The following is a 57,149-nucleotide window of genomic DNA, read 5'->3' as shown; positions in this document are numbered from 1 at the left end:
TCCGGGGGTGCACCGAGACGCGGGCCGCGCACGCCGCGCGAGGGTAATTGGTCGGGACCGGGCCGGGCACGGCAGGCCCAGCCGCAGACCGGCGGCGAGACCGATCGGAGGGCCGACCGCGCCGACAACGCCGACCGGGGGCCGGCGATCCCTCCCGGCGTGGACGCCAAGCAGCTTTCACCCGAGATCCGCGCCGAATTGAGCACGTTGGACCGCGCGACCGCGGACGCGGTGGCGCGCCATCTGGTCGCCGCGGGCGAGTTGATGGACGAGGATCCCGAGGCCGCGCTGAACCACGCGCGCGCTGCCCGGGCACGCTCCAGCCGGATCGCCGCGATCCGCGAAGCGGTCGGGATCGCCGCCTACCGCTATGGCGATTGGGCGCAGGCGCTCTCGGAGCTGCGCGCCGCGCGCCGGATGGGCAGCAAGTCGTCGTTGCTCGCGCTGATCGCGGATTGCGAACGCGGCCTTGGCCGTCCGGAACGGGCGATCGAACTGGCCCGCGGCGACGAGGCGGCACAGCTGAGCGGTGACGACGCCGACGAGCTGCGCATCGTGGTCGCGGGGGCGCGTTCGGATCTGGGACAGCTCGAGGCGGCGCTGACCGTTTTGTCCACGCCGCAATTGGACCCGAGCCGCAGCGGCGCGACGGCCGCGCGCCTGTTCTACGCCTACGCCGACACGCTGCTGGCGCTCGGTCGCCCCGAGGAAGCGTTGCAATGGTTTCTGCGTTCGGCGGCCGCCGACGTCGACGGCAGCACCGACGCCGAGGACCGGGTGGCCGAGCTGGGAACGAGCGAAGATCAATGAAAAGCCTTGCGCAGGAACATGATTGCCTGCTGATCGATTTGGACGGGACAGTGTTTCGCGGCCACCGTCCCACCGACGGCGCGGTGCAGACGCTGGACGAGCTGCGCGTGCGCAAACTGTTCGTTACCAACAATGCCTCCCGCAGCGCCGACGAAGTGGCGGCGCATCTGCGTGACCTCGGCTTCACCGCCGCCGCAGATGACGTCGTCACCAGCGCCCAGAGCGCCGCGCGCCTGCTTTCGGTTGAACTGCCAACAAATTCGCGGGTGCTGATCGTGGGCACCGACTCACTGGCCAATGAGGTCGCCGCGGTCGGGCTGCGCCCGGTGCGACGGTTCGAGGACGACCCCGTCGCCGTCGTCCAAGGGCTGTCGATGACGATCGGCTGGGCCGAGGTTGCCGAGGCCGCGCTGGCCATCCGCGCGGGCGCGTTGTGGGTGGCCGCCAACGTCGATCCCACGCTGCCCACCGAACGCGGCCTGCTGCCCGGTAACGGATCGCTGGTCGCCGCGCTGCGGGCGGCGACCGGGGCCGAACCCCGGGTCGCCGGGAAACCCGCCCCGACGCTGCTCACCGATGCGGTCGGACGTGGTGACTACCGCGCGCCGTTGGTGATCGGCGACCGGTTGGATACCGACATCGAGGGCGCCAACGCCGCCCGGCTGCCCAGCCTGATGGTGCTGACCGGGGTGAACAGCGCGCGCGACGCGGTGTACGCCGTACCCGAGCAGCGCCCCACCTACATCGGCCACGACCTGCGGTCGTTGCACCAGCACCGGGACGTGCTGGCGGTCGGGCCGCAGCCCGGTTGGACGGTCGAGGTCGGCGACGGCGCCGTCACCGTGCGCAGCGGCGCTCAGGTGGACGGCGACGATCTGTCGATCGTGCGCGCGGTCGCCGGCGCGGTATGGGGTGCCCCGGGGCGCCCGGCCCGCATCCGGGCCGGCGACGACCGGGCCCGCGACGCGCTCGGGCGCTGGTCTCTCGTGCAAGAGGGCTGACCGGTGACTAGCGTAGAACCGCAATGAATATCGATCCTGATCAGATTCGCGCCGACATCGACAACCTGCTGGCGCAGTTGCCCGATTTGACCGATCCGCAGAACCGCGAGAACGGGCCGACCCTCGCGGAGCTCGAAGACATCGCGCGGCGCCTTTCGGAGGCGCATGACGTGCTGTTGCAGGCGCTCGAGTCGGCGGAGAAGGGCTGAGTGCAGGCATGGCACGGCGCGCCCGTGTTGACGCCGAGCTGGTCCGACGCGGTCTGGCGCGATCCCGTCAGCAGGCGGCCGAGTTGATCGGCGCCGGGAAGGTCAGCATCGACGGCTTGCCGGCGGTCAAGCCCGCCACCGCCGTAGCGCTCAGCGCCACCCTGACCGTGACCGACGAGGGTGAGCGCCGCTGGGTGTCGCGCGGCGCCCACAAACTCCTCGGTGCCCTGGACGTTTTCGACATCCCGGTCGCCGGCCGGCGTTGCCTGGACGCCGGCGCGTCGACCGGCGGCTTCACCGAGGTCCTGCTGGATCGCGGCGCCGCCGAGGTGGTGGCCGCCGACGTGGGATACGGCCAGCTGGCCTGGTCGCTGCGCTCGGATCCGCGGGTGCTGGTCATCGAGCGGACCAACGTTCGCGATCTGTCCCCGGAGGCGATCGGCGGGCGTGTCGATCTGATCGTCGCGGACCTGTCGTTTATCTCCTTGTCGACCGTGTTGCCCGCGCTGGCTGGTTGCGCGTGGCCGGGCGCGGATATCGTTCCCATGGTGAAGCCGCAGTTTGAAGTCGGAAAGGGCCAGGTCGGCGCCGGCGGGGTGGTGCACGATCCCGCGTTGCGGGCCGACGCGGTGCTCGCTGTCGCCCGGCGGGTGGGCGAGCTGGGGTGGCACACCGTCGACGTGACGGCCAGCCCGCTGCCGGGCCCGTCGGGCAACGTCGAATACTTTCTGTGGCTGCGCGCCGAAACCGATCGGGCGTTGTCCGCCGACGGGTTGGTTGACGCGGTGCAGCGCGCCGTGAGCGAGGGCCCGCAATGACCTCCGAGCGCAGCATCCTGCTCGTCGTGCACACCGGACGCGACGAAGCCACCGAGACCGCACGCCGTGTACAGAAGGTTTTGAGCGACAACGCTATTGGTCTGCGGGTGCTGTCCGCCGAGGCCGTCAATCGGGGACCGCTGAAATTTGTGCCCGAAGATATGCGGGCGATGGGCGTCGACATCGAGGTCGTCGACGCCGAGCCGGACGCCGCCGAGGGGTGCGAGCTGGTCCTGGTCCTCGGCGGGGACGGCACCTTCCTGCGCGCGGCCGAACTTGCCCGTAACGCCGACATTCCGGTGCTGGGCGTGAACCTGGGCCGCATCGGTTTCCTCGCCGAGGCCGAGGCGGAGGCCATCGATAGCGTGCTCGAACACGTGGTCGCGCGGGACTACCGGGTCGAGGAGCGACTCACCCTGGACGTCGCGGTGCGCCACCGCGGGCGCATCATCGACCACGGCTGGGCGCTCAACGAGGCCAGCCTGGAGAAGGGTCCGCGGCTGGGCGTGCTGGGCGTGGTCGTCGAGATCGAAGGACGACCGGTGTCGACGTTCGGGTGCGACGGGATCCTGGTGTCGACGCCGACCGGATCTACCGCGTACGCGTTCTCCGCCGGTGGCCCGGTGCTGTGGCCGGACCTGGAGGCAATCCTGGTGGTGCCCAACAACGCTCACGCCCTGTTCGGCCGGCCTATGGTGACCAGCCCGGACGCCACCATCGCCATCGAGATCGAGGCGCACGGCAACGACGCGCTGGTGTTCTGCGACGGCCGCCGCGAAATGCTGCTGCCCGCCGGCGGTCGGCTCGAGGTGAAACGTTGTGACACGGCGGTGAAATGGGCACGGCTGGACAGTGCACCGTTCACCGACCGCTTGGTGCGCAAGTTCCGGTTGCCCGTAACCGGTTGGCGCGGAAAGTAACGGCCCTGCAGCGGTGCTGACGCGATGCTGACCGAGATCCGAATCGAGTCGCTGGGGGCGATCGACGCCGCGGTCGGGGAGTTCGACCGCGGCCTGACCGTGCTGACCGGCGAGACCGGCACCGGCAAGACGATGGTGGTGACCGGGTTGCATCTGCTCGGCGGCGCCCGCGCCGATCCGAACCGGGTGCGTTCCGGTGCCGACCGCGCGGTCGTCGAAGGTCGGTTCACCACAACAGATCTCGACGATGCGGCGGTCGCGCAGCTGGACGAACTATTGGAAACCTCGGGCGGGGAGCGCGACGAGGACGGCAGCGTCATCGCGTTGCGCTCGGTCAGCCGGGACGGCCCGTCGCGGGCTTACCTCGGCGGGCGCAGTGTGCCGGCGAAATCGTTGGGCGACTTCACGGCCGAACTGCTCACCCTGCACGGGCAGAACGACCAGCTGCGGCTGATGCGTCCCGAGGAGCAGCGCGGCGCGCTGGACCGCTTCGCGCAGGCCGGCCCGGCGCTGGAGCGGTACCGCAAACTGCGCGACGCGTGGTTGTCGGCGCGGCGCGACCTGCTGGACCGGCGCGGCCGGATGCGCGAACTGGCGCTCGAAGCCGACCGGATTGCCTTCGCGCTCAACGAGATTGACGCGGTGGATCCGCAGCCCGGCGAAGACGAGATCCTGGTGGCCGATATCGTGCGGCTCTCCGAGCTGGACACCCTGCGCGAGGCCGCGGCGACCGCGCGGGCGGGACTGTCCAACGACGACGTCTCGGGCAGTACCGCCGCTGACAGTCTCGGACGGGCAAGGGCCGCACTGGAATCCACCGACGACGCCACGCTGCAGGCGCTGGCCGAACAGATCGGCCAGGCGTTGACCATCGTCGTCGACGCCGCGCAGGAACTGGGCGCTTATTTGGACGAGTTGCCCGTCGACGCCAGCGCGTTGGAGTCCAAGCTGGCGCGGCAGGCCGAGCTGCGCACGCTGACCCGCAAGTACGCCGCGGATATCGACGGTGTGTTGCGCTGGGCGGCCGAATCGCGCGAGCGGCTGGCGCAGCTGGACGTGTCGGAGGAAGGTTTGGCCGCGCTGGAGCGCCGGGTCGGCGAACTCGCCAGTGAATTAGCCGACGCCGCACTCGATCTCAGCAAATGCCGGCGCAAGGCCGCCAAGCGGCTGGCGAAGGAGGTGACCGCGGAGCTGGCCGGGTTGGCGATGGTTGACGCGGAGTTCACCATCGAGGTGCGCCCCGATACCGCCTCGGACCCGGATGCGCAGCACGACGCGGCCGCCCTCAGCGTTACCTGGGGTCAAGCGGGGTCGACGCTGGTCCGGGCCGGCGCCGATGGCGTCGACGAGATCGAGTTCGGCTTCGCCGCCCACCGCGGCATGACCGTGCTGCCGCTGGCGAAAAGCGCCTCCGGTGGCGAGCTGTCGCGGGTGATGCTGGCGCTGGAGGTGGCGTTGGCCTCGTCGCGCAAGATTCCACACGGCACCACCATGGTGTTCGACGAGGTCGACGCCGGCGTCGGGGGCCGGGCCGCGGTGCAGATCGGCCGGCGGTTGGCGCGGCTGGCACGCACCCATCAGGTCATCGTGGTCACCCACTTGCCTCAGGTCGCCGCGTACGCCGATGTGCATCTGGTGGTGCATGCCGCCGGACCGCGCGGGACCAGCGTGGTACGCCGGGTCAAGGACGACGAGCGGGTCGCCGAGCTGGCCCGGATGCTGGCCGGCCTCGGCGAATCCGACAGCGGTCGCGCGCACGCGCGGGAGCTGCTCGACGCGGCCCAGAAAGACGAGATTTAAGCGGCCGACCATCGTCGAGCGTGGGCGCTGAGTACCGAAATCGGCTGTTTTTTCTCCGCACGCCCGCCGCACGGCGACACAACGTAAACCGGATCCGGACCCGGCTGTTACTCATGTGACTCTAGATAACTTATGGGGCGCATGTTACGGCGCGCCTCCCCGCCTCGGCCTGGCATCGCGGCCAGAATCGCCCCCATGAAGATGTCAGGGCTGCTTACTCGGAACGCTTCCCGGCCGGGCCTCACCGGCACCGCGCGGGTAGACCGGAACATCGACCGCTTGCTGCGGCGGGTCTGCCCCGGTGACATCGTGGTGCTCGACGTCCTGGACCTGGATCGCATCACGGCGGAGGCGCTGGTGGAAGCCGACATCGCCGCCGTCGTCAACGCGTCGCCGTCGGTGTCGGGTCGCTATCCCAACATGGGGCCGGAGGTGTTGGTCAACAACGGCGTGGTGCTGATCGACGAGACCGGGCCGGACATCTTCAAAAAGGTCAAGGACGGCTCCAAGATTCGCCTCTATGAGGGCGGGATCTACGCCGGTGACCGACGGCTGAGCCGCGGCACCGAGCGCACCGATCACGACATCGCGGATTTGATGCGCGAGGCCAAGAGCGGCCTGGCCGCACACCTGGAGGCGTTCGCGGGCAACACCATCGAGTTCATCAAGAGCGAGAGCCCGCTGTTGATCGACGGCATCGGGATCCCGGACATCGATCTCGACCTGCGCCGCCGGCACGTGGTGATCGTCGCCGACGAGGACAGCGCCGCCGACGATTTGCGCTCGCTCAAGCCGTTCATCAAGGAGTACCAGCCGGTGCTCATCGGGGTGGGCAGCGGCGCGGACGTGCTGCGCAAGGCGGGCTACCGTCCGCAGCTCATCGTCGGCGACCCCGAACAGATCAGCACCGAGGCCCTCAAATGCGGTGCCCACGTGGTGTTGCCGGCCGACGCCGACGGCCACGCCCCCGGCCTGGAACGCATCCAGGACCTCGGGGTCGGGGCGATGACGTTCCCGGCGGCCGGATCGGCGGTCGATCTGGCCCTGCTGCTGGCCGACCACCACGGCGCGGCTCTGCTGGTGACGGCCGGTCACACCGCCAATATCGAAACGTTCTTCGACCGGACCCGCACCCAGAGCAATCCCTCGACCTTTTTGACCCGGCTGCGGGTCGGGGAGAAAGTGGTCGACGCCAAGGCCGTCGCGACCCTGTACCGCAACCACATCTCGGGCGGCGCCATCGCGCTGCTGGCCCTGACCATGCTCATCGCGGTCATCGTCGCGCTGTGGGTGTCGCGCACCGACGGTGTGGTCCTGCATTTGATCACCGACTACTGGAACCACTTCTCGCTTTGGATCCAGCACCTGGTCACCTAGTCATCGCGGGGAGATGCGCTCATGATCTCGTTACGTCAACACGCCTTCTCGCTGGCCGCGGTCTTCCTCGCGCTGGCCATCGGCGTGGTGCTGGGGTCCGGTTTCCTGTCCGACACCCTGCTGTCCAGCCTGCGCGCCGAAAAGCGGGACCTCTATTCGCAGATCAACGGGCTCAACGACCAGAAGAACGTGTTGAACGAAAAGCTCAGCGCGGCAAACAATTTCGACAACCAGATGGTTGGGCGGATCGTGCACGACGCGCTGGCCGGCAAATCGGTCGTCGTCTTCCGCACCCCGGACGCCAAGGACGACGACGTGGCGGCGGTGTCGAAGATGATCGGCCAGGCCGGCGGCACCGTGACGGGCACGGTGTCGTTGACGCAGGAATTCGTCGACGCCAACTCCGCGGAGAAGCTGCGCACCGTGGTGAACTCGTCGGTGCTCCCGGCGGGCCAGCAGCTGAGCACCAAGCTCGTCGACCAAGGGTCGCAGGCCGGTGACCTGTTGGGCATCTCGCTGCTGATCAACGCCAACCCCGCGGTTCCCCCGGTCGACGACGTGCAGCGCGACACCGTGCTGGCCGCGTTGCGCGACACCGGGTTCGTCACCTATCAGCCCAGCGATCACATGGCAGCGGCGAACGCCGCGTTGATCGTCACCGGTGGCTCGCTGCCGCAGGACGCCGGCAACCAGGGCGCCAGCGTGGCCCGCTTCTCGGCGGCGCTGGCCCCGCACGGCTCGGGGACGCTGCTGGCCGGGCGCGACGGATCGGCGACCGGTGGGGCGGCCGTCGCGGTCGCCCGCGCCGACGCCGGGATGAATTCCGCGATCAGCACCGTCGACGACGTCGATGTCGCGCCCGGCCGCATCACTGCCGTGCTCGGCCTGCATGACCTGCTCAATGGCGGGCATGTCGGGCAGTACGGCACCGGGCATGGCGCCACCTCGCTCACCGTGGCGCAGTAGGCGTTCGCGGTAACCGTCGAGTAACCGCTGCGGCCACCGGGCGTGTTCACCGCGGCGCGGTGTCGTGGGTGTTAGGGTGGGTTTCCGTGGGTCGGCAGGCCCAATTCGTTAATAGCAACACAACTCGACGCCCTGCCCGTCTTCACGGAGGCCGCCTGTGCGCAAGCACCCGCAAACCGCCACCAAGCACCTCTTCGTCAGCGGTGGGGTAGCTTCCTCCCTCGGCAAGGGACTGACCGCCAGTAGCCTCGGTCAGCTGTTGACCGCCCGCGGGTTGCACGTGACGATGCAAAAGCTCGACCCGTATCTGAATGTGGATCCGGGCACCATGAATCCGTTCCAGCACGGCGAGGTCTTCGTCACCGAGGACGGCGCCGAGACCGACCTCGACGTCGGCCACTACGAGCGATTCCTGGACCGCGACTTGTCGGGTTCGGCGAATGTCACTACCGGCCAAGTGTATTCGACCGTCATCGCCAAGGAGCGGCGCGGCGAATACCTCGGTGACACCGTTCAGGTGATCCCGCACATCACCGACGAGATCAAGAGCCGGATCCTGGCGATGGCGCAGCCCGACCCGGACGGGCACCGCCCGGACGTCGTCATCACCGAGATCGGCGGGACGGTAGGCGACATCGAGTCGCAGCCCTTTTTGGAGGCGGCCCGCCAGGTGCGTCACGATCTGGGCCGGGAGAACGTCTTCTTCCTGCACGTGTCGCTGGTGCCGTACCTGGCCCCGTCCGGCGAACTCAAGACCAAGCCCACCCAGCACTCCGTGGCCGCGCTGCGCAGCATCGGTATCACGCCCGACGCGCTGATCCTGCGCTGTGACCGCGACGTCCCCGAAGCGCTGAAAAACAAGATCGCGCTGATGTGTGACGTCGACATCGACGGCGTCATCTCCACTCCGGATGCGAAGTCTATCTATGACATCCCCAAGGTCCTGCACCGCGAGGAACTCGACGCATACGTGGTGCGCCGGCTCAACCTGCCGTTCCGCGACGTCGACTGGACCGAATGGGACGACCTGCTGCGCCGCGTGCACGAGCCGCATGAAACCGTGCGAATCGCGTTGGTGGGCAAATACGTTGACCTGTCCGACGCCTACCTTTCGGTGACCGAGGCGTTGCGCGCCGGCGGGTTCAAGCACCACGCCCGGGTCGAGATGGTGTGGGTGCCTTCCGACGACTGCGAAAGCGCTGCCGGGGCGGCCTCGGCGCTGGGCGACGTGCACGGGGTGCTGATCCCCGGCGGGTTCGGCATCCGCGGCATCGAGGGCAAGATCGGCGCCATCCGGCACGCCCGGGCGCGCGGGCTGCCCGTGCTCGGGTTGTGTCTGGGGCTGCAGTGCATCGTGATCGAAGCAGCCCGCTCGGTCGGTATCACCGAGGCCAATTCCGCGGAGTTCGAACCCGGCACACCGGATCCGGTGATCTCCACGATGGCCGATCAGGAACAGATCGTGGCCGGCCAGGCCGACCTGGGCGGAACCATGCGGCTGGGGGCCTACCCCGCGGTGCTCGAGGCGGATTCGATTGTGGCGCAAGCCTATGGGACCACCCAGGTGTCCGAGCGGCATCGGCATCGCTACGAGGTGAACAACGCCTACCGCGACCGGATCGCGGCGAGCGGCCTGCGGTTTTCCGGGACCTCGCCCGACGGTCACCTGGTTGAGTTCGTCGAATACCCGTCGGACGTCCACCCGTTCGTCGTCGGTACCCAGGCGCACCCCGAACTGAAGAGCCGGCCCACCCGGCCGCACCCGCTGTTCGTCGCGTTCGTCGGCGCGGCCATCGACTACAAGAAGGGCGAGCTGCTTCCGGTGGAAATCCCGGAGCGCTCGTCCAACGGCAACCAGCATCGAGACAGTGCCGAGCGGTCGATACCCGAACCCGCCACCCGTGGCTGACCACCTTTTCGAGACGGAATCATCCGAAACGCTCTACACCGGAGCAATTTTCGCGCTGCGCCGTGATCAGGTGCGGATGCCCGGCGGTAATGTCGCCGCACGCGAAGTGGTCGAGCACTACGGTGCGGTGGCCGTCGTGGCGATGAACGACGATCAGCAGATCGCACTGGTCTACCAGTACCGGCACACATTCGGGCGGCGCCTGTGGGAGCTGCCCGCGGGTCTGCTGGACGTCGCGGGCGAGGCGCCACACCTCTCGGCGGGGCGCGAACTCGAGGAGGAGGTCGGCCTACGGGCCGACACCTGGCACGTGCTCGTCGACCTCAGCACCGCGCCCGGCTACAGCGACGAATCGGTACGGGTCTATCTGGCCACCGGGCTCACCGAGGTCGGCCGGCCGGAGGCGCACGACGAGGAAGCCGACATGACGATGCGCTGGGTGCCCCTGGACGAGGCGGCCCGCTCGGTGTTGCGCGGCGAGATCGTGAATTCCATTGCCGCGGCAGGTATTCTCGCCGCTCACGCCGTCGCGACGGGCCTGGCCCCGGCGCGCCCGGTGCACGATCCGTGGCCGGACAAGCCGGTAGCATTCGCCGCGCGTAAGGCCGCGCAATGACCACCGCGCTGACCCTCGAGACCCAATTGCAGGGTTACCTCGACCACCTGACGATCGAGCGGGGGGTGGCGGCCAACACGCTCAGCTCCTACCGACGCGACCTGCGCCGCTACTCAAAACACTTGTCCGACCGAGGGATTCACGATCTGGCCAAGGTCGGCGAAGACGACGTCAGCGAGTTCCTGGTGGCGTTGCGCCGCGGCGACCCGGAATCGGGTACCGCGGGCCTGTCGGCGGTCTCGGCGGCGCGGGCGCTGATCGCGGTGCGCGGCCTGCATCGGTTCGCCGCGGCGGAGGGTTTAGCCGAGCTGGACGTGGCGCGGGCCGTGCGGCCACCCACGCCGGGGCGGCGGCTGCCCAAGAGCCTGAGCATCGACCAGGTGCTGGCGTTGTTGGAGGGTGCCGGCGGGGACAGCCCGTCGGATGGTCCGCTGACGCTGCGCAACCGGGCGTTGCTGGAGTTGCTGTACTCCACCGGGGCGCGAATCTCCGAGGCCGTCGGGCTCGACGTCGACGACGTCGACACGCAGGCCAGATCGGTGTTGTTGCGCGGCAAGGGCGGTAAACAGCGGCTGGTCCCGATCGGGCGTCCGGCGGTCCAAGCGCTGGAGAGCTACCTGGTACGCGGGCGCCCGGACCTGGTCCGCCGCGGCCGCGGCACGGCGGCCATCTTCCTCAACGCCCGGGGTGGCCGGCTGTCGCGGCAGAGCGCCTGGCAGGTGTTGCAGGACGCGGCCGAACGGGCCGGGATCACCTCCGGGGTGTCGCCGCACATGCTGCGGCACTCCTTTGCCACCCACCTGCTGGAGGGCGGCGCCGACGTGCGCGTCGTGCAGGAGTTGCTCGGGCATGCCTCGGTGACGACCACGCAGATCTACACCCTGGTCACCGTGCACGCGCTGCGCGAGGTGTGGGCCGGCGCGCATCCGCGCGCCCGGTAGCCCGTGGCGGCCGCCACTAGCCCAGGTAGTCGGAATTCGAGCACCAGATCCGATACCAGGGACTGGTATTCCAAATGGGCCTTGTGTTCGACGGTGTTCCAGTGCGTGCCCTGCTCGCGGCGCATGTACTCGCGGTACTTCGGGGCACCGGGCACCCGGACGTTGTCGGCGACCACGATCGAGCCCGGGTGCAGCCAGCCTCGGTCCATGATGCTTTTCAGGTCGGTCAGGTAGGCATCCTTGTCGTGATCCAGGAAGACGAAATCCAGCACGTCGTCGACATCACCCGCGCGCGCGTTGGCAAGCACGTAGTCGACGGCCGCGGCTTCGCGCCCGTCGCCGATCTGGCCCGTCGTGGTGATGTTGCGGTTGCCGACGGCCATCCGCCAAACCGACCAGCGCAGCAGGGGCAGGCGTCGTTTGAGGTCCATAGCGACCCACGATAGACCCGCTAAACCAACGCCGAATGTTGCTGATGTGACTGAAGTTAACTATGAACGCTGTCGTGGGCGGTAGCAGCCACTTTTGCCCATATTCCCTGGTTATATCGTCTGCGGGTCGCCCGGTTTAGGAGCGCGGAGCCGTTAGACTTTCGGCGATGTTCACCTCCGCCACACCCCGGGCATGACCGACCAGCCTGACGGCAGCGTCGAGATCGGCCTCACTGGGCGCCCATCCCGGGCGATCCCGGAGCCCCAGCCGCGCACGGCGCACGGCCCGGCGAAAGTGGTGGCGATGTGCAACCAGAAGGGCGGCGTCGGCAAAACCACCTCGACGATCAATCTCGGGGCCGCGCTCGCGGAGTACGGCCGACGGGTGCTGCTGGTGGACATGGACCCGCAGGGCGCGCTGTCCGCGGGCCTCGGTGTGCCGCACTACGACCTGGAGAAGACCATTCACAACGTGCTGGTCGAGCCCCGGGTGTCGATTGACGACGTGTTGCTGTCCACCCGCGTCAAGTACCTCGACCTGGTACCCAGCAACATCGACCTGTCGGCCGCCGAGATTCAGCTGGTCAACGAGGTCGGCCGGGAGCAAACCCTGGGCCGGGCGCTGCATCCGGTGCTGGACCGCTACGACTACGTGCTGATCGACTGCCAGCCGTCGCTGGGACTGCTCACCGTCAACGGGCTGGCCTGCGCGGACGGTGTCGTCATCCCGACCGAGTGTGAGTTCTTCTCGCTGCGCGGCCTGGCGCTGCTGACCGACACCGTCGACAAGGTGCGCGACCGGCTCAACCCGAAGCTGGAGATCAGCGGGATTCTGCTGACCCGCTACGACCCGCGCACCGTGAACGCCCGCGAGGTGATGAGCCGGGTGGTGGAGCGGTTCGGTGACCTGGTGTTCGACACCGTGATCACCCGGACGGTCCGTTTCCCGGAGACCAGCGTGGCTGGTGAGCCGATCACCACCTGGGCGCCCAAGTCGACGGGCGCCATGGCCTACCGCGCCCTGGCCCGCGAGTTCATCGACCGATTCGGCGCGTGACCGACACGGCCAATGGTGAGGCGCCACAGCAGAACGGCTTTCAAGTCCGCCTGACCAACTTCGAGGGGCCGTTCGATCTGCTGCTGCAGCTGATCTTCGCGCATCGGCTCGACGTGACCGAGGTGGCGCTGCATCAGGTCACCGACGACTTCATCGCCTACACCCGTGAGATCGGCGCCCAGCTGGACCTGGAGGAGACCACCGCGTTTTTGGTGGTGGCCGCGACCCTGCTGGACCTCAAGGCGGCGCGGTTGCTGCCGGCCGGACAGGTCGACGACGAAGAGGACCTGGCCCTGCTCGAGGTGCGTGATCTGTTGTTCGCCCGGCTGCTGCAATACCGCGCGTTCAAGCACGTCGCGGAGATGTTCGCCGAGCTGGAGGCCGCCGCGCTGCGTAGTTATCCGCGGGCGGTGTCGCTGGAGGAGCGGTTCACCCAATTGCTGCCGGAGGTGATGCTCGGGGTTGACGCCGAGCGGTTCGCCCAGATCGCCGCGGTCGCGTTCACGCCGCGGCCGGTGCCGACCGTGTCCACCGGTCACCTGCACGAATTGCAGGTTTCGGTGCCCGAGCAGGCCCGGCAATTGTTGTCGCTGCTCGAGGCGCGGGGCCGCGGCCAATGGGCAACGTTTTCGGAGTTGGTGGCCGACTGTGCGAAGCCGATGGAGGTGGTGGGGCGCTTCCTGGCGCTGCTCGAGCTGTATCGATCGCGGGCGGTAGCATTCGACCAATCGGAGCCGCTTGGTGTGCTCCAAATTTCGTGGACCGGGGAGCGTCCGACCACCGAGGCCCTGGCGGAGGTGCGGGACGAATGAATATGCCCGACGACGACGATGCAGAGCGCAGCGATGAGGAGGAGCGGCGCTTGACGCCACACGAAGCTGACTTCGATCCCGATGTCGGGATCCCGGACATCGCCGAAGCGGCGCCGATGGATCCCCAGGAACTCGAGTCGGTGTTGGAAGCGCTGCTGCTGGTGGTCGACACGCCGGTCAGCGACGAGGCCCTGGCCGCGGCCACCCAGCAACCCGTCTATCGGATCGCCGCCAAGTTGCAGGCGATGTCCGAGCAGCTGACCGAACGCGACAGCGGCATCGACCTGCGCAAGACCGGCGAGGGCTGGCGGATGTACACCCGCGCCCGGTTCGCGCCGTATGTCGAGAAGCTGTTGTTGGACGGCGCGCGGTCCAAGCTGACCAGGGCCGCACTGGAAACGTTGGCCGTGGTGGCCTACCGCCAGCCGGTGACCCGGGCGCGGGTGAGCGCGGTACGCGGCGTCAACGTGGATGCCGTCATGCGCACGCTGCTGGCGCGAGGCCTGATCACCGAGGCCGGCGTCGACGAGGACAGCGGCGCCGCCACCTTTGCCACCACCGAAATGTTCTTGGAGCGCTTGGGATTGACGTCGCTGGGGGAGCTGCCCGACATCGCGCCGCTGCTGCCCGATGTCGACACGATCGAGGACCTGAGCGAATCGCTGGACAGCGAACCACGTTTCATGAAATTGTCCGGCCGTTCGGCGTCCGAACAGTCGCTGACCTTCGACGTGGACCAGGATTGATGGTCGAAGATCAGGGCGTCCGGCTGCAAAAAGTGTTGTCCCAGGCGGGAATCGCGTCGCGCCGCGCCGCCGAGAAGCTGATTCTCGACGGCCGCGTCGAGGTGGACGGGCAGGTCGTGACCGAGCTGGGTACCCGGGTCGACCCCGACGCGTCGGTGATTCGCGTCGACGGCGCCCGCATCGTCGTCGACGATGCGCAGGTGTATCTGGCGCTGAATAAGCCGCGCGGCATGCATTCCACGATGTCCGACGATCGTGGCCGGCCGTGCATCGGTGATCTGATCGAGCGCAAGGTGCGGGGCAACAAGAAGCTGTTCCACGTGGGCCGGCTGGACGCGGACACCGAGGGGCTGATCCTGCTGACCAACGACGGTGAGCTGGCGCACCGGCTGATGCACCCGTCGCATCAAGTGCCCAAGACCTATCTGGCCACCGTCACCGGGACGGTGCCCCGCGGGGTGGGCAAGAAGCTGCGGGCCGGCATCGAGCTGGAGGACGGCCCGGCCCGCGTCGACGAGTTCGCGGTGGTGGACGCGATACCAGGAAAGACGTTGGTGCGCTTGACGTTACACGAGGGTCGCAATCGCATTGTGCGCCGCATGCTGGCGGCGGTCGGTTTCCCGGTGGAGGCGCTGGTTCGTACCGACATCGGCTCGGTGTCGCTGGGCAAGCAGCGCCCGGGCAGCATTCGGGCCTTGCGGCAGGACGAAGTGGGCCAACTATACAAAGCGGTGGGACTGTGAGCAGCGGCGTCGCGGTGGCAATCGACGGCCCCGCGGGCACCGGAAAATCCTCGGTGTCAAAGGGTTTGGCGCAGGCGCTGCGCGCCCGATACCTGGACACCGGTGGTATGTACCGGATGGTGACGCTGGCGGTTCTGCGCGCCGGTGTCGACCCCGCCGACGCCCAAGCCGTCGCCCGGATCGCCGAGACGGTGCAGATGTCGGTGGACTATCATCCCGGCGGGGATCGGTATCTCCTTGCCGGAGAGGATGTCTCGGCCGAGATCCGCGGCGATCGGGTAACCGGCGCGGTGTCTGCGGTGTCGTCGATACCCGCCGTGCGCACCCGCCTGGTCGCCCTGCAGCGCGAGATGGCGCAGGGTCCCGACAGTATTGTCGTCGAGGGCCGCGATATCGGGACCGTGGTTCTGCCCGACGCTCCGGTGAAGATCTATTTGACGGCGTCGGCCGAAACCCGCGCTCGACGCCGTAACGACCAGAATGTGGCGGCGGGCCTGCCCGACGATTACGCCGGTGTGCTGGCCGACGTGCGTCGCCGCGATCACCTGGATTCCACCCGGGCGGTGTCGCCGTTGCGGCCCGCGACCGACGCGGTGATCGTCGACACCAGCGACATGACCGAGGCCGAGGTCATCGACCATCTGCTGGAGTTGGTCAAACAACGAAGCGAGGCAGTGCGGTGACGCAGGACGGCACTTGGTCCGACGAAAGCGATTGGGAGTCAGTCGGTTTCGACTCAGAGGACTTTGACGAGCCCGGCCCGGCACCGGTGGTGGCGATCGTCGGGCGGCCCAACGTGGGCAAGTCGACTCTGGTCAACCGGATACTGGGGCGGCGCGAGGCGGTCGTCCAGGACGTGCCCGGCGTGACCCGGGACCGGGTGTCCTACGACGCGCTGTGGACCGGCCGCCGGTTCGTCGTGCAGGACACCGGGGGATGGGAGCCCGACGCCAAGGGTTTGCAACAGTTGGTGGCCGAGCAGGCGTCGGTGGCGATGCGGACCGCCGATGCGATCATCTTGGTCGTCGACGCCACGGTCGGGGCCACCACCGCCGACGAGGCCGCCGCCCGCATCCTGTTGCGGTCGGGCAAGCCGGTTTTCCTGGCCGCCAACAAGGTTGACAGCGAAAAGGTCGAGGCGGACGCGGCGGAGTTGTGGTCGCTGGGCCTGGGTGAACCGCACGCGGTCAGCGCGATGCATGGGCGGGGCGTGGCCGATCTGCTCGACGAGGTGCTGGCGGTGCTGCCCGAGGTGTCCGAGGCGGCGCCGGCGCCGGGCGGGCCCCGGCGGGTGGCGCTGGTCGGCAAGCCCAATGTCGGCAAGAGTTCGCTGCTGAACAAGCTGGCCGGCGATCAACGTTCGGTCGTGCACGACGTCGCCGGCACCACCGTCGACCCGGTGGATTCGCTGATCGAATTGGGCGGCAAGGTTTGGCGTTTCGTCGACACCGCCGGCTTGCGCCGCAAGGTCGGACAGGCTAGCGGTCACGAGTTCTATGCCTCGGTGCGTACGCATTCGGCCATCGACTCCGCCGAGGTGGTGATCGTGCTGATCGACGCCTCGCAACCGTTGACCGAGCAGGATCAGCGGGTGCTCTCGATGGTGATCGAGGCCGGGCGTGCCCTCGTGCTGGCCTTTAACAAGTGGGATCTGGTCGACGAGGACCGCCGCGAATTGCTGGACCGCGAGATCGATCTCGACCTGGTGCAGCTGCAGTGGGCGCCGCGGATCAACATTTCCGCCAAGACGGGGCGGGCGGTGCAGAAGTTGGTGCCCGCGATGGAGACGTCGCTGGCGTCGTGGGACACGCGGATCCAGACCGGCCCGCTGAACTCCTGGCTCAAGGAGGTCGTGGCGGCCACGCCGCCGCCGGTGCGCGGGGGCAAGCAGCCCCGCATCCTGTTCGCCACTCAGGCCGCCGCCCGGCCGCCGACATTCGTCCTGTTCACCACCGGCTTCCTGGAGGCCGGCTACCGGCGCTTCCTGGAGCGGCGGTTGCGCGAAGCGTTCGGTTTCGAAGGCAGCCCGATCCGCATCAATGTGCGGGTGCGCGAAAAGCGCGGGACAGCCAAGCGCCGCTGAGTGTGTCTTCTTGGCGTTGAGCGTGAGTCCTGGGCGCTGAGTGTGCTTTCTTGGCGTTGAGTGTGGTCCCTGGGTGCAAAAACCAGCGTTTTTCCCGCCGCTAGCGCCCACCGAACGCCCGCACTGCACACCCGACACCGCTGCGCCCCATGTTGGCTAGATGGTTGACTTCGGCGCAAGCTGACCCGTAGCACAGCGACGGCATCTGCGCGGTGGGCGCGGTACTGACCGGCGTAAGCACGGAGAGTGTGGCGCTCAGTGTGCCGGTTCCCGCGCAGCGGTTCTACCGCGCCGCGAAGCGGGAGCCCGCGGAGGCGTTTCGGGGGGCGCTTCGGGCGTGGATTGCGACCGTCGAGGCATGGTTTCGGGCCGGCGACTGACAAACAACGCAGCTCAGCGAGCCCATGACGGTTCCACTGCTGGGCTGCGGTAGGCTTTCGACCTGCTGCCGGTCCATGTACCGGCGCGCGGGCTGTGGCGCAGTTTGGTAGCGCACTTGACTGGGGGTCAAGTGGTCGCAGGTTCAAATCCTGTCAGCCCGACCGATGTCCTGTCTCGGGACATCGTTGACGGGTGTCCCGAGACATGGTTTACACCTCTTGCCTGTTTTCGGGGCTGTTGCCGCATTTGACGCCGCGGGGTTGGTGGTCGCGGGTGGGGTCCAAGACGAGTTTGCGGATCAGTTGGCCGGTGTCGCGTCGGCGGCCATCCATTTCCAGTCACGGCGAAATGTCCCTGCGGCAGCGGCAACGCTGATCCCATCCGTTCGCTCCGGCGGTCGTGAGGACGTTGGACCCTATTTCCTCCGTGCAGGCTCGTGTCATCTTAATGTAACCGCGTGACACATATACGTGGTGAAATGGCGACCGCCGCAGGTAACTGGGAGGGTTACGTGTCCAAGGAACTGACCAACGTGCAGCTACTCACCGAACTCGAACCGGAGGTCGAACGGCTGCTCAACCGGCACCTCGCGATGTTCAAGGAGTGGCACCCGCACGACTACGTGCCATGGTCGGACGGCAGTAACTTTTATGCGCTGGACGGCCAAGATTGGGAGCCCGGGCAAACCCATCTTCCGGATGTCGCCCAGGTGGCGATGGTCCAAAATCTGCTGACCGAGGACAACTTACCGTCGTATCACCGTGAGATCGCGATGAACTTCGGCATGGACGGCCCGTGGGGTCAATGGGTGAAACGGTGGACCGCGGAAGAGACCCGGCACAGTGTCGCATTGCGCGACTACCTGGTGGTCACCCGGTCGGTCGATCCGGTGCAGCTGGAAAAGCTGCGCCTCGAGCAAATGACGCGTGGCTTCAGCCCCGGCCAGAACCGGCAGGGAGATATGTTTGCTGAAAGCCTCTTCGACTCGGTCATGTACGTCTCGTTTCAGGAACTGGCCACCCGCGTTTCGCACCGCAACACCGGCAAAGCCAGCAACGACACCATCGCAGAGCAGTTGATGGCGAGGGTGTCGCACGACGAGAACCTCCACATGATTTTTTATCGGGATGTCAGCGCAGCGGGCCTGGACATCGCGCCCAATCAAGCGATGAAGTCGGTGCATCGAATCCTGCGCAACTTCAAGATGCCCGGGTTCACGGTGCCGGAGTTTCGCCGCAAGGCGGTGATCATCGCCGTCGGCGGGATCTACGACCCGCGAATCCATCTCAACGAGGTGGTCATGCCCGTGCTCAAGAGGTGGCGCATCTTCGAACGCGAAGACTTCACCGGCGAGGCCGCAAGGATGCGCGACGACCTCGCAGTGCTGGTCAAGGAGCTCGAGGAAGCCTCCGACAAGTTCGACGAATCCAAGCAGCGCTACCTGGAGCGTGAGGCTCGTCGGACGGAGAAAATCACCGCCAGCAGGGTCCTTGAAACGAAGGGCACACTGACGTTGAGCGGGCACTGAAAGGGCGGCAACGACCCGGAAAGCTAAGTGGCCCCGATGCGGGAATCCCATCGTGGATCACCCATAAGGGGGACGGCGGATCGCGTGGTCGAAAGTAGCTTCGGCTCAGCTCTACTGAGGAGAAGCCATGGGCGACACCGCAGATCCTACGGATCATTTCCGCACGACGTGTCCGCATGCCGGCGAGTTCTTCATAGATCGCCTTTGCTGGCCGGGACTGAGCGCGATAGTCCTGGGCGTGGCCGCCCTGGTTGGCGGCGTGGCCGCGGCGGCGTACCGCGTGCAGGACTGGACACTGACACTGGCTGTCATCGGACTGCCGGCGATCGTTGCGGGTTTAGTTTGGCTTGCGCTTGAGCACCGGCGGGTGATGAGGATTGAAAAATGTTGGCTTTCAATCTATTCCACGCGCGGCCCCGGCGTGCTGTAGGGCAGGGAGAGCCTGCGTCCGGTAGCGGCGAATTGGCGCAGCCAATCAAACCATTGCGTCATGCCGTCGCCGGTGCGCGCGCTCAGCGGCAGAATGGTGGCCGTCGAATTCACCTGTCGGACATGGCCGATGTAGCGGTCGATGTCGGCGTCGAGGTGCGGGACCAGGTCGATCTTGTTGAGCAGCACGACGTCGACCGAGCGAAACATGACGGGATACTTCAGCGGCTTGTCTTCGCCCTCGGTGACCGAGTAGACCATCGCCTTGGCGTGCTCGCCGACGTCGAATTCGGCCGGACAGACCAGGTTGCCAACGTTCTCGATGACGACCAGGTCCAGGTCGGGCAGGTGCAGCCCCTGCAGCGCGCGGTTGACCATCGGGGCGTCCAGGTGGCATTCGCCGCCGAACCCGTTGCTGGTGTTCAGTAGTGACACCTGGGCGCCACGCCCGGCGAGTTTGGCGGCGTCGAGGTCGGTGGCGATGTCGCCCTCGATCACGCCGACGGCCAGTTCGCCGGCCAGCGCGTCCAGTGTTGCCGCCAGGATGGTGGTCTTGCCGGAACCCGGCGAGCTCATCAGGTTGAGGGCACGCACACCATGGTCCTCGAACGCGCGCCGGTTGATGTCAGCGCGGGAGTCGTTCTCGGCGAAGATCGCCTCCAGTACGTCGATGCGCTGTGAGCCGGTGGCATAGCCGCTGTGGTCGCCGTGCTCGTGATGCTCGTGGTCGTGATCGTGGCTGTGCACGGTGCCGTCGTCGTGACGGTGAAATCGTCCCATTCACTTGACCTTTCGTGAGTCGGCTGCGTGCGCCGGGCCCTCGGACACCTCGACCGACGTGACCAGGAACTCGTTGCCGCGCAACAAGGCAACGTCCGCGCTTTGGCAGGCCGGGCAGCACACCGACCACCGGGACGTGATCTGCGCCCGCTGCGCACAGGTGCGGCAGAACACTTCGGCGGGCACGAGTTCGAGTTCCAGCACGGTGTCGACCATGTTCTCGTCCAGATGCTGGCACACCAGCGACCAGCAAAACTCCAGGGATTCCGGGACCACCTGGCGCAGCGCGCCGACCTGGACCCGGACCACGTCGACACGGCGGCCCCGCGCGTGGGGCTTCACCACACCGGCGATGGCGTGGCACAGCGACAGCTCGTGCACTACACCATGCTGCCTTGTGGGGATCAACGGTGTCGCGAAAACAAAGTGCGGAAAAACGCAGACTTTGTGTGCGAAATTGTGATTGTTGGCACATGGGGCCGGGTCTAACCTGAGCGTGACCGCCCGTGCGACAGCCCACCCGGCGCGGGGGTCCTTGCTGCTCAGGAGGTTCGTGATGGGCAGTCGGCGTAGCGCGGTCACCAGTGTGCGGTTGCGACTCGACATCGCGGGCGTCGTCCAGGGCGTGGGATTTCGCCCCGCTGTAGCGCGCATCGCTGCACGTCACGGCCTTGCCGGCTGCGTGTACAACGACTCCGGCTCGGTGCACTGCGAGTTCGAGGGCGCTCCCGAAGCCGTCGCGGCGGCGGTATCGGCGCTGAGCGCCGACCACCCGCCGATGGCGCGCATCGATGCCATCGAAGTCCACCGGCTGCGGCCCAACGGCGAATCCGGATTCCGGATCGTCGCCAGTCGAACGGACGACGACCGCCGCACCTTGGTGCCGCCCGACATCGCCGCCTGTGCCGACTGCTTACGCGAGATGCGCGACCCCCGCGACCGCCGCTACGGGCACCCCTTCATCACCTGCACCAACTGCGGGCCGCGCTACACCGTGATCACCGATCTGCCGTACGACCGGCCCTCGACCACGATGGCCGAGTTTCCGATGTGCGCGGCGTGCTCGGCCGAATACCACGATCCCACCGACCGTCGCTTCCACGCCCAAACGATCGCCTGCAACGACTGCGGGCCGAGCCTGTCCTGGCGTGGCCCCCGCGACGGCTGCGATCCGCTCGGGGCCGCCGCGCGCGCGATCCAGGACGGCTACATCGTCGCGATCAAGGGCATCGGTGGATTCCATCTCGCCTGCCGCGCGGACAGTCCGGCGACGGTTGCCGAACTACGCCGCCGAAAAGGCAGACCCGCCAAACCTTTCGCGGTGATGGTCGCCGACCTTGCTGCGGCTCAAAACCTGTGTCATGTCGACGCGCCCGGCGCGCAACTGCTGCAATCAGCGGCCGCACCGATCGTCTTGCTGCCGGCCCGTGAGGACTCCAGGTTGACCGGCGTGGCGCCGGCGCTGTCGGAAATCGGTGTGATGCTGGCGTATTCGCCCGTGCACCATCTGCTCTTCGACCGGCTGGGCTCGATGCCGCTGGTGATGACCTCCGCCAACGACAAGGGTTCCCCGATCGTTTTCCGTGATTGCGACTTGAGTTGGATTGACGGCTTGGCGGACGGGGTGCTCACCCACGACCGGCCTATCCACGTGCCTTGCGAGGACTCCGTCTTGACGGTCGACGGGGCGGGTGCCGTGGTGCCGATCCGGCGTTCCCGCGGCTATGCGCCGCTTCCGGTGGCGACACCCGCAGCCTCCGATGCGGGCGTGATCCTGGCCACCGGCGGCGACCTCAAGACCACGTTCTGCCTGCTGGCGTCGGACGGACGGGCGCACATGTCGTCGCACCTCGGTGACATGGCCGACCCGCGCACCCAGAGTTGCTTCGAATCGGCGGAACATCACCTGGCTTTCATGACCGACTGCCGGCCGCGGCTCGTCGTCTGCGATCTGCACCCGGCCTACGCCACGACCCACTGGGCACGCCGGCAAGGACTGCCGATGCTGCAGGTGCAGCACCACCACGCCCACGCGGTGTCGCTGATGGCCGAGCATGGCCGACTCGGCTCGCCAATGCTCGCCGTTGCCTTCGATGGCACCGGCTACGGCACCGACGGCACCATCTGGGGCGGCGAGCTCCTGATGGTCACCGACCCGGCCGCCTTCACCCGGGTGGCACACCTCAAGGCGTTCGCGTTGCCCGGCGGTGACGGCGCGGTACGCCACCCCGGCCGGATCGCCCTGGACCTGCTGCACCGCGCGGAAATCGAATGGGCACCTGACATTCCGGCGGTCGGGAGCCTTAGCGCGCACGCGAGACACGTTCTCGGACAGCAGATTCCGCGCGGCATCGGATGCGTCGAGACGACCAGCATGGGCCGCTTGTTCGACGCGGTGGCCAGCCTGCTCGGCGTGTGCCAGGAGGTGACCTACGAGGGGCAGGCGGCGGTCGAACTCGAGCACCTGGCCCGCCGCGGGGAACCGGCACCGATGGATTTCGAGGTGACCGCAGGCGAACTGGATCCGACGCCGTTGATCACCGAGCTGGTGCGTGGCCTGCGCGCCGGCACGGCACGGGCCGACCTGGCCGCGGGCTTTCACGACGCGGTCGTCAGGGCCACCGCACAGGCGGTGCGCCGAGTCGCGTCGGGGATCGGCACCATCGGCCTGACCGGCGGGGTGTTCGTGAATCGGCTGCTGCGCGACGGGCTTCGTAAAGAGTTGGTGAGCAACGGCTTCGAGGTGCTTACTCATGCGGTATTGCCGTGCAACGATGGTGGTCTGGCGTTGGGCCAGGCCGTGATCGCAGCACGCCGGCACGAAAGGGGAGCATAGCGCATGTGTCTCGGAATTCCCGGCAAGGTCGTCGACACCTGGGACGAGGCAGGGACGCGGATGTGCACCGTCGACTTCGGCGGTACCACCAAGACCGTGTGCCTGGCTTATCTACCGGACATGCAGATCGGCGAATACACCATCGTGCATGCCGGTTTCGCAATCACCCGGCTGGACGAGGCGTCGGCGCGGGAAACGTTGCGGATGTTCAACGACCTCGGCGTGCTGGATGAAGAATTGGCCGGCCAGGAAGGTCAGGGCGGGCCGGCGAACAGGAGGGAACCGGCATGAAGTATCTGGACGAGTTTCGCGATCCGGTCGCCGCCCACGCCTTGGTCAACGACATCAAGCGACGCGTGACCAAGACCTGGACCATCATGGAAGTCTGTGGCGGGCAGACACATTCGATCATCCGCAACGGGATCGACCAATTGCTGCACGGCGCGGTCGACTTCATTCACGGCCCGGGTTGCCCGGTCTGTGTGACACCGCTCGAAATGATCGACCGGGCGCTGCAGATCGCGGCACGCGACGACGTGATCTTCTGTTCCTTCGGCGACATGCTCCGAGTGCCGGGCAGCAGCCAGGATCTGTTCAGCGTGCGTGCCCGGGGCGGCGACGTCCGGATCGTCTACTCGCCGTTGGACGCCACGCGGGTGGCCGCCGACAACCCCGACAAGCAGGTGGTGTTCTTCGGGGTGGGCTTCGAGACCACGGCGCCGGCCAACGCGATGGCCGTGGTGCACGCGCAGCGGCTCGGGCTGACGAATTTTTCGATGCTGGTGTCGCACGTGCTGGTGCCGCCGGCCATGACGGCGATCCTGAGCTCGCCGACCAACCGGGTCGAGGCGTTTCTGGCCGCCGGGCACGTCTGCACGGTGATGGGCACCGGTGAATACGGGCCGCTGGTCGAGCAATTCGGGGTTCCGATCGTGGTCACCGGCTTCGAACCACTAGACCTGCTCGAGGGCGTCCGACAGGCGGTCGAGCTGCTGGAGGCGGGCACACCGCAGCTGCGCAACGCCTATCCGCGGGCGGTGACCGCCGCGGGCAACGCCGTCGCGCAGCAGACCCTCGCGGACGTATTCGTGCCGACCGATCGGCAGTGGCGGGGCATCGGCATGATCCCGAAGTCGGGGTGGACGCTGTCGCCTCGCTACGCGCAGTTCGACGCCGAATTGAAGTTCGGCGTCGGACAGTTGCGGGTGTCCGAATCGACGGAATGCCACAGTGGGGAAGTGCTGCAGGGTCTGCTGAAACCAAACGAGTGCCCGGCGTTCGGGAAATCCTGCACGCCGCGCACGCCGCTGGGCGCCACCATGGTGTCCAGCGAGGGCGCCTGCGCCGCCTACTACCAATTCCGGCGTTTGGAGGCGGCCGCACATGCCTGAGTTTCGGGTCGCCATCGACCCGGCCGACTGGGTGTGCCCGCTGCCGCTGCGCGAGACGAAGCGCATCGTGCTGGGCCACGGTGGTGGAGGCGTGCTTTCCGAGGAACTCATCGAAAACCTGTTCCTGCCGGCGTTCGGTGGCGCAGCGGGTCCCGCCCGCGATTCGGCATTGCTGGACCTGAAAATGGGCGCAGCGGGCGGGCGGGTCGCGCTGACCACCGATTCCTACGTGGTGCAACCCCTGTTTTTTCCCGGCGGGAACATCGGCGACCTCGCCGTCAACGGGACGATCAACGACTTGGCTTGCAGCGGAGCACAACCGGTCGCATTGACCGCCGGGTTCATCTTGGAGGAGGGTCTCGAGCTGGAGGTGCTCGGCGCCGTCGCCGAGACGATGGGCAAGACGGCCGCCAACGCCGGCGTCGGCATCGTCACCGGTGACACCAAGGTGGTCGCGCGCGGTGGGGCGGACCAGCTCTTCGTCAACACCGCGGGAATCGGGGTCGTGCCGGCCGGTATCCACGTCGGACCCGAGCGGGTTCGCGTCGGTGACCACATCATCGTGTCGGGAAACCTGGGTGAGCACGGCGTCGCCATCATGAGTGTGCGGGAAGGAATCGATTTCGGCACCGTGGTCACCACCGACAGCGCCGCACTGCACCTGCTGGTCGCCGCCATGCTCGACGCCGCCGGCAACCACGTGCACGCCCTGCGCGATCCCACCCGCGGCGGTCTGGTCGCCGCGGCCGTCGAGATCGCCCGCGCGGCGTCGGTGGGTATCGAACTCGATCAGGCGAGAATCCCGATTCCCGAGACGGTCTGGTCGGCCTGCTCGTTCCTCGGGCTGGATCCCCTGCAGGTGGCCAACGAGGGCAAGATGGTGGCGTTCGTCGACCCGGGTCACAGTGAAGCGGTGCTGGCCACGATCCGGGCCCGCCCCGAGGGCGCGAACGCGGCGATCATCGGCCGGGTGGTTGACGAGCACCCCGGGATGGTGGTGGGCAAGACCCCGTTTGGCACCACACAGGTCATCGAACGGCAACTGGGCGAACAACTTCCGCGCATCTGCTAGGAACGGACCGCCCAGCGGCCCGCGCCGCTTGCCCGGTGCGATGTGTCATCCGGATCGCGCGGCAATGCTGCGCAGCGCGGCGTCGAAGACGGCCGTCGCGGTCAGGCCCAGCCGCGCTGCCACCTCGGGCCCGGGGCCACTCTCGCCGAAGCGCTCGATGCCGATGACCGTGTCGCCGGGGCGGGCCAGTGCCCGCCAGCCGGTAGTCACGCCGGCTTCGATCCACACCACCGGCAGATCGGGTAAGGCGGTTCCGTCGGCCTGCAGCGCGGCCGGGATGCGTTCGCGCCACATCACCGAGATGACGATTGCCGAGATCCCGTGCTCGCTCAACAGATCGGCGGCCTCGAGGGCCAACGAAACCTCCGAGCCGCTGGCCGCCAGTATCACATGGGCGGTGTCGGCGACCGGTCGCACCACCCGCATGCCGTAGTGGCGGACGTCGTCCAGCCCGGCACCGCCCAGTACCGGCAGGTCCTGCCGACTGAGCACCAAAACCGTTGGGCCGTCGGTATTCTCGGCGGCCAGCTGCCAGGCCAACGCGGTCTCGGCGGCATCGCCCGGGCGCAGCACGGTCAGCCCTGGAATCAGTCGCAGGGACTCCAGTTGTTCGACCGGTTGATGCGTGGGACCGTCCTCACCGACATAGACCGAGTCATGCGTAAAGACATACACCACCGGCAATTGCATCAGTGCCGATAGTCGTAGTGCCGGGCGCAGGTAGTCGGCGAAGACCAGGAAGGTGCTGCCGAACGGACGTAACCCGCCGTGCAGGGCGATGCCGTTCATCACCGCGGCCATCGCATGCTCGCGGATACCGAAATGGATTGTGCGGCCGGCGTAGTCATCCGGCGTCACGTCGCCGCCGGGAATCGCGGTGTTGGTCGACGCGGCCAGGTCGGCGGATCCGCCGACCAGTCCCGGATACACCGCGGCCAGCGCTGCAAGCGCCGCGCCGGATGCCTTGCGGGTGGCGGACTTTCCCCCCGACGCCAGGCCGTCGGCCAGCGATGTCAGCACCGACAGGTTGTCGACAGCGGGCACCGTGCCGAGCGGGAAGCTCGCTGCCAGGTGCGGATTGTCAACCTGCCACGCGGCATGCGTCTGGGCCCAGAGCGCATGGGCGGCGGCGCCGCGTGCGGCCGCAACAGCGGCGCCGGCCCGGACTGCGAGGGGGACGTGGAAATGCTCGTCGGGCCAGTCCAGACGGGCACGCATGGCGGCGAGCGCCGCCGAACCCAACGGGCTGCCATGGGCTTTCGGCGTGCCTTCGATACCGGGCGCCCCGAAGCCGATGGTGGTGCTCACCCGGATGAACGTCGGCCGCCCGTCGCCGTGGACCGCTTCGGTGAAGGCTTGGTCGAGGGCGGGCACGTCGTTGCCGTCGGCGACGCTGAGCACTCGCCAGCCGTACGCGGCGAACCGCGCCTCGACGTCGTCGGCGCAACTCTGGGATGCCGGCCCGTCGATGGTGATGTCGTTGTCGTCGAAGATCACGATCAACTTGCCCAGCCGCAGCCGGCCGGCCAGCGACGCGGCCTCGTGGCTGATGCCCTCCATGAGGTCGCCGTCCCCGGCCAGAACCCAGGTGTGGTGACCGACGACGGTGTGCTCGCCGGTATTGCATCGTGCGGCCAACATGCGCTCGGCAAGCGCCATCCCGACCGCGTTGGCGATGCCTTGTCCCAAGGGGCCCGTGGTGGTTTCGACGCCGGGGGTGTGACCGTGCTCGGGATGCCCGGGCGTCCGCGACCCGAGCTGACGGAACCGTCGCAGCTCGCTGATCGGGAGGTCGTAATTGAAGATGTGCAGCAGGCCATACAGCAACATCGAACCATGGCCGGCCGACAGCACGAAGCGGTCGCGGTCCGGCCAGCGCGGGTCGGCGGGGTCGTGCCGCAGGTGCCGTGACCACAACGTCCAGGCGATGGCGCTGGTGCCCAACGGCAGCCCGGGGTGCCCGCTGTTGGCGGCCTGCACCCCGTCGGCCGCCAAGAACCGCAGCGTGTTGATCGCAAGCTGGTCCAAATCGTCTGTCCGAAGCGGAGTTTCGGCTACCTCGGGTGTGAGGGTCGCTTTCGGTGCCGTGCTCATCGCGATACCAGCCTTCCGTTGGTCCGACGGACGGCGGCGCGTAATGCGTTCGCCCGGTCGGTCATGTTCGGTCCGGCGAACAACGCCGAACCGGCGCAGAACACGTCGGCTCCGGCCGCCGCGGCACCGGCAATGGTGTGCGGTCCGATGCCGCCGTCCACTTCGAGTTCGATTTCCAGTCCCCGCCTGTCGATTTCGGCGCGGGCCGCCGCGATCTTGGACTCCATGCTGACCAGATAGTCCTGACCGCCGAATCCGGGGTTGACCGTCATGATCAGGAGCAGGTCGGTGATGTCGAGCACGTTGACGACCTCGTCCAGTGCAGTGGCCGGATTGAGTGCCACACCGGCGCGGGCACTGAGTTCGCGAATCCAGGACAGGGTGCGGTGCAGGTGCCGGCACGCCTCGGCATGCACTATGACGATCTCGCAGCCGGCCTCAACCCACCGCGGCAGCATCGGGTCCGGCTCCTCGACCATCAGGTGCGCCTCGAAGCCGATCGTGACCCGGTCGCGGCAGGCGGCGATCACGTCGGGTCCGAAGGTCAGATTCGGGACGAACCGGCCGTCCATGACATCCCACTGAATGCGATCGACCGTCGCCTGCTCGATGGCCGTGACGTCGCGGCCAAGCTCGGCGAAGTCGGCCGGTAGCACCGACGCCACCAAAACCGGGAACGTCATGCGGCTCCTCCTCCCAAGTCGTTGCCGACACGCTAGGACAACGGGTCTCAATTCCGGATCCCCCCAACGCGGGGAAATCCGGGGGGTGACAGGCCGCCCTGAAAAGCGGATGACGGTATTGGTTTTCGCCCTTATCGTGTTCGAATGATGCCGATTGCCGCTGCGTCGATTACGGCGCCCGTTCGGGTGGTATTGGTCGATGACCACGAAATGGTCATCGAGGGGCTCAAGGCCATGCTTGCCGCTTTCAAAAACCGGGTGCGGGTCGTCGGGGAGGCGGTTGGCGCCGACAACGCGCTCCAGGTGATCGCGAGCCTGCAACCCGACATCGTGCTGTGCGACGTCAGGATGCAGGGCGCCAGCGGACTGGACCTGTGCCGCGACATCCGAGAGCGCACCCCTGCCAGCAAGGTGATCCTGCTATCGGTCTACGAGGACGAGCAGTACTTGTTCCAGGCGCTGCGGGTGGGGGCGTCGGGCTATCTGCTCAAGGGCATCAGCAGCGACGAGTTGGTGCGCCAGCTGGAATATGTGCACGCCGGTTCGACCGCCATTGACGCCGGCCTGGCCGCCCGCGCCGCCGACACGGCCGCCCGACTGCAGCGCGACGAATTCTGGCCGGGCGCCCGCCAGGGCCTGAGCCAGCGGGAGAGCGAGATCCTGTCGTTCGTGGTGGCCGGCCTGTCCAACCGGGGCATCGCCAGCAAACTCGTCATCGGCGACGAGACGGTCAAGAGCCACCTGCGCTCCATCTACCGAAAGCTGGGCGTCGGCGATCGCACCGCGGCGGTGGCGGTGGCCCTGCGGGAAGGCATCTACCAGTGACTGGATCGGTCCGGGGCCTGGTGGACGCGGACCGCGAGGTGGCGCTGCTGCTCGACATCGTGGCCGCCACGGGCAGCGGCCCGGCCGTGGAGCCGGTGGCCGCGGCCGTGGCCCGGCTGATCACCGCGGCTACCGCCTCCGATGTGTGCTTCGTGCATGTGCTCGACGACTCCGGGGAGTCGCTCACGCTGGCCGGCGCCACGCCGCCGTTCGACGAATGCATCGGCCAGGTTCAGCTGCGCTTGGGCGAAGGCGTCTCCGGTTGGGTAGCTCAAAACCGCGACCCCGTCGTCATCACCAGCGGAAAGGAAGAGGACCCGCGCTATGTCCCGATCCCGGCATTGCGGGGGTCGGACTTCACGTCGATGGCGTCGGTCCCGATGGAAACCGGGTTGGGTGGACTCGTCGGTGTGCTCAACGTGCACACGGTTGCGCGGCGTGAGTTCACCGACCGCGACATCCAGCTGTTGCTGGCGATCGGCCGACTGACCGCCGGCGCGCTGGATCAAGCTCGCATGCACCGGCAGCTGGCCGCCCGGGAACGCGTGCACGGCAGCTTCGCCGAACAGGTGATCGCCGCGCAAGAGTCCGAGCGCAGGCGATTGGCCGGGGACATCCATGACGGGATCTCGCAGCGGCTGGTGAGCCTGAGCTACCGACTCGATGCCGCGGCGCACGCGGTCGAGACGGACGACACCGCCGAGGCTTCCGAACAACTCGAAAAGGCCCGGGACCTAGTCGATCTCACGCTGGCCGAGGCGCGGTCGGCGATCGGCGGGCTGCGTCCGCCGGTGCTGGACGACCTGGGTCTGGCCGGTGGGTTGGCCAGCCTGGCGTCGACGATCCCCGAGGTGGATCTCGACCTGCAGCTGGCCGACGAACGCCTGCCCGAACACGTCGAGGTCGCGCTGTACCGCATCGCCCAGGAGTGCCTGCAGAACGTCGTCAAACACTCCCGCGCGCTGACGGCGAGCGTGCGCTTCGCGGTCGAAGCGGGAGTCGCTCGACTCGAAGTCGCCGACGACGGGATAGGCATCCGCGGCTTGGACGCGCCCGATTCCGCACCCCCTCGGGCCTTGACCAGTTACGGCATGTTGTCCATGACCGAGCGTGCGGAGCTGGTCGGCGGCCGGTTATCCGTGCGGTCGGTGAGTTCCGGCCCCCCATCCGGCACCACGGTGACGGTGACCGTGCCGTTGGGCGATGCCCGGCGCGCCAATCAGGCCGACTGAAGCGACGCCTGCAGCTGCACGGCGGCGGAGTTCGCCGCCACGTGCTCGGAGAGCGCGTGCTGTGCCGCGGCGACCCTCGTCTCGACGCCGCCCCAGGCCGCCAACGCCGGCGACACCAGCGCTCGACCGAAGGAGAATGTCAACGGCCACGGCGTGCGGTGTGCTTGCATCGCTGCCAGGTTCGCGGTCGCCCGGCTGGGCGGCTGCCCGCCCGAAAGAAACGCGACACCAGCCAATTTCGCCGGCCAGCCGCGCAGGACCGATATCGTTGCCTCGGCAACCTGTTCCGGCGTCGCCTGCACCGGGTGCTCTTCGCCTTCGATGACCATGTTGGGCTTGAGCACGATGCCGGACAGGTCCACACGCAACAGGTTCAATTGTTGCCGCACGGCGGCGTGCACGCTTGCCGTCACCTCGGCGCAGCGCTCGATGCTGTGCGATCCGGTCATCAGCACCTCGGGTTCGACGATCGGCACGAGGCCCGCCTGCTGGCAGGCGGCCGCGTAGCGCGCCAGCGCGTTGGCGTTGCTGACGATGGCTCCTCGGCTGGGTGTCGCGGCGTCGATGGCGAATACCGCACGCCACTTGGCGAAGGCCGCGCCCATCTCGGCGTAGCGGGCCAGGCGCGCGGCTAACCCGTCCAACCCCTCGGTCACTGTTTCACCGGGCAGGCCCGGACCGGGCTTGGCGCCGGTGTCCACCTTGATGCCGGGCAGCATGCCGAGGTCGCGGACGGCCTGGGGGAACGGGCGCCCGTCGCTGGTCACCTGCCCCAGCGTTTCCTCGCAGAAGATGATCCCGGAAACCCCGTCGGCCAGGCCCGGCGTGGTGGCCAGGATCTCGCGGTAGGTGCGCCGGCTGTCCGCGGTCGCGGTGACGCCCGCCTGTTCCAGCCGCGCGGACATGGTCGCGATGCTCTCGTCGGCGGCGAGGATGCCCTTGCCGGACGCCAGCATGGCCTGGGCGGTCTGTGCGCATGTGCTCATCGAAGCTCCTGTCTCTCGGCGTGCGCACACGCTAAGAGCAGCAGCGATGACCCGGCGTCACCCAAATGGTGGAAGCGGCGGGGTGAAGCTCTTACTTAACTGTTTACCTAAGTGTTAGCGCTCTATTATCGATGGACAGGTTGATTGTTTCGCTGACACGATTCGAGCCATGACTGAGAGATGGAACGCGGGAGTGATCCCGTACGCGGAGATGGGTTACTGGCAGCCGGATTACGAACCGAAGGACACCGACGTCCTGTGTGCGTTCCGGATCACCCCGCAGGAGGGGGTACCGCCGGAGGAGGCGGGTGCGGCCGTCGCAGGGGAGTCGAGCACCGCGACATGGACGGTGGTCTGGACCGACCGGCTGACCACCTTCGAGCACTACCAGGCCAAGTGTTATCGAGTCGACGCGGTGCCTAACGTGCCCGGACAGTGGATTGCTTGGATCGCCTACGATCTCGACCTGTTCGAGGAGGGCTCGGTCGCCAACCTGACCAGTTCGATCATCGGCAACGTGTTCGGGTTCAAGCCGCTCAAGGCGCTGCGCCTGGAAGATATGCGGATCCCGACCCATTATGTGAAGACGTTCCAGGGCCCCGCCCACGGGATCGTCACCGAGCGCGAACACCTCAACAAGTTCGGGCGACCCCTGTTGGGTGCCACTACAAAGCCGAAGCTCGGGCTTTCCGCGCGCAACTACGGCCGCGTCGTGTACGAGGCGCTGCGCGGCGGGCTGGATTTCACCAAGGACGACGAGAACATCAACTCTCAGCCGTTCATGCGGTGGCGGGACCGCTTTCTGTTCTGCATGGAGGCGGTGAACCGGGCTCAGGCCGCCACCGGCGAGATCAAGGGCCACTACCTCAACGTCACCGCCGGAACCATGGAGCAGATGTACGAGCGGGCCGAGTTCGCCGCCGAGTTGGGGTCGGTGATCGTCATGATCGACCTGACGATCGGCTACACCGCCATCCAGTCGATGGCCAAGTGGGCCCGCGACAACAGCGTCATCCTGCACCTGCACCGCGCCGGGCACGGGACCTACACCCGGCAGAAAAGCCACGGTGTGAGCTTCCGCGTGATCTCGAAGTGGATGCGGCTCGCGGGCGTCGACCACATTCACGCCGGAACCGTGGTTGGCAAGCTCGAAGGCGACCCCAACACGATCGCCGGCTTCTACGACACGTTGCGGCTGGACAGCGTCGCCGCCGATCCGGTCAAAGGACTGTATTTCGACCAGGAGTGGGCGTCCATGCCGGGCGTCATGCCGGTCGCGTCGGGCGGCATCCACGCCGGCCAGATGCACCAGCTCATCCACTACCTGGGTGAGGATGTGGTGCTGCAGTTCGGCGGCGGCACCATCGGGCACCCGATGGGCATCGCCGCGGGCGCCGAGGCCAACCGCGTCGCGTTGGAGGCCATGATCAAGGCCCGCAACGAGGGCCGCGACTACTACAAGGAGGGCCCCGAGATCCTGAAGAAGGCGGCGGCGCGCAACCGCGCGCTCGACACCGCGCTGGCCACCTGGGGCGACATCACCTTCAACTACGAATCCACCGATACCCCGGACGTCGTTGCGACGCCAACCCGGGTCTGACTCGTCCGAAAGGTCCACCCCATGCGAATCACGCAGGGCACGTTTTCTTACTTGCCCGACTTCACGGATCAGGAGATCACCGCACAAATCACCTATGCGCTCGACCATGGGTGGCCGTTGTCGGTGGAGTTCACCGACGACCCCCATCCACGCAACACGTACTGGGAGATGTGGGGGCTGCCGATGTTCGATCTCAAAGACGCGGCCGGGGTGCTGCTCGAGATGAATGCCTGCCGGGCGGCGAACCCGAACAGCTACGTCCGGCTCAACGCCTACGACGCCAGCCTGGGCCGGCAGACCACGGCGTTCTCGTTCATCGTCAACCGGCCCGCCGAAGAGCCCGGGTTCCGGCTGGAGCGCGCCGAGCGGGCCAACCGGCAGATCGGTTACACGACCTACGCATACGCGACGGCTCGGCCGGTCGGGCAGCGGTACGAATATCGCCATGACCGCGTTTGGTTTCCGGCCCGGTGACGCCGGCCCGGACCCGGGCGATGCCGGCGAACTCGAGGTGCTCGGCCCGGACGCCGTCGTCGATCTGGCGGCGGCGCGGGCGGCCTCGGGCGTCGACGAGGTGCTCTCGGCGCTGGACCGCGAGCTGGTGGGTCTGGAACCGGTGAAAACCCGCATCGCCGAGATCGCGGCGCTGCTGCTGGTCGACCGGATGCGGGAGCGCTTCGGCGTCAGCGCCCCGCAGCCCACCCTGCACATGTCCTTCACCGGCAATCCCGGCACCGGCAAGACCACGGTGGCGACGCGGATGGCCGATCTGTTGCACCGGCTGGGCTATCTGCGGCGCGGCCATTTGGTCAGCGTCACCCGCGACGATCTGGTCGGCGAGTACGTCGGACACACCGCTCCCAAAACCAAGGACGTCATCAAACGGGCGATGGGTGGCGTGTTGTTCATCGACGAGGCCTACTACCTCTACAAGATCGAGAACGAGCGGGACTACGGCGGCGAAGCCATCGAAATCCTGCTGCAGGTGATGGAAAACAACCGCGACGACCTGGTGGTGATATTGGCCGGCTACGCAGACAAAATGGACCAGTTCTTCTCCGCCAATCCGGGCATGCAGAGCCGGATCGCGCACCACATCGCCTTCCCGGACTACACGGTGGGCGAGCTCGAGGACATCGCCGGGTTGATGATCACCGGCCTGGGGTACCGGTTTTCCGACGATGCGCGCGCCGTGCTGCGGCAATACCTGCATCGCCGTCGCGACCAGCCATGGTTCGCCAACGCACGCAGCGTGCGCAACGCCCTAGAGCGCGCCCGGCTGCGGCACGCGCGGCGATTGCTGGAACAAACCGGCACGCCGGTCGGGCTGCCCGAACTGACCACGATCGAAGCGGTGGATCTGCTCGCCAGTCGGGTGTTCGACACACGGGAGAGCGCGTGACGACCAATGCGCGGCTGCGGGCGCTGGTCGAGGTCGCCGATACCGGTTCGGTGCGCGGCGCCGCCGAACGTCTGGTCGTCACCGAGTCCTCGATTTCGTCGGCGCTGCGGGCACTCAGCAGCGACATCGGGATCACCCTGGTCGACCGCCACGGTCGGGGCGTGCGCCTGACGCCGGCGGGGCTGCGCTACGTCGAGTACGCACGACGGATCCTCGGCCTGCACGACGAAGCGATCCTGGCCGCGCGCGGCGAGGCGGATCCGGAAACCGGTTCGATTCGGCTGGCCGCGGTGACATCGGCGGGGGAGCTGCTGATCCCCGCGGCGCTGGCGTCGTTTCGTGAGCAACACCCCCGCGTGGTGCTGCACGTCGAGGTGGCCGCACGCGGCGCGCTGTGGCCGATGCTGTCGCGACACGAAGTCGACCTGGTCTTCGCCGGCCGCCCGCCCGAGGAGCTGCGTTCGAAGGTCCGGGTGCGCGCGACCAGCCCGAACACCCTGATTGTCGTGGGCCGTCCGGACCTGGCCGAGGGCTTTGCGCCGGCGACGGCCACCTGGTTGTTGCGTGAGCAGGGTTCGGGGACCCGCTCGACGCTGATGACGTTGCTCGAGGAGCTCGACGTGGCGCCCCCGCAGCTGGTCCTGGGGTCGCACGGCGCCGTGGTGTCGGCGGCGGTCGCGGGGCTGGGCGTCACGCTGGTGTCGCGCCAGGCGGTGCAGCGGGAGCTCGAAGCCGGGGCGCTGATCGAGCTGCCCGTCGCGGGCACCCCGATCAAGCGGCCCTGGTACGTCGTCAGCCAACGCACCCCGCCGATGGCGACCGAGCTGCTGATCCGGCATCTGGTCTCGCACCCCGAGCTGGGCTGGCGGCAGGTCAGCGCCGTGCGCCGCGCGTCGTAGGCGGTGTAGCGGCGGCCCTAGCGCCGCAGCGTGTCGGACGGCGCCTCACCCCACCGCTTGCGGTACTCCACGGCGAAACTGCCGAGGTGGTGGAAACCCCAACGCTCGGCGACGGCGGTGACGGTGATCCCATCGGTGGGCATGGCGTCCATGAGTTCCTCGTGCACCCGTTCCAGCCGGCGCTCGCGAACGTAGGTCATCGGTGTCATGTTCAACTCCTCGCGGAAACCCTGCTGGACCGAGCGGACACTCATGTGCACCGCCTTGGCTAGATCGTCCATCGTGATGCGCTCGGCGAGGTGATCGTCGATGTAGTTCATCGCGTCATGGACCACGGCCCGGCGCGGGTCCGGCTGGGCAGGCTGCAGAAACTCCGCGTGGTAATTGGACGGTTGCAGCTGCAGCAGCGTGCTCATGACCAATTCTTCGATGGCCCCGATGCCCTGGCCTCGCTGGATCAGCGATCCCGGATGGAACACCTCGGTGTGGATGAGTTGCACGGCGGTGTGCCACCGCATCGCGGCCTCGGTGGCCAGGTCGAAATCCGGCTCGAACACCAGCGGCTTGGACAAGCTTCTGCCCAGCAGCCGGGTCAGGTGAGCCGCCATCGCGCGCTGTTCGATCCTGATCAACAGTTGCGGGGAGTCGTGGTCGAACTGGATCCGTAGCGCCTCGCCGGGGCTCGTCACCAGTGCCCGGATCGTGTTGGCTTCGAAGCTGCGGCCGCGGTGCTCGACCAGCGCCCGCCCGTTCATCGGCATGTGCACGCCGAAGTACTGGCCGAGTACCGGGATGTCGATGGTGGCCGCGACGTGCACGTCGAGGTAGAGCATGCTCACGTTGCGCAGCCGTACGCCGTTCATAGTCGCAGCAAACCCCGCAGCGTCGTCAGGCCCGACCTGCAACGACAACGGCGCCAACGCCTTGGCCATCAACCGCCTGGCCTCGGTCGGGTTCTCGGTGTAGAAGATCTCGTTGCCGGCCAGGGCGGGCGGGACCCCGCGCGAGCGCACCTTGCGCCGCACCGGATTCGCCGTCCGGCGGATGTCGATATAGCCCAGACGCGTCAGCCGCGACACCGCGAATCACCTGCTCGGGGGCGTGTGGACGCGTCATCGAAAGATGAAGAGTTGCCTAAATAATCTGTGGCGATCATGCAAGTCTCCTGCTGGCCCAGCGCGCGCCAACGCGCCTAACTCTTCGCAATCCTGACAGCAGCTGCGTGAAAACGATAGGCACAGTGCACACTGGCCGCTAGCTTGTGATTGAGGCCACAGCCCGCTGCGGTTCACTCGGAATCGGGACCAGCCCGCCCGATCCCTCAAGGAGGTGCCATGTCGGCAAACGGTCACGTCGCCATCTCGCCGGCCGACCAACTGCGCGACCGGCTCGACGACCCCGCCGTCGCCGCGTCGCTGAACGACTTGCTCGACCACGCCGATCTGCTGGCGATCCTGCTGACCGGCCTAGACGGCTTCGTCCGACGCGGTGACGAGATCACCGACACGCTGGCGTCCGCGGTCGACGAGCTGCGGACCGGAGCACGGGAGGCGTCGAGCGCCAATCTGCCCGGTTTCGACGGTGTGGCATCCGAGCTGCGATCGGTCGACATGCAGGCGCTCGCCGCGAGTCTGGCGTCGCTGGCGGCGGCGCTCGTGACGGCGACGCCGGCGTTGACCAAGATCCTGCAGTCGCCTCTCATCGACCCGCGGGCGACCGACGTGCTGGCCGAGCTGGGTCAGGCCCTCGTCGAAGGCAAGGCCGCAGCCAAGGCGGACCCCGGTGGCCCCAAGGGGTTGTTCGGACTCTGGCGGGTGACCAGGGACAAGGACATCAACCGCGGCCTGGGCTTCCTGGTGCAGGTAGCCCGTGCGTTCGGCAAGCATCTCCCGCAATAACAAACTTTCGCCCACGATTATCCCGCGGTCGCGCCCTCGACCGTTATTCCGAGAGGAGTTCCTATGGCTTCCGTTTTATGGTTTCAAGGCGGGGCATGCAGCGGAAATACCATGTCATTTCTCAATGCCGAGGAGCCGAATGTCGTCGATCTGATTGTCGACTTCGGGCTCGATTTATTGTGGCACCCGTCATTGGGGCTGGAGCTCGGGAAAAATGCGCAGAAAGTTTTCTGGGACTGCGCCAACGGCGACCGGCCGCTGGATATCTTCGTATTCGAGGGCACGGTGATCGAGGCGCCCAACGGCACCGGGCGCATGGACATGTTCGCCGACCGCGCGATGAAGGACTGGGTCACCGACCTCGCGGGCGCGGCGCAGATCGTGGTAGCCATCGGCGACTGTGCGTGCTTCGGCGGCATCCCGGCCATGGAGCCCAACCCATCGGCGTCGACCGGCCTGCAGTTCCACAAGCGCGACAAGGGCGGGTTCCTGGGCCCCGACTTCCGGTCCAAGATGGGCCTGCCCGTGATCAACATCCCCGGTTGTCCCGCACACCCCGACTGGATCACCCAAATCCTGGTCGCCTTGGCGACCGGGCGGGCCGGCGACATCACCCTGGACGAGTTGCACCGGCCGGAGACCTTCTTCAAGACGTTTACCCAAACCGGCTGTACCCGAGTGCAATTCTTCGAATACAAGCAGTCGACGATGTCCTTCGGTGAGGGTACCCGCACCGGCTGCCTGTTCTACGAATTCGGCTGTCGGGGTCCGATGACGCACTCGCCATGCAACCGGATCTTGTGGAACCGCCAGTCGTCGAAGACCCGGGCCGGCATGCCGTGCCTGGGCTGCACCGAACCGGAATTTCCACACTTCGACCTGGCGCCGGGAACCGTGTTCAAGACACAGAAGGTCAGCGGCATGATCCCCCGGGAGGTTCCGGAGGGCTCGGATCACCTCACCTACATGGCCCACGCCGCGGCCGCCCGCATCGCCGCCCCGCAATGGTCCAAGGAAGACATGTTCGTCGTCTGACGACTCGGCACACCCACAGCCCCGGTCTCGCAACAACTTTCAGGAGGACTATCCATGACCGCGCTCGACCTCTATGTCAGCCCATTGGGCCGCGTCGAGGGAGACCTCGACGTTCGCGTCACCGTTGAGGACGGCGTCGTCACGTCGGCCTGGACGGAGGCCGCGATGTTCCGGGGCTTCGAAATCATCCTGCGGGGTAAGGATCCTCAGGCCGGCCTCATCGTGTGCCCGCGGATCTGCGGCATCTGCGGTGGCAGCCACCTCTACAAGTCGGCGTACGCCTTGGATACCGCGTGGCGAACGCACATGCCACCCAACGCCACCCTGGTGCGCAACATCTGCCAGGCCTGCGAGACGCTGCAGTCCATCCCGCGCTACTTTTATGCGCTGTTCGCAATCGACCTGACCAACAAGAACTACGCGAAGTCCAAGCTCTATGACGAAGCGGTGCGCCGGTTCGCCCCGTACGTCGGCACGAGTTATCAACCGGGCGTGGTGCTTTCGGCGAAGCCGGTCGAGGTTTACGCGATCTTCGGCGGGCAGTGGCCGCACTCGAGTTTCATGGTGCCCGGTGGGGTGATGTGCGCACCGACGCTGTCGGACGTCACGCGTTCGATCGCGATCCTCGAGCACTGGAAGGACAACTGGCTGGAAGCGCGCTGGCTGGGGTGCAGCATCGACCGCTGGCTGGAGAACAAGAGCTGGGCAGACGTGCTCGCCTGGGTGGACGAGAACGAATCCCAATACAACAGCGACTGCGGCTTTTTCATCCGCTACTGCCTGGACGTCGGCCTGGACAAGTACGGCGCCGGCGTCGGCAACTACATTTCCACCGGCACCTACTTCGACCCGTCGTTGTATGAGAACCCGACCATCGCCGGGCGCAACGCCGCGCTGATCGGACGTTCCGGGGTCTACGCCAGGGGGCAATGGTACGAGTTCGACCAGGCCAACGTCCGCGAGGACGTCACCCATTCGTTCTACGAGGGCAGCCGCCCGCTGCACCCGTTCGAGGGCGAGACGATCCCGATCGATCCGGAGCTGGGGCGCAAACAGGGCAAGTACAGCTGGGCCAAATCGCCGCGGTACGCCGTGGGCAACCTGGGCAACATCCCGCTGGAAGCCGGACCGCTGGCCCGCCGGATGGCCGCGGGCGGTCCCAACGCCGCCGCGCATCAGGACAACGACCCGCTGTTCGTGGACATCATGAACCAGATCGGGCCCAGCGTGATGGTCCGCCAGCTGGCCCGCATGCACGAGGGGCCGAAGTACTACAAGTGGACCCGCCAATGGCTGGACCAGCTCGACCTCAAGGAGAGCTTCTACTCCAAGCCGACCGAACACGCCGAAGGGATGGGATTCGGGTCCACCGAGGCGGCCCGCGGCGCACTGTCGGACTGGATTGTGCTCGAGGACAACAAGATCAAGAACTATCAGGTGGTCACGCCCACTGCGTGGAACATCGGCCCGCGGGACAGCGGAGCGGTGCTCGGCCCGATCGAGAGCGCGCTGGTCGGTTCGCCCATCGTGGATGCCGAAGACCCGGTCGAGCTGGGTCACGTGGCCCGCAGTTTCGACTCCTGTCTGGTGTGCACGGTGCACGCCTACGACGGCAAGACGGGTAAGGAGTTGTCCCAGTTCGTGATCAACGGGATGGTGTGATCTGACTGCTTCGGATTGCGGCATGGGCACCGCCGCGACCGGCGACGCCCACCACTTGGAAGCCCCCGGGTGTGCGGTGTTGGTGGTGGGATGCGGCAACTTGTTGCGCGGCGACGACGGTGTCGGGCCGGTTCTGGTCCGCCACCTTTGGGAACGCGGGGTCCCCGGCGGGGCTCGCCTGGTCGACGGCGGTACCGCGGGCATGGACGTCGCGTTTCAGATGCGCGGCGCCGAACGGGTGGTGATCGTCGACGCGGCGGCCACGGGCTCGGCGCCGGGCACCATCTTCAAGGTGCCGGCCGCGGAGTTGGTGGACCTGCCGCCGCTGCAGGGTCTGCACACCCACTCCTTCCGCTGGGACCATGCCGTCGCATTCGCCCGCTGGGCACTCGGTGAGGACTGCCCCACCGACATCACCGTCTATCTGATCGAGGTGCAAGGCGTGGAGCTCGGCGCGGACCTGTCCGCACCGGTGCAGGCGGCCATGGAGCTGGTCGTCGACCGCATCGAGGCCGACCACCTGGCCGTCCTTCGGCCGGCCGCCGCTCCCGAGGTCACCGTCGAATTCACCGCCGACGGATACTTGCGGCTGGATGCCGGGTTGGCGGCCAGTCGATTTCCGTCCGACGCGGTGGCGGCACTGGTTCGCGACGACGACTTGTGGCTGATCCCGCTGCGCGGTCCGCGCAGCGGGGGACTGCTGCTCAAGCAACGCAACCCCGCGGGTGACCGATCGCTGCTCATCCGGGAAGTGATCGCCGACCGCGCGATATCGGGCGTTGTTGGTGCATTCTGGGACGATGCAACCACGTCGCTGCGCATCCCGCTGCGGGCCCGGCTGGAGCCGCCGGGGTGATTCTGGTGGCTGAGCGGCTGACGGACGGCGGTGAGTCACAGCGCCCGCCGACGGAGGTCCGCGCCGACAGCTCCGCCGACGAAGCACTGGACGTGCAGACCGTCGTCGTCGAGGAATGCGGCCGCTGGTTCGTCGAGATCATCGTCGTGTTCGCCGACGGTGTGGTGCGAAAGCGGATCGATGGGCACTCCACCAAACGCCGAGCCGAGTTGTCCGCCGGCCTGATCAAGCGTGCCGCCGAACGCAATATCCGAGGACCGCGCAACGGATGAACGCCATGACCACCACCGCTGAAGTCGCCCCGCCCGCCGCCCTGGCTGCCAGACCGCAGGCGCTCGGCGCTTTCCCGTTGCCATTGGGTTACCTGCTGATCCCCTCGGGCGCCGGCCACGACGCGGTGCGCACGGCCTTGCTGGACGGCAACGAACCCACCGTCTGGCCCGACGGCCTGCGGGCACTGCAGCTGGCCCATTCCGGCGACGTCGAGGCGGCATTGCAGCAGTTGACCGCCGATGATCCGATGACCCGCTACAACCGGTTCGTGCTGGCGCCCGAGGGCGTCGACACCGACACGCTACGCGCCGAACTGGGTGAATTCGGCGTGCTGGTCGACCTCGTGCTGTTCACCACCGGGCGGCGCGACAGTCCGCCCGAGGCCGAACCCAGCACCGGCGAACTCGCCGCCGTCGCACTGTCCGCGCAGGCCAGTCATGCTGTTGCGCAAGGAGATTCGGCGGGGGCGGTCGCGCTGCTCGAGCGCGCCGCACGCTGCGCCGCCGAAGTGTCGCCCTGTCTGGAAGGCATGCTGATCGGGGCCGCCGGCTCGATCTGCCGCGACGTCGATGAACCGTCGGCTCAGCCGTACCTGGAACGGGCGTTGCGCCTACTGGACGGCGCCGACGGGCTGCGCATCGCCCGGGCGGAACTGCACCTCACCGTCGCCGGACTCATACACGAACGCGCCCAAGACAATCCGGGGGTGCTGGCTCAGGCGATACCGCATTATCACTCCGCGCTGCAGCTGGTGTTGCGGGACGAGGCGCCGCTGCTGTGGGCTTCGGCGCACGCGAACCTGGCGACGGCCTACCTGACGATGCCGATGGTGGAGGCGTCCGGGCAGCTGCGCCTCGGAGTGGCGGCGCAATCGCTGCGTTCCGCGCTGAAGGTGTACACCGCCGAGAGCTACCCCGAACAGTGGGCGAGCGTGCAGCTGAACCTGGCGAATTCGTTGGTGTACACGCCGTCCAAGCACCAGGCCGACAACCTGGTCGAGGCGGTCGAACGCTACGAAGCCGTGCTCGCCGTCCGCGACCGCGAGACCGACCCGTTGGGCAGGGCCAGGGTGCTGGCCAATCAGGGCAATGCGCTGGCCCACCTCGGGCTGTTCGATCAGGCCAAGGCAAAGCTCTACGAGGCGCGCTTCCTGTTCGAGGAACAACAAGACCACGATGCGGTGCGGGCGGTGCGCGGCGTGCTCGACGAGATCGCCAGGCAGTTGACACTTTTACGGTCTGAGGACGTCCGATGACGGTGGCGGCCAAGGTTTCCGAGCCTCACCTCGACGAGCTGGCCAAGCGAGTCGACGACGCGGTAGCGGCGTTGGCCGAGCTCGACCCGAAGGCCCGCGCCGTGGCCGAAGAACTCAAGGATGCCCTCGAGGCCGTGCACCGCGCCGGACTGACCACCATGGTGCGCCGCATGCGCGCGGACGACGCCGCACGCGCGGTGCTCTTCGAGCTGGTCGACGAGCCGGTGGTGCATCTGCTGCTGTCGTTGCACGGAATCATCCGGCCGGACCCACTCACCCACGCCGGCCGGGTGCTGGAATCGGTGCGGCCCCAATTGCAGAGCCACGGCGGCGATGTCACCCTGGTCCGCGTCGAGGACGGCACCGCCTACGTGCGGCTGGAGGGGTCCTGCAACGGTTGTTCGATGTCGTCGGTGACCCTGCGCAATCTCGTCGAAGAGGCGCTGGTGCAGGGCGTGCCCGCGATCTCGGCCGTGGAAGTACTGCCCAACGAGCCGTCGCCGACCCTGATACCCCTCGAAGCCCTTCGCATCGGCCCGGCCGCCGGCCGCGACGGCTGGGCCAAGCTCGGCCCCGCCGCGGGGCTGGTCGACGGCGACGTGACCGCGCGCAGCCTGACGGCGGACTCCGGAGAGCGCGCCGAGGTGATCGTCGTCAGCGTCGACCATCGATTGTCCGCCTACCGCAACGAATGCGCGCACGAGGCACTGCCATTGGACAACGCGATACTCGACGCCGAGAACGGCACCCTGACCTGCCCGTGGCATGGTTTCTGCTACGACGCATCCTCGGGGGAATGCTTGAGTGCGCCCGGGGCGCAACTCGAACAGTTGCCACTGCGCGTCGACGACGGAGACGTTTGGGTCCGAGTGCGCGGATGAGCCGCTACACGGTCCGGCGCAACGTCACCGCCCTGCCGCCACGGGTCGACCCGGTCGCCGACCTTAACTACAGCGGCGGGTGGTCACCGGAGGTCTGGCTGGGCGCACCGGCTCCGGGCGGGCTCGCCCTACCCCCGGCCAAACCCACCATGGCGTGGATGTATTCGCCGCGGGGCGTGTTCCTGGGAGCCGAGCACCTCGTCGTCGCCGACTCCGGCAACCATCGAATCTTGCTGTGGCACGGCATCCCAACGGCCGACGAGCAGCCGGCCGACGTGGTGCTGGGGCAACCGGACGGAGCGACGGAAGGACGCGCGGCCGGCGGTCGGGGACCGGAACGAGGGATGAACCTGCCGACCGGGGTGCTGGTGCACGACGGTCGGCTCGTCGTCGCCGACGCGTGGCATCATCGCATTCTGGTCTGGGACACCGTGCCGCGACACAGCGACGTCGCACCGGACGTCGTCCTTGGACAACCGGACGCGTCCTCGGTGGAGCCCAACGGCGGCGCCGGCTGCTGGGCCGGTTCCTTCTACTGGCCGTTCGGCATCGCGGCGATCGGTGACGCGTTCTGGGTGGCCGACACCGGCAATCGTCGTGTCCTGGGCTGGCACAACGGAATTCCCGGACCCGGCCAGCCCGCGGACGTCGTGCTCGGTCAACCGAGTGCCGCACACCGCGAGGAGAACCGCGGCGAGAGCGCCGGGCCGGCGAGCTTTCGCTGGCCACACGACATCGCCGGCCACGACAATCTGCTGCTGATCGCCGATGCGGGCAACCATCGCATCCTGGGCTGGTCGCCTCCTCCGGATCGCGATGGTCCCGCCGATGTCTTGATCGGCCAGCCGGAATTCGGTAGTTCGCAGGAATGGCCGTACGGTCCGCACACCGGTGATCGATTCCGGTTCCCCTATGCGCTCGGCCTGGCGGGCGATCGGCTGGCGGTGGCCGATACCGCAAACAACCGAATTCTGTTGTGGGACAATATCCCAACGCGGGGCCATGCGGCCGACCATGTGTTGGCCCAGCCGCATTTCGGTGCCAACGGCGAGAATCGCTGGACCTCCGTGCAGCGCGACACCCTGTGCTGGCCCTACGGGCTGTCGCTGTACGGGGACCGGCTGGCGGTTGCGGACTCGGGGAACAATCGCGTCGTCATCTGGCGGCGGCGATGAGGCCGCGGATCGTCCAGGGCGATGGGCAGATCGGGTTCTATTGGGCCACCGCGGCCGGCGTGCCGACATTGCTGCAGCGGTTGGTGGTCGCCGACGACGAAGCGGATCGCTTGGTGGCCACGCACCTGGAAGCTCTCGACGACGCGTTGATCGCGGCCGCCGGGCGGTTCGGCGAAATCCTGGGCGGTGGACGCGGACCCGCGGATGCGGCCGAGCGCGACGACCTGCTGGACCTGCACCGCGTGCTGGACCGGCTGTGTCTCGAGTACGCCGAATCAGCCGCATCGGTTGGGATCACACCGGATCTGCGCGCCGGCAAGATCATCGGCACGGCGGCATTGTTCTCGATCTGTGCTCGCCGGCCGCTGGGGTTGCTGGGCCCGGCTCCGTTGGACGGCCACCTTGACCAACCCACCCTCGGCGTCGTGGGCGGCTTCGGAGAGATGCAGCAGGTGGATCCGGCGCGGCCGTGGATGGGTGGCCGCTGGGTGGTGCGCACGGAGGCGGGGCGACGGTTTCCGCTGACGTTGTCGATGTTGTTGTTCGACAGTTCCGGTGTCAACAAGGATGCTGCTCGCCGCGAACACTTGGACGCGCTCAACTCCGTCATGGCGGGATCGCACAGCGCCGATGCGGACCCGCTCACCGTCACGTGCGCCCTGGACTGGTTGCTCTACGACTGGTTGATGGCGCACCGCGAGGGGGACGACAGCGCCGAGATCGTCTTCCCCAAGGGCTATGACGCCGACGCCGGTGTGATCGTCAGGGCGGCCGCCGCATCGGTGGCGGCTCGGGCGACCTTCGACCCGGGCCTGGTCGGAATCACCTGAGTTTTCCCCCGATTCGGGGTTCAGCCGGGTGACGTCCACAACCAAGCTGAAGGGCGTGGATGCCCACCTTTTGCTGATGGTCGCGGCGGTCGTCGCATTGGCCGCCGGCTGCGAGGTGATGGTCGAGTTGGCCATCACCGTGTTTTTCGACCGTACCCGCCTCAGGCGCTGAGGCATGGCGCCGATGGTGTGGTTCCTGATTGCGATGCCGTTGGCCGGGGCGATGCTGTTGCTCCTGGGCGGCAGGCGCACCGACGGGTGGGGCCATCTCGCCGGATGCGCCACGGTGCTGATCTCGTTCGCCTACGGCGTTTGGTTGTTCGCCGGCCTACTAACGCGCGCGGCGCCCGAGCGGGTGCTGCACGAAACGCTGGGCACCTGGGTGAAGGTGGCTTCGCTGACGGTCGACTTCGGGTTGCAACTGGACGCCCTGAGTGTGTGCTTCGTGCTGCTGATCACCGGCGTCGGTGCGCTGATCCACCTCTACTCGATCGGATATATGCGCGACGATCCCGCCCGCCGGCGGTTCTTCGGCTATCTCAATCTGTTCGTCGCGGCGATGCTGTTGTTGATATTGGCCGACAACTATCTCGGCCTGTACTTCGGTTGGGAGGGCGTCGGTTTGGCGTCCTACCTGCTCATCGGGTTCTGGTCGCACAAGCCGGCCGCCGCCACCGCGGCCAAAAAGGCGTTCATCGTCAACCGCGTCGGCGATGTGGGTCTGGCGCTGGCGCTGGCGCTGATGTTCGTCCATTTCGGGACCTTCTCCTACGCCGGAGTATTCGCCAAGACGCCGACCGCCCCGCGGGACACGCTGACCCTGATCGGTTTGATGTTGTTGCTGGCCGCCTGCGGTAAGTCCGCGCAGGTGCCGTTGCAGTCATGGCTCGGTGACGCAATGGAAGGGCCGACACCGGTCAGCGCACTGATCCATGCCGCGACGATGGTGACGGCCGGGGTGTATCTGATCGTGCGGTCGGGCGCGGTCTTCGATGCGGCCCCGGCCGCGCGCACCGCGGTGTTACTCGTCGGGGCCGTCACGTTGTTGTTCGGGGCGATCATCGGCTGCGCCAAGGACGACATCAAGAAAGCCTTGGCCGCATCGACGATGTCGCAGATCGGTTACATGGTGTTGGCGGCGGGGCTGGGTCCGGCCGGCTACTCGGTGGCGATTCTGCATCTGCTCACCCACGGGTTCTTCAAAGCCGGCCTGTTCTTGGGTGCGGGATCGGTGATGCACGGCATGAACGACGAGACCGACATGCGGCGCTACGGCGGACTGCGCACCGCGATGCCGATCACCTTCGCCACCTTCGGAATGGGTTATCTGGCCATCATCGGGGTTCCGCCGCTGGCGGGGTTCTTCTCCAAGGATGCGATCATCGAAGTCGCCTACGCGACCGGGGGTTTGGGCGGAGCGATGCTGGGCACGGCGGCACTGCTGGGCGCCGGGATTACCGCGTTCTACATGACCCGGGTCATGGTCATGACCTTCTTCGGCGCACCGCGTTGGAGGCGCGGCGCCCACCCACACGAATCGCCCGGCGTTATGACGGCACCGATGATCGTGCTGGCGTGCGGATCAGTGGGCGCCGGCGCCGTGCTTGCCATCGGCGGCACCCTCGCGGACTGGCTGCGACCGGTCACCAATCCGGCCGATTCGCCCGAGCCGCATCTTGTCGGGCCCGGCTGGGTGTTGACGAGCATTACCCTGACGGTGGTCGCGATCGGCGTGGCGATCGGATATCACAGGTATGCGCGTCGCCCGGTGAAAACGATTGCCTCCGAATGGGTGTCGACCGCGGCCGTCGTCGCTCGACGCGATCTGTTCGCCGACAGCCTCAACGAGGCGGCGTTCATGCGGCCCGGCCGACGACTATCGCGTGTGCTCGTCAACGTCGAACGGCGCCGGATCGACGGCGCGGTCGAAGGCGTGGCCCGGCTGATCGGTGCCGGCTCAACACATGCCCGACGGCTACAAACCGGCTTCGCGCGGTCCTACGCGCTGACCATCTTTGTCGGCGCCACCGGCTTGCCGGCCGGTTTCTTCGTGGCGGGGCTGTTATGACACAATTGCCGCTGCTCAGCGCGTTGTGGCTGACCCCACTGGCGGGGGCCTGCCTCGTCGCGGCGGTGCCCGCCTCCCGCAGGCTCACCGCGAAATACACCGCGATCGGTTTCTCGGTGCTCGTTCTGGCGCTCGCCGCCCTGTTGCTGTTGTGCTTCGATCCGGCGGGTCCGCAATACCAGCTCGTCGAAAGCCATTCCTGGATCCGGTCATTCGGTGCGGGATATGTTGTCGGCGTCGACCGGTTGGCTGTCGTCCTCATAGCTCTCACCGCCGTGCTGATGCCGCTGTTGGTACTCGCCGGGTGGAATGACGCCGAACGACCCCGCGGGTACCTGTCGTTGATGCTCGCCGTCGAGTCGATGATGCTGATCGCCCTGATGTCGCTGGATGTCCTGTTGTTCTTTGTGTTCTTCGAAGCGATGTTGATTCCGATGTTTTTCCTCATCGGCCGATACGGTGGACCGGGAGCTGCCCGGGCGGCGCTGAAGTTCCTGCTGTACAGCCTGTTTGGCGGGCTGGTCATGCTGGCCGCATTGATCGGACTCCACCTGGCGGTGGGGGGAACATTCGACTTTCGTGCGATTGTGGCCACCGTCGCCACCGTGTCCTCGGCGTCTACCGGCGCCCCCGGTGTGAATCCGATGGTGCCGCACGTGTTGTTCCTCGGGTTCATGCTGGCTTTCGCGATCAAGGCACCGCTGTGGCCGCTGCATACCTGGCTGCCTGGCGTGGCCGCCGAGGCGACGCCCGTGGTAGCGGTGTTGATGATGGCCGTGGTCGACAAGATCGGGACCTTCGGCATGCTTCGCTATTGCCTGCAGTTGTTCCCGACCAGTGCAATTCTGTTCCGGCCGTTCGTCATCGCCCTGGCGGTGATCGCGATCAGCTACGGCGCCCTGGTCGCGATCGGGCAGACGGACATCATGCGGGTAATCGCCTATACGTCCATCAGCCATTTCGGCTTCATCGTCCTCGGAATTTTCGCGATGACGGGTGAGGGACAGTCGGGTGCCACGCTGTACATGGTCAATCACGGTCTGGCGACCGCCGCACTGTTCTTGCTTGCCGGGTTTCTGGTGTCGCGAAAAGGCTCCCGGGTGATCGCGGACTACGGCGGAATCCAGCAGGTCGCTCCGGTCCTGGCCGGAACCTTTTTGATCGCCGGCCTGGCCACACTGGCGCTACCCGGACTTGCTCCATTCATCAGCGAATTCTTGGTGCTGATCGGAACATTCGTCCGATACCCGGCGGCGGCCGTACTCGCGGCCAGTGCGCTGGTGCTGTCCGCTATCTACGTGCTATGGCTGTACCAACGGCTGATGACGGGACCCGCCAAGCCGGCCGACGCCACACTGCATGACCTGAGACCACGCGAACTGGCAGTTGTCGTACCGTTGTTGGCGATGCTCGTCGCGGTGGGGGTGTACCCCACGCCGCTACTCGATATGATCGACCCGGCCACCGACCATGGCGTCAGCGAATTGGCCCGGGGCACGAAAGATTAGCGCCGTGCCGCCAGCTCGACCTTGCGGCGCTCCCACAACCGCAGGACCATCGGGGTGAAGATCAACTGCATGGCCAGATCCATCTTGCCGCCGGGGCACACGATCGTGTTGGGACGGGACATGAACGAATCGTGCAGCATGGCAAGCAGATAGGGAAAGTCGATACCGTGCGGGTCACGGAATCGGATGATCAGCATCGACTCATCGGCCGTGGGTATCGACCTGGCGATGAAGGGGTTGGACGTGTCAACGACCGGCACGCGTTGGAAATTGACGTCGGTGTGCGAGAACTGGGTACACATGTAGTTCACGTAGTCGGGCATACGCCGCAGAATGGTGTCGGTCACGGCTTCAGAGGTGTACCCGCGAGTTGACTTGTCGCGGTGCAATTTTTGGATCCACTCCAGGTTGATCACCGGCACCACGCCGATACGCAGGTCGGCATGTGCCGCGACGTCCACCTCGTCTGTGACGATGGCGCCGTGTAACCCTTCGTAGAACAGCATGTCCGTGTTCTCGGGGATCTCCTCCCACGGCGTGAAGGTGCCCGGTTCCTGCCCGTAGGGCTCGGCCTCCTTTTCGTCATGCAGGTAGCGCCGTACCTTGCCGGTACCGGTCTCGCCGTATGTCTCGAAGAGACTTTGCAGGTCGTCAAACAGGTTGGCCTCCGGGCCGAAATGGCTGAACGAGTGGTCGCCGCGTGCATGGGCGTCGGCGATCGCCGCTTTCATTGCGATTCGGTCGTAGCGGTGGAAGCTGTCACCTTCGACGAACGCGACATCGATGCCCTCACGACGGAAGATCTGCTCGAACGTTCGCATGACGGAGGTCGTCCCAGCCCCGGAGGAACCGGTGACCGAAATGATCGGGTGCAAGCGCGACATGTGTTTACTCCAACAACGATCGGGAGGATGGGTCAGCCGGTACCGATGCGGTACAGGCCTCGCACGCCGTACAGCGGGAACGTGGACGGTCTTACGTAGTCTTTGCAGTGGTAATCCTCGATGAGCTCGACCTCGTCGATCGCCCCGAAGATCAGCGGTACCCGCTGGTGGAGGCTGGTCGGGACGGCGTCGAGCAGGCGTCCGCGACCGGTGCTGGCCGCACCGCCGGCCTGCTCGATCAGGAATGCGATCGGACTGGCCTCGTACAACAGCCGCAATCGCCCCGACTTTTCGGGGTCCTTGCCGTCGCGGGGGTAAAGGAACACGCCGCCGCGGCTGAGGATGCGATGGGCCTCGGCGACCAGGGAGGCAACCCAGCGCATGTTGAAGTCCTTGCCGCGCGGACCCGTCCGGCCGGCCAGGCATTCGTCGATGTAGCGCTGAACCGCGGGTTCCCAGAACCGTCGATTGGAGGCGTTGATCGCGAATTCGCGGGCCGACCTTGGGATTCGGATCGACGGGCGGGTGAGCACAAATTCGCCGAGCGCGGGGTCCAGGGTAAAGGCATGTACACCGGTCCCCACCGTGAGTACCAGCATCGTGGACGGGCCGTAGATCGCGTAACCGGCGCACACCTGCTGCGAACCGGGTTGCAGGAAGTCCTCCGGCGCGGGGTCCTCACCCGGGTGGGCCGCACGGAGAATCGAAAAGATGCTCCCCACAGACACGTTGACGTCAATGTTCGACGAGCCGTCGAGCGGATCGAAGACCAACAGGTACTTGCCGCGTGGATACTGGGTCGGTAGTAGATAGGGCTCGGCGAGCTCCTCGGAGGCCATTCCCGCTACCTGACCCCCCCATTCGTTGGCGCGCAGGAAGTAATCGTTGGCCAGGACGTCGAGTTTCTGTTGCACCTCGCCCTGCACGTTGAGCACATCGACGGCGCCTAGAACTCCGCCGAGTTCGCCCTGGGCCACCCGCGCCGAGATCGCCTTGCACGCCAGCGCGACGTCGAGAATCAGCGAGTTCAGTTCGCCACTGGCATCTGGGTGGCGGCGACGTTCCTCGATGAGAAACTTCACGAGCGTGGTGTGGCGAGTGAGCATGCGGGGGCCTCCGGCGGGCAGCGAAATACCTACCGACATCGTCTGATCCGGTCGGTGTCGGTTCATCCCCCGATTGGGTGGTCGGCTGGGGGTGGCCGGTGATAGCTGAGATCCGCGTGGTTGGGGTGATGGATTCCGCGCAGGTCCGCAGCGACGTACCTGGGACGGTGCGCCGGCCGGGCGCGAATCGCATCGACGGCAGTCGTCACTCCGCTGAGCACCAGGAGGCTCGGCAGGCCCGCGTAGTTTGCCCCGGCGATGTCGGTGTCCAACCCATCACCGATCACCAGCGGTCGTTGAAAGTTGCCGCGGGCCAGCGCTTCTTGGAACAGGAAGCCGTGCGGCTTGCCGACCACACGAGGCCGCGCCCCGGACGCCGCGCACAGCGCCGACACCAGGGAACCGTTTCCGGGCAGCAGACCACGCTCGGACGGCAGGGTGAGGTCGGGATTCGTTGCCGTCCAGGGCGTTCCGGCGCCAATCGCGAGCGCCGTCTCCGCCAGATCGCACCAGCCGAGGTGCGGCGAGAACCCCTGTAGCACCGCAATCGGGTCGTCGGCCCATCGCCGGACCGGTGGCAGGCCCGCGTCGTAGACCTCGGCGATCAATGCGTCGGAGCCCACCACCAGCACGGGGGAACCCGGCGGCAATTCGGAACCCAGCAGGGCTGCCGCGCATCGACCGCTGGTGATGACGTCGTGCGGGTTTGCGTCAAATCCCATCGCGCACAGGTGTTGTGCGACCTCGGGTGCGCTGCGGGAGGCGTTGTTCGTCAAAAAGAGCTTGCGAGTGGAGGCCTGGGAAAGCGCTTCGGCGGCGCCGTCGATGGCGCGTGCTCCGCGAAACAGTGTGCCGTCGAGGTCGAGTAGCAAGCAGTCGTGCCGCGTCGCCAGGGATGTCACGGGACGTCACCGGTGGTGCAGTGATTCACCGACTAGTGCGACGAGGTCGACGAGGCGGTTGGAGTAGCCCCATTCGTTGTCGTACCAGGAGACGACTTTGGCTTGGTTGTCGATGACTTTGGTCAGGCCGGAGTCGAAGATCGAGCTGTGGGGGTCGGTGACGATGTCGCTGGAGACGATCGGTTCGTCGTAGTACTTCAGGATGCCTTTGAGTTTGCCCTCGGCGGCGGCCTTGAACGCGGCGTTGACCCCGCGGTGGCAATCAGCGGCATCGAATTGATCAACCGGTGGTACACCGATCCCGCCGACCGCGCCGTCATGTCCAATTGCGCCAACAGCCAAATCGGGGTGTGGTCAGAAAACAGCCCGGACCGTACGGTCGTGGTCGCTGTCTATGGGCAGCCACAAAATCCGCCGCAGCCCTCGAGGCCCGATTCCCGACCGCCCTCGCTCGGCGATCGCTCCGACAACGTGCCACTCGATCCCAACCCCGACTACGACGCGTCGGACGAGCTTGAATACGGCCTCGACTGGTTTGCGTGGATTCTGCGAGGCCAGTACCCGCCGCCGGCCTACCCGCCGAAGTGAGTGGCCAGCGGCATCGGCCGCGACGCAGTGAATTGCCCGAATAGTAGTGTTCGGTGTTTTCGTCTGCGACGAACCGCAACGAGACGCGCCGGTCGAGTCTGGTCTTCGCACGCAGCCCCGCAGGGGCCGGTGAACCGCAGCCGCGATCACGCGGGTCCGGCAGACGCCGCAACCTGCGCCTCAGGCAGCCGTCCCCGCGTGAAATCCTGCGCATGGCCGTGGGCAGGGGCACACTTGTGGGCATGCAGCCAGCACCACGCCACGGCCTCAACGGTCTGTCGGACATTCGCGCGTTCTTCCACACCAACAAGGTGCCGCTGTTTTTCATCTCGCCGACCCCGTTCAACCTGCTGGGCGTCGACCGTTGGATACGAAACTTCTTCTACCTCACCTACTTTGACTCTTTCGAGGGCACCCACTCGCGTGTATTCGTGCCCCGTCGGCGGGACCGCCGTGATTTCGACTCGATGGACGAGGTGTGCAGCCACCTGTTGTCCGATGCCGAGACGCTCGAGTTCATCGCGGGCAAAGGGCCCGGCGGCAAGTGCTGCTTTGTGATGATGAACGAGGAAATCCAGGCTCTCGCCCGGTCGGCAGGCCTGGAGGTGATGCATCCGCCGATCGAACTCCGCAATCGTCTGGGCTCCAAGATCGTCATGACGCGCCTGGCCGACGAGGCGGGGGTACCCAGTGTGCCCAATACGATCGGGCGGGCCGGCTCCTACGACGAACTGTTGACGCTCGCCCAAGATGCAGGACTCGGGGACGACCTCGTCATCTCGATCGCTTATGGCAACGCCGGCAGCGGGACGTTCTTCGTGCATGGTCAGCGCGACTGGGACCAGCACGCCGGCGACCTGGTCGGGCAGGACCTCAAGGTCATGAAGCGGATCCGCAACGTCGAGGTGTGCCTCGAGGGTGCCGTGACCCGCCATGGCACCGTGGTCGGCCCCGCGATGACAAGCCTCGTCGGTTATTCGGAGCTGACGCCGAGCCGGGGCAGCTGGTGTGGCAATGACATCTGGCACGAGGTGCTGCCGCCCGCGCAGACGCACGCCGCGCGACAAATGGTGACAAAGCTGGGTGACGTCATGCGCCGCGAGGGTTACCTCGGCTACTTCGAGGTGGACTTGCTGCACGACCTCGACTCCGACGAGCTCTACCTCGGCGAGGTGAATCCGCGCCTGTCCGGGGCCAGCCCGATGACGAACCTGACCACCGAGGCCTACGCCGACATGCCGCTGTTCCTCTTTCACCTGCTCGAGTACATGGACGTGGAGTACGAACTCGACATCGACGAGATCAACTCGCGCTGGGAGCGGGGCTACGGCGAAGACGAGGTTTGGGGGCAGGTGATCATCACCGAGACCTCGCCGGATATCGAGATTTTCACCGCGACGCCACGCACCGGGGTATGGCGCATCGACGACGACGGCCGGGTCTCCTTTTCCCGGACCGCCAACGACTGGGCGACCCTGCTCGACGGCTCCGAGGCCTTCTACATGCGCGTCGCCGCGCCCGGCGACTTACGTTCCGAGGGGGCCCAACTCGGCGTGTTGGTCACCCGTTCACACCTGCAGACGGACGACTATAAGCTCAGCGAACGCTGCCAGCGTTGGGTTAAGGGCATGAAGGCGAAGTTCACCTCGACGCCCCTGACGCCCGCCGCACCGATCGTCTCGCGGCTCGTCGCACGAGCGTGAGCGCCCCGCCCGGTATCTCGCTGGACAACTGGCTGTCGCCACCGTACGCGCATTGGTCATTCCAGCATGTCGAGGACTTCGTGCCGACCGAAGTGATCTCGCGGGGGGACGGACCGGTAGCGGCAGTGCCCGCGGTCAGCGCTGGCATCGCCGCCATCGGGCTGACCAGCACCCAGGGGACCGACACCACCGTCGGTGCGGTGATGGCCGGCACCGCAACCGACGGGTGGGCCGTCGCCCACCGTGGCCTTCTGGTGGCCGAGGAGTACCTCGGCGGCATGGGCCCGCAGACCCGCCATCTGTTGTTCTCGGTGAGCAAGTCGCTGGTGGGGGCCGTGGTGGGCGTGCTGCATGACGACGGTGTGATCGAGCTTGATGCACCGGTGACGAAATATGTTCCAGCCCTGGGGAATTCTGGCTATGCCGGAGCGACGGTGCGCCACCTGCTGGACATGCGATCCGGTATCGCGTTCTCCGACAACTATCTTCACCCGACCGCGGAGATCCACGTCCTCGACCAGGTGATGGGATGGGCACCCACGAGCGGTGCGGACGTCCCCGCCACACTGCGAGACTTTCTGCTGACCCTGCGGCAAAAGTCGGCGCACGGCGGTCCCTTTGAATACCGCTCGTGTGAAACAGATGTGCTCGGGTGGATTTGCGAGGTCGCCGGTGGTCGACGGATGCCCGAGCTGATGTCGGAACTATTGTGGAGCCGCATCGGTGCCCATTGCGATGCCCTCATCGCCGTCGACAAGGCCGGCACCGGATTTTTCGACGGCGGGATCAACGCCTGCCTCACCGACATGATCCGGTTCGGGTCGCTGTACGTGCATGATGGTGTTTCATTGACCGGACAGCAAGTGGTCCCGGCGGCCTGGATCGCCGACACTCTCGCCGGCGGTCCGGACTCCCGTCAGGCGTTTGCCGCCAGCCCGGACGACACCCAGATGCCCGGCGGCATGTACCGCAACCAGGTCTGGTTTCCCTACCCGGGCAACAACGTCGTGCTGTGCCAAGGCATGTGCGGACAGATGATCTACATCAACCGCGCCGCCGAGCTGGTCGGCGCCAAGTTATCCACGCAACCGGACGCGGGGGATCCGCAGATGTTGTGGGACACGTTGCATGCGTTTGACGCGGTGGCACACGAACTGGCCGGAATTCCTAACTAGCGCAGTCGAATAGCCTTGCCAACCATCAAATGGGCCGGTGGCCATACCCCGCCGGATACCGAGCTGAAAAGGACCGCGCCTACCGGCGGGCGGGGGAGCGGGGGCGCCGACAATCAGAGCTGTCGACTTTCCTTGATAGCAAGGGCAGCTCGTTCGCCGATGACGACGCAAGGCGCCATGGTGTTGCCGACCGTTATTCGCGGCATGATCGACGCGTCCGCAACGCGCAGGTTCTCAACACCGTGCACCCCCAGATCGCCGCTGACCACTGACATATCGTCATGCCCCATCTTGGCGGTACCACATGGATGGAAGAACGTGGTCGCGGCGTTGCGGACAAAGTTATCTAGTTCTGCACCCGTGAGATTGCCAGGCATGACTTCACGTTTGACATATGCACTCAACGGCGCGGCGTTGCCGATCTCGCGACACCATTGCACGCACGCGATCGCGGTTTTTACGTCGTCTGGGTGTGACAGTAGGTTTGCCTCGACCACGGGAGGATCCGTGGGCTTGGCGCCGCTGAGTCGCACCTGCCCACGACTTTTGGGATGGGTGATTGCTCCGTGTAGCGTCCATCCGGCTTCGGGCAGGCCGAACTGTCCGGCATTCTCAGGCGTCGAATAGGGAACTTCAATCTGCCAGGCGAATACGTCGGCCGTCGTCAAGCCGGTGCGGGTCGTTCCGTACATGACTGCCTCGGCCATGTTGTTGCGCGGCAGTTCCGGCTCGCGATATTCCCAGACACAGTCGAAGGCAACATGGTCTTGCAGGTTGCGGCCGACCCCGGGAAGGTGGCAGACGACGGGGATACCGAAGTTTCGCAACTGGTCTTCGTCGCCGATACCCGATTGGAGCAGAACCTTCGGCGTGTTGATTGCGCCCAGCGACAGCACGACCTCTGTGGCGCCTATTCGGTAGGCCGAACCGCCGTGGACGAGTTCCACCCCGGCGGCTATCGTGCCGTCGAAAAGCACCCGCGTCACCAGCGCACGGCTCAGTACTGTTAAGTTTGGCCAGTTCATCGCCGGGAACGTGTAGGACCGAAACACCGATTCACGGTGTCCATCGCGTATCCGCAGATCGCCGATGGCGGCGCCCTCATGCGCTTGCATCATCTCGCCGTTGGGGTGCACATAAGTGGGGATACCCACTGCTCGGGCCGCGTCAATAGTCGTGATTGCCAGGGGATTTGGGTCGGGTGCAGGCTGGACGAACACCAGGCCGCCCGATCCGCGGAACGCGGGATCCGGTGTGCCGTGCCAATCTTCGATGCCGCGATAGATCTCCAGCACCGGCGCATAGCTCCATGCCTCGTCTTTGGCTGCTGCGGCGAACAGGTTCCAATCCTCACGGTGCCCGCGTGCCCACACCATGGCGTTGATGCTCGATCCCCCGCCAAGGACGTTACCCATCGGCCAATCGATGGATCGCGAGTTGACATGCTCACCCGGCGTAGTGACAAAATTCCAGGCTCGGTCCGTTCCCAGGTTGCTCATCCATCGCTGCGGCATGGCCACCTCGGCGATGTCATCGTTGCCGCCGGACTCCACCAACAGCACGGTCACATTCGCGTTTTCAGCCAATCGGCGCGCCACCACCGCCCCAGATGACCCAGCACCACAGACCACGAAGTCGTAGTGCGGTTTGAGTGCATCCACCAATTGGGTCCGCGCAAGTCGATCGCGATCGGCGGGAAGGCCTTCTACGTCCGATGTTTCGCCACTTACGCGCGGGGCCATTGCTCCTCCACCTACCTAGGGATCAGTCACCACAACAGTGACCCGGACAGTGTCCCAGGAAGTGGTGGACTTCGGATCTGGCGTGGTTCACGCTTTGCGATCAACGAGTCATGTTGAACGCTAGGTGATTTGGTGTTGTTTGGCAAGTGCTGCGGCGGCGTGTTTGGCAGCGATGACCACGCGTAGTTCGTCCATGGAGACATCAGATAGGTAGCGGCGGGTGACTTGCCA

At 66.8% G+C, this 57,149-nt stretch carries 52 protein-coding genes, 1 tRNA gene and 5 pseudogenes (1 of these 58 running past the window's edge); 46 read left to right on the top strand and 12 right to left on the bottom strand.

All coding sequences use genetic code 11. The annotated features are described in order from the left end of the window. The 11 genes from AWC25_RS03635 to xerD form a co-directional block, all read left to right on the top strand. On the top strand, window positions 1–810 hold the 3' portion of the coding sequence (locus AWC25_RS03635) for a tetratricopeptide repeat protein (protein ID WP_084229322.1). Its footprint begins 51 nt before the window's first position; 810 of the gene's 861 nt are visible here — the last part of the coding sequence; its start codon lies beyond the left edge, outside the window; it ends in the stop codon at window positions 808–810. Continuing rightward, entirely contained in the window at window positions 807–1,811 is a 1,005-nt protein-coding gene (locus AWC25_RS03630; protein ID WP_069400336.1) for an HAD-IIA family hydrolase, read from the top strand. Before AWC25_RS03635 ends, AWC25_RS03630 begins: the two co-directional genes overlap by 4 nt. A gap of 23 nt (window positions 1,812–1,834) precedes the next feature. Continuing rightward, a complete protein-coding gene (locus AWC25_RS03625) occupies window positions 1,835–2,020 on the top strand; it encodes a hypothetical protein (protein ID WP_069400335.1) in 186 nt (61 codons plus the stop codon). An 8-nt stretch (window positions 2,021–2,028) separates the two neighbouring features. Then, complete coding sequence (locus tag AWC25_RS03620; protein ID WP_069400334.1) at window positions 2,029–2,838, top strand: TlyA family RNA methyltransferase; 810 nt, start codon at window positions 2,029–2,031, stop codon at window positions 2,836–2,838. Beyond that, window positions 2,835–3,758 carry an NAD kinase gene (locus tag AWC25_RS03615; protein ID WP_069400333.1) on the top strand — a complete coding sequence of 308 codons (924 nt, stop codon included), beginning with the start codon at window positions 2,835–2,837 and terminating at the stop codon, window positions 3,756–3,758. Before AWC25_RS03620 ends, AWC25_RS03615 begins: the two co-directional genes overlap by 4 nt. Window positions 3,759–3,782: 24 nt before the next feature. Continuing rightward, window positions 3,783–5,558 carry a DNA repair protein RecN gene (recN, locus tag AWC25_RS03610; RefSeq protein ID WP_069400332.1) on the top strand — a complete coding sequence of 592 codons (1,776 nt, stop codon included), beginning with the start codon at window positions 3,783–3,785 and terminating at the stop codon, window positions 5,556–5,558. Between the two features lie 195 nt (window positions 5,559–5,753). After that, entirely contained in the window at window positions 5,754–6,935 is a 1,182-nt protein-coding gene (gene steA, locus AWC25_RS03605; protein ID WP_069400331.1) for a putative cytokinetic ring protein SteA, read from the top strand. 21 nt (window positions 6,936–6,956) lie between these two features. Further along, window positions 6,957–7,901, top strand: a complete 945-nt coding sequence (locus AWC25_RS03600) for a copper transporter (RefSeq protein WP_069400330.1) — start codon at window positions 6,957–6,959, stop codon at window positions 7,899–7,901. 157 nt (window positions 7,902–8,058) lie between these two features. Then, window positions 8,059–9,810, top strand: coding sequence for a CTP synthase (locus AWC25_RS03595; protein WP_085166363.1), 1,752 nt, complete (start codon window positions 8,059–8,061; stop codon window positions 9,808–9,810). Then, window positions 9,803–10,426, top strand: a complete 624-nt coding sequence (locus AWC25_RS03590; RefSeq protein ID WP_069400328.1) for an NUDIX domain-containing protein — start codon at window positions 9,803–9,805, stop codon at window positions 10,424–10,426. The genes AWC25_RS03595 and AWC25_RS03590 overlap by 8 nt, the downstream gene beginning before the upstream one ends. After that, window positions 10,423–11,367, top strand: coding sequence for a site-specific tyrosine recombinase XerD (xerD, locus tag AWC25_RS03585; protein ID WP_069400327.1), 945 nt, complete (start codon window positions 10,423–10,425; stop codon window positions 11,365–11,367). The genes AWC25_RS03590 and xerD overlap by 4 nt, the downstream gene beginning before the upstream one ends. A gap of 20 nt (window positions 11,368–11,387) precedes the next feature. On the opposite strand, the pseudogene AWC25_RS03580 reads toward xerD, so the two are convergent. Continuing rightward, window positions 11,388–11,798: pseudogene (locus AWC25_RS03580) on the bottom strand (hypothetical protein); the annotation flags it as partial. Window positions 11,799–11,991: 193 nt separating this feature from the next. Between AWC25_RS03580 and AWC25_RS03575 the strand changes: the two are divergent. From AWC25_RS03575 to usfY, 10 genes and pseudogenes are all read left to right on the top strand, one after another. Continuing rightward, window positions 11,992–12,855 (top strand): ParA family protein, encoded by an 864-nt coding sequence (locus AWC25_RS03575; protein ID WP_069400326.1) that lies wholly within the window; start codon window positions 11,992–11,994, stop codon window positions 12,853–12,855. Beyond that, window positions 12,843–13,720, top strand: a pseudogene (locus tag AWC25_RS03570) (segregation/condensation protein A); the annotation flags it as partial. The gene AWC25_RS03575 and the pseudogene AWC25_RS03570, both read left to right, overlap by 13 nt. Next, window positions 13,718–14,413, top strand: coding sequence for an SMC-Scp complex subunit ScpB (gene scpB / locus AWC25_RS03565; protein ID WP_069400378.1), 696 nt, complete (start codon window positions 13,718–13,720; stop codon window positions 14,411–14,413). The pseudogene AWC25_RS03570 and the gene scpB, both read left to right, overlap by 3 nt. Continuing rightward, window positions 14,413–15,156: a pseudouridine synthase gene (locus AWC25_RS03560; RefSeq protein WP_069400324.1), complete on the top strand. Its 744-nt coding sequence runs from the start codon at window positions 14,413–14,415 to the stop codon at window positions 15,154–15,156. The genes scpB and AWC25_RS03560 overlap by 1 nt, the downstream gene beginning before the upstream one ends. Next, entirely contained in the window at window positions 15,153–15,839 is a 687-nt protein-coding gene (gene cmk / locus AWC25_RS03555) for a (d)CMP kinase (RefSeq protein WP_069400323.1), read from the top strand. Before AWC25_RS03560 ends, cmk begins: the two co-directional genes overlap by 4 nt. Beyond that, window positions 15,836–17,239, top strand: a complete 1,404-nt coding sequence (der, locus tag AWC25_RS03550) for a ribosome biogenesis GTPase Der (protein WP_069400322.1) — start codon at window positions 15,836–15,838, stop codon at window positions 17,237–17,239. Before cmk ends, der begins: the two co-directional genes overlap by 4 nt. A 194-nt stretch (window positions 17,240–17,433) precedes the next feature. After that, a pseudogene (locus AWC25_RS27790) lies at window positions 17,434–17,619 on the top strand (hypothetical protein); the annotation flags it as partial. An 88-nt stretch (window positions 17,620–17,707) separates the two neighbouring features. After that, window positions 17,708–17,781 (top strand) — tRNA-Pro (locus AWC25_RS03545). 350 nt (window positions 17,782–18,131) lie between these two features. After that, entirely contained in the window at window positions 18,132–19,148 is a 1,017-nt protein-coding gene (locus AWC25_RS03540) for an acyl-ACP desaturase (RefSeq protein ID WP_085166373.1), read from the top strand. Between the two features lie 127 nt (window positions 19,149–19,275). Further along, entirely contained in the window at window positions 19,276–19,578 is a 303-nt protein-coding gene (usfY, locus tag AWC25_RS03535) for a protein UsfY (RefSeq protein ID WP_085166362.1), read from the top strand. Here usfY and hypB read toward each other — a convergent pair. Beyond that, the gene (gene hypB / locus AWC25_RS03530; RefSeq protein ID WP_085166361.1) at window positions 19,548–20,357 is read right to left on the bottom strand and encodes a hydrogenase nickel incorporation protein HypB; all 810 of its coding nucleotides are present in this window, start codon (window positions 20,355–20,357) and stop codon (window positions 19,548–19,550) included. The genes usfY and hypB overlap by 31 nt on opposite strands. Next, complete coding sequence (locus AWC25_RS03525) at window positions 20,358–20,738, bottom strand: hydrogenase maturation nickel metallochaperone HypA (protein ID WP_069400319.1); 381 nt, start codon at window positions 20,736–20,738, stop codon at window positions 20,358–20,360. A gap of 175 nt (window positions 20,739–20,913) precedes the next feature. On the opposite strand from AWC25_RS03525, the gene hypF reads away from it, so the two are divergent. From hypF to hypE, 4 genes are read left to right on the top strand one after another with little or no spacing between them, the layout of a single operon-like run. Further along, a complete protein-coding gene (gene hypF, locus AWC25_RS03520) occupies window positions 20,914–23,193 on the top strand; it encodes a carbamoyltransferase HypF (protein ID WP_069400318.1) in 2,280 nt (759 codons plus the stop codon). Window positions 23,194–23,196: 3 nt separating this feature from the next. Continuing rightward, complete coding sequence (locus AWC25_RS03515) at window positions 23,197–23,484, top strand: HypC/HybG/HupF family hydrogenase formation chaperone (RefSeq protein ID WP_069400317.1); 288 nt, start codon at window positions 23,197–23,199, stop codon at window positions 23,482–23,484. After that, window positions 23,481–24,584, top strand: a complete 1,104-nt coding sequence (gene hypD / locus AWC25_RS03510) for a hydrogenase formation protein HypD (protein ID WP_069400316.1) — start codon at window positions 23,481–23,483, stop codon at window positions 24,582–24,584. The genes AWC25_RS03515 and hypD overlap by 4 nt, the downstream gene beginning before the upstream one ends. Further along, window positions 24,577–25,656, top strand: a complete 1,080-nt coding sequence (gene hypE, locus AWC25_RS03505; protein ID WP_085166360.1) for a hydrogenase expression/formation protein HypE — start codon at window positions 24,577–24,579, stop codon at window positions 25,654–25,656. The genes hypD and hypE overlap by 8 nt, the downstream gene beginning before the upstream one ends. Before the next feature lie 45 nt (window positions 25,657–25,701). On the opposite strand, the gene tkt is transcribed toward hypE, so the two are convergent. Both tkt and rpe read right to left on the bottom strand, forming a co-directional pair. Then, complete coding sequence (gene tkt / locus AWC25_RS03500) at window positions 25,702–27,750, bottom strand: transketolase (RefSeq protein ID WP_084229320.1); 2,049 nt, start codon at window positions 27,748–27,750, stop codon at window positions 25,702–25,704. Then, window positions 27,747–28,433 (bottom strand): ribulose-phosphate 3-epimerase, encoded by a 687-nt coding sequence (gene rpe / locus AWC25_RS03495; RefSeq protein WP_069400314.1) that lies wholly within the window; start codon window positions 28,431–28,433, stop codon window positions 27,747–27,749. The genes tkt and rpe overlap by 4 nt, the downstream gene beginning before the upstream one ends. A 144-nt stretch (window positions 28,434–28,577) precedes the next feature. On the opposite strand from rpe, the gene AWC25_RS03490 reads away from it, so the two are divergent. Beyond that, window positions 28,578–29,258 carry a response regulator gene (locus tag AWC25_RS03490; protein ID WP_069400313.1) on the top strand — a complete coding sequence of 227 codons (681 nt, stop codon included), beginning with the start codon at window positions 28,578–28,580 and terminating at the stop codon, window positions 29,256–29,258. Next, window positions 29,255–30,490, top strand: a complete 1,236-nt coding sequence (locus AWC25_RS03485; protein WP_069400312.1) for a GAF domain-containing sensor histidine kinase — start codon at window positions 29,255–29,257, stop codon at window positions 30,488–30,490. Before AWC25_RS03490 ends, AWC25_RS03485 begins: the two co-directional genes overlap by 4 nt. Here the strand turns inward: AWC25_RS03485 and AWC25_RS03480 are convergent. Then, complete coding sequence (locus AWC25_RS03480) at window positions 30,478–31,476, bottom strand: class I fructose-bisphosphate aldolase (RefSeq protein WP_069400311.1); 999 nt, start codon at window positions 31,474–31,476, stop codon at window positions 30,478–30,480. The genes AWC25_RS03485 and AWC25_RS03480 overlap by 13 nt on opposite strands. 169 nt (window positions 31,477–31,645) lie before the next feature. Between AWC25_RS03480 and AWC25_RS03475 the strand changes: the two genes are divergently transcribed. Genes AWC25_RS03475 through AWC25_RS03460 form a run of 4 tightly spaced genes read left to right on the top strand, consistent with a single transcriptional unit; the run spans window position 31,646 to window position 35,377 of the window. Next, the gene (locus AWC25_RS03475; protein ID WP_085166359.1) at window positions 31,646–33,076 is read left to right on the top strand and encodes a form I ribulose bisphosphate carboxylase large subunit; all 1,431 of its coding nucleotides are present in this window, start codon (window positions 31,646–31,648) and stop codon (window positions 33,074–33,076) included. Between the two features lie 21 nt (window positions 33,077–33,097). Then, complete coding sequence (locus AWC25_RS03470) at window positions 33,098–33,550, top strand: ribulose bisphosphate carboxylase small subunit (RefSeq protein WP_085166358.1); 453 nt, start codon at window positions 33,098–33,100, stop codon at window positions 33,548–33,550. Next, entirely contained in the window at window positions 33,522–34,478 is a 957-nt protein-coding gene (cbbX, locus tag AWC25_RS03465; RefSeq protein WP_084229319.1) for a CbbX protein, read from the top strand. The genes AWC25_RS03470 and cbbX overlap by 29 nt, the downstream gene beginning before the upstream one ends. Then, window positions 34,475–35,377, top strand: a complete 903-nt coding sequence (locus tag AWC25_RS03460; protein WP_069400308.1) for a LysR family transcriptional regulator — start codon at window positions 34,475–34,477, stop codon at window positions 35,375–35,377. The genes cbbX and AWC25_RS03460 overlap by 4 nt, the downstream gene beginning before the upstream one ends. Window positions 35,378–35,394: 17 nt before the next feature. Here AWC25_RS03460 and AWC25_RS03455 read toward each other — a convergent pair whose 3' ends face one another. Beyond that, window positions 35,395–36,456 carry an AraC family transcriptional regulator gene (locus AWC25_RS03455; protein WP_085166357.1) on the bottom strand — a complete coding sequence of 354 codons (1,062 nt, stop codon included), beginning with the start codon at window positions 36,454–36,456 and terminating at the stop codon, window positions 35,395–35,397. 255 nt (window positions 36,457–36,711) lie between these two features. Between AWC25_RS03455 and AWC25_RS03450 the strand changes: the two genes are divergently transcribed. The 12 genes from AWC25_RS03450 (at window position 36,712) to AWC25_RS03400 (ending at window position 48,818) form a co-directional block, all read left to right on the top strand. After that, on the top strand, window positions 36,712–37,275 hold the full coding sequence (locus AWC25_RS03450) for a DUF1641 domain-containing protein (RefSeq protein WP_069400306.1): 564 nt from the start codon (window positions 36,712–36,714) through the stop codon (window positions 37,273–37,275). Window positions 37,276–37,338: 63 nt separating this feature from the next. Further along, window positions 37,339–38,310, top strand: coding sequence for an NADH-quinone oxidoreductase subunit B family protein (locus tag AWC25_RS03445; protein WP_061555521.1), 972 nt, complete (start codon window positions 37,339–37,341; stop codon window positions 38,308–38,310). 54 nt (window positions 38,311–38,364) lie between these two features. After that, a complete protein-coding gene (locus AWC25_RS03440; RefSeq protein ID WP_069400305.1) occupies window positions 38,365–39,972 on the top strand; it encodes a nickel-dependent hydrogenase large subunit in 1,608 nt (535 codons plus the stop codon). 22 nt (window positions 39,973–39,994) lie between these two features. Then, on the top strand, window positions 39,995–40,828 hold the full coding sequence (locus AWC25_RS03435) for a hydrogenase maturation protease (RefSeq protein WP_069400304.1): 834 nt from the start codon (window positions 39,995–39,997) through the stop codon (window positions 40,826–40,828). A 5-nt stretch (window positions 40,829–40,833) separates the two neighbouring features. Continuing rightward, window positions 40,834–41,100 (top strand): hypothetical protein, encoded by a 267-nt coding sequence (locus AWC25_RS03430; protein ID WP_232326991.1) that lies wholly within the window; start codon window positions 40,834–40,836, stop codon window positions 41,098–41,100. Between the two features lie 5 nt (window positions 41,101–41,105). Continuing rightward, a complete protein-coding gene (locus AWC25_RS03425; RefSeq protein WP_069400375.1) occupies window positions 41,106–42,356 on the top strand; it encodes a tetratricopeptide repeat protein in 1,251 nt (416 codons plus the stop codon). Further along, a complete protein-coding gene (locus AWC25_RS03420; RefSeq protein WP_069400303.1) occupies window positions 42,353–43,237 on the top strand; it encodes a NifU family protein in 885 nt (294 codons plus the stop codon). The genes AWC25_RS03425 and AWC25_RS03420 overlap by 4 nt, the downstream gene beginning before the upstream one ends. Next, the gene (locus AWC25_RS03415; protein WP_085166356.1) at window positions 43,234–44,412 is read left to right on the top strand and encodes an NHL repeat-containing protein; all 1,179 of its coding nucleotides are present in this window, start codon (window positions 43,234–43,236) and stop codon (window positions 44,410–44,412) included. Before AWC25_RS03420 ends, AWC25_RS03415 begins: the two co-directional genes overlap by 4 nt. Continuing rightward, window positions 44,409–45,242 carry a hypothetical protein gene (locus AWC25_RS03410; protein WP_069400301.1) on the top strand — a complete coding sequence of 278 codons (834 nt, stop codon included), beginning with the start codon at window positions 44,409–44,411 and terminating at the stop codon, window positions 45,240–45,242. The genes AWC25_RS03415 and AWC25_RS03410 overlap by 4 nt, the downstream gene beginning before the upstream one ends. Window positions 45,243–45,270: 28 nt before the next feature. Then, window positions 45,271–45,414: a hypothetical protein gene (locus tag AWC25_RS26770; RefSeq protein WP_157118297.1), complete on the top strand. Its 144-nt coding sequence runs from the start codon at window positions 45,271–45,273 to the stop codon at window positions 45,412–45,414. 3 nt (window positions 45,415–45,417) lie between these two features. After that, entirely contained in the window at window positions 45,418–47,310 is a 1,893-nt protein-coding gene (gene nuoL / locus AWC25_RS03405; RefSeq protein WP_085166355.1) for an NADH-quinone oxidoreductase subunit L, read from the top strand. Next, a complete protein-coding gene (locus AWC25_RS03400) occupies window positions 47,307–48,818 on the top strand; it encodes an NADH-quinone oxidoreductase subunit M (protein ID WP_085166354.1) in 1,512 nt (503 codons plus the stop codon). The genes nuoL and AWC25_RS03400 overlap by 4 nt, the downstream gene beginning before the upstream one ends. Here AWC25_RS03400 and AWC25_RS03395 read toward each other — a convergent pair. From AWC25_RS03395 to AWC25_RS03380, 4 genes and pseudogenes are all read right to left on the bottom strand, one after another. Then, on the bottom strand, window positions 48,815–49,702 hold the full coding sequence (locus AWC25_RS03395; protein WP_085166353.1) for a phosphoribulokinase: 888 nt from the start codon (window positions 49,700–49,702) through the stop codon (window positions 48,815–48,817). The two genes, AWC25_RS03400 and AWC25_RS03395, sit on opposite strands and share 4 nt — an antisense overlap. A gap of 32 nt (window positions 49,703–49,734) precedes the next feature. Then, entirely contained in the window at window positions 49,735–50,808 is a 1,074-nt protein-coding gene (locus tag AWC25_RS03390) for a class 1 fructose-bisphosphatase (RefSeq protein WP_069400297.1), read from the bottom strand. Window positions 50,809–50,870: 62 nt separating this feature from the next. After that, window positions 50,871–51,710: an HAD-IIA family hydrolase gene (locus AWC25_RS03385; protein ID WP_069400296.1), complete on the bottom strand. Its 840-nt coding sequence runs from the start codon at window positions 51,708–51,710 to the stop codon at window positions 50,871–50,873. Window positions 51,711–51,716: 6 nt separating this feature from the next. Then, window positions 51,717–51,959: pseudogene (locus AWC25_RS03380) on the bottom strand (type I glyceraldehyde-3-phosphate dehydrogenase); the annotation flags it as partial. On the opposite strand from AWC25_RS03380, the pseudogene AWC25_RS27260 reads away from it, so the two are divergent. The 3 genes and pseudogenes from AWC25_RS27260 to AWC25_RS03370 form a co-directional block, all read left to right on the top strand. Further along, window positions 51,954–52,298: pseudogene (locus AWC25_RS27260) on the top strand (CAP domain-containing protein); the annotation flags it as partial. The pseudogenes AWC25_RS03380 and AWC25_RS27260 overlap by 6 nt on opposite strands. Before the next feature lie 242 nt (window positions 52,299–52,540). Then, window positions 52,541–54,001: a biotin carboxylase gene (locus tag AWC25_RS03375; protein ID WP_142278675.1), complete on the top strand. Its 1,461-nt coding sequence runs from the start codon at window positions 52,541–52,543 to the stop codon at window positions 53,999–54,001. Then, complete coding sequence (locus AWC25_RS03370; protein ID WP_069403088.1) at window positions 53,998–55,176, top strand: serine hydrolase domain-containing protein; 1,179 nt, start codon at window positions 53,998–54,000, stop codon at window positions 55,174–55,176. Before AWC25_RS03375 ends, AWC25_RS03370 begins: the two co-directional genes overlap by 4 nt. A gap of 113 nt (window positions 55,177–55,289) precedes the next feature. Here AWC25_RS03370 and AWC25_RS03365 read toward each other — a convergent pair whose 3' ends face one another. Next, entirely contained in the window at window positions 55,290–56,918 is a 1,629-nt protein-coding gene (locus tag AWC25_RS03365) for a GMC family oxidoreductase (RefSeq protein ID WP_084229618.1), read from the bottom strand. Between the last annotated feature and the right edge of the window lie 231 nt (window positions 56,919–57,149).

The organism is Mycobacterium sherrisii, assembly GCF_002102355.1.
GTDB classification, from domain to species: domain Bacteria; phylum Actinomycetota; class Actinomycetes; order Mycobacteriales; family Mycobacteriaceae; genus Mycobacterium; species Mycobacterium sherrisii.
The sequence above is the reverse complement of the archived record's forward strand: the minus strand, read 5'-3'. Positions and strand labels throughout refer to the sequence as shown.

What these genes read in the sequence shown, in the direction of transcription:
- AWC25_RS03400 (WP_085166354.1), top strand. Translation starts at nt 47,307, where the DNA reads ATGACACAATTGCCGCTGCTCAGCGCGTTGTGGCTGACCCCACTGGCG.
- AWC25_RS03365 (WP_084229618.1), bottom strand. Translation starts at nt 56,918, where the DNA reads ATGGCCCCGCGCGTAAGTGGCGAAACATCGGACGTAGAAGGCCTTCCC.
- hypD (WP_069400316.1), top strand. Translation starts at nt 23,481, where the DNA reads ATGAAGTATCTGGACGAGTTTCGCGATCCGGTCGCCGCCCACGCCTTG.
- AWC25_RS03420 (WP_069400303.1), top strand. Translation starts at nt 42,353, where the DNA reads ATGACGGTGGCGGCCAAGGTTTCCGAGCCTCACCTCGACGAGCTGGCC.
- cbbX (WP_084229319.1), top strand. Translation starts at nt 33,522, where the DNA reads ATGACCGCGTTTGGTTTCCGGCCCGGTGACGCCGGCCCGGACCCGGGC.
- AWC25_RS03410 (WP_069400301.1), top strand. Translation starts at nt 44,409, where the DNA reads ATGAGGCCGCGGATCGTCCAGGGCGATGGGCAGATCGGGTTCTATTGG.
- AWC25_RS03630 (WP_069400336.1), top strand. Translation starts at nt 807, where the DNA reads ATGAAAAGCCTTGCGCAGGAACATGATTGCCTGCTGATCGATTTGGAC.
- hypF (WP_069400318.1), top strand. Translation starts at nt 20,914, where the DNA reads ATGGGCAGTCGGCGTAGCGCGGTCACCAGTGTGCGGTTGCGACTCGAC.
- rpe (WP_069400314.1), bottom strand. Translation starts at nt 28,433, where the DNA reads ATGACGTTCCCGGTTTTGGTGGCGTCGGTGCTACCGGCCGACTTCGCC.
- AWC25_RS03395 (WP_085166353.1), bottom strand. Translation starts at nt 49,702, where the DNA reads ATGTCGCGCTTGCACCCGATCATTTCGGTCACCGGTTCCTCCGGGGCT.
- AWC25_RS03440 (WP_069400305.1), top strand. Translation starts at nt 38,365, where the DNA reads ATGACCGCGCTCGACCTCTATGTCAGCCCATTGGGCCGCGTCGAGGGA.
- AWC25_RS03435 (WP_069400304.1), top strand. Translation starts at nt 39,995, where the DNA reads ATGGGCACCGCCGCGACCGGCGACGCCCACCACTTGGAAGCCCCCGGG.
- AWC25_RS03445 (WP_061555521.1), top strand. Translation starts at nt 37,339, where the DNA reads ATGGCTTCCGTTTTATGGTTTCAAGGCGGGGCATGCAGCGGAAATACC.
- AWC25_RS03600 (WP_069400330.1), top strand. Translation starts at nt 6,957, where the DNA reads ATGATCTCGTTACGTCAACACGCCTTCTCGCTGGCCGCGGTCTTCCTC.
- AWC25_RS03415 (WP_085166356.1), top strand. Translation starts at nt 43,234, where the DNA reads ATGAGCCGCTACACGGTCCGGCGCAACGTCACCGCCCTGCCGCCACGG.
- AWC25_RS03375 (WP_142278675.1), top strand. Translation starts at nt 52,541, where the DNA reads ATGCAGCCAGCACCACGCCACGGCCTCAACGGTCTGTCGGACATTCGC.
- AWC25_RS03390 (WP_069400297.1), bottom strand. Translation starts at nt 50,808, where the DNA reads ATGCTCACTCGCCACACCACGCTCGTGAAGTTTCTCATCGAGGAACGT.
- AWC25_RS03450 (WP_069400306.1), top strand. Translation starts at nt 36,712, where the DNA reads ATGTCGGCAAACGGTCACGTCGCCATCTCGCCGGCCGACCAACTGCGC.
- AWC25_RS03625 (WP_069400335.1), top strand. Translation starts at nt 1,835, where the DNA reads ATGAATATCGATCCTGATCAGATTCGCGCCGACATCGACAACCTGCTG.
- AWC25_RS03615 (WP_069400333.1), top strand. Translation starts at nt 2,835, where the DNA reads ATGACCTCCGAGCGCAGCATCCTGCTCGTCGTGCACACCGGACGCGAC.
- AWC25_RS03620 (WP_069400334.1), top strand. Translation starts at nt 2,029, where the DNA reads ATGGCACGGCGCGCCCGTGTTGACGCCGAGCTGGTCCGACGCGGTCTG.
- hypE (WP_085166360.1), top strand. Translation starts at nt 24,577, where the DNA reads ATGCCTGAGTTTCGGGTCGCCATCGACCCGGCCGACTGGGTGTGCCCG.
- AWC25_RS03425 (WP_069400375.1), top strand. Translation starts at nt 41,106, where the DNA reads ATGACCACCACCGCTGAAGTCGCCCCGCCCGCCGCCCTGGCTGCCAGA.
- usfY (WP_085166362.1), top strand. Translation starts at nt 19,276, where the DNA reads ATGGGCGACACCGCAGATCCTACGGATCATTTCCGCACGACGTGTCCG.
- steA (WP_069400331.1), top strand. Translation starts at nt 5,754, where the DNA reads ATGAAGATGTCAGGGCTGCTTACTCGGAACGCTTCCCGGCCGGGCCTC.
- AWC25_RS03470 (WP_085166358.1), top strand. Translation starts at nt 33,098, where the DNA reads ATGCGAATCACGCAGGGCACGTTTTCTTACTTGCCCGACTTCACGGAT.
- nuoL (WP_085166355.1), top strand. Translation starts at nt 45,418, where the DNA reads ATGGCGCCGATGGTGTGGTTCCTGATTGCGATGCCGTTGGCCGGGGCG.
- AWC25_RS03515 (WP_069400317.1), top strand. Translation starts at nt 23,197, where the DNA reads ATGTGTCTCGGAATTCCCGGCAAGGTCGTCGACACCTGGGACGAGGCA.
- tkt (WP_084229320.1), bottom strand. Translation starts at nt 27,750, where the DNA reads ATGAGCACGGCACCGAAAGCGACCCTCACACCCGAGGTAGCCGAAACT.
- recN (WP_069400332.1), top strand. Translation starts at nt 3,783, where the DNA reads ATGCTGACCGAGATCCGAATCGAGTCGCTGGGGGCGATCGACGCCGCG.
- hypB (WP_085166361.1), bottom strand. Translation starts at nt 20,357, where the DNA reads ATGGGACGATTTCACCGTCACGACGACGGCACCGTGCACAGCCACGAT.
- AWC25_RS03575 (WP_069400326.1), top strand. Translation starts at nt 11,992, where the DNA reads ATGACCGACCAGCCTGACGGCAGCGTCGAGATCGGCCTCACTGGGCGC.
- AWC25_RS03475 (WP_085166359.1), top strand. Translation starts at nt 31,646, where the DNA reads ATGACTGAGAGATGGAACGCGGGAGTGATCCCGTACGCGGAGATGGGT.
- AWC25_RS03490 (WP_069400313.1), top strand. Translation starts at nt 28,578, where the DNA reads ATGATGCCGATTGCCGCTGCGTCGATTACGGCGCCCGTTCGGGTGGTA.
- xerD (WP_069400327.1), top strand. Translation starts at nt 10,423, where the DNA reads ATGACCACCGCGCTGACCCTCGAGACCCAATTGCAGGGTTACCTCGAC.
- AWC25_RS03560 (WP_069400324.1), top strand. Translation starts at nt 14,413, where the DNA reads ATGGTCGAAGATCAGGGCGTCCGGCTGCAAAAAGTGTTGTCCCAGGCG.
- AWC25_RS03480 (WP_069400311.1), bottom strand. Translation starts at nt 31,476, where the DNA reads ATGAGCACATGCGCACAGACCGCCCAGGCCATGCTGGCGTCCGGCAAG.